General features: G+C 72.9%; 53 protein-coding genes, 8 tRNA genes and 1 pseudogene (2 of these 62 running past the window's edge). 37 read left to right on the top strand and 25 right to left on the bottom strand.

The genetic code is table 11. From position 1 onward, the window contains the following. Positions 1-325, top strand: partial view of an SLATT domain-containing protein gene (locus V1J52_RS17045; protein WP_330140695.1) — the final stretch only. It extends 407 nt beyond the left edge of the window; 325 of the gene's 732 nt are visible here — the last part of the coding sequence; its start codon lies off the left edge, out of view; it ends in the stop codon at positions 323-325. Positions 326-444: 119 nt separating this feature from the next. Here the strand turns inward: V1J52_RS17045 and V1J52_RS17040 are convergent, their stop codons facing one another. The 3 genes from V1J52_RS17040 to V1J52_RS17030 form a co-directional block, all read right to left on the bottom strand. After that, positions 445-1095, bottom strand: a complete 651-nt coding sequence (locus V1J52_RS17040) for a putative DNA-mimic protein (RefSeq protein ID WP_330140694.1) — start codon at positions 1093-1095, stop codon at positions 445-447. Positions 1096-1202: 107 nt separating this feature from the next. After that, positions 1203-1275 (bottom strand) — tRNA-Gly (locus tag V1J52_RS17035). Between the two features lie 125 nt (positions 1276-1400). Further along, positions 1401-2042 carry a response regulator gene (locus V1J52_RS17030; RefSeq protein ID WP_330140693.1) on the bottom strand — a complete coding sequence of 214 codons (642 nt, stop codon included), beginning with the start codon at positions 2040-2042 and terminating at the stop codon, positions 1401-1403. 354 nt (positions 2043-2396) lie between these two features. Here V1J52_RS17030 and V1J52_RS17025 point away from each other — a divergent pair, with 354 nt between their 5' ends. Next, positions 2397-5129 (top strand): glycosyl hydrolase, encoded by a 2733-nt coding sequence (locus tag V1J52_RS17025; RefSeq protein ID WP_330140692.1) that lies wholly within the window; start codon positions 2397-2399, stop codon positions 5127-5129. A gap of 198 nt (positions 5130-5327) precedes the next feature. Here V1J52_RS17025 and V1J52_RS17020 read toward each other — a convergent pair whose 3' ends face one another. The 6 genes from V1J52_RS17020 to V1J52_RS16995 form a co-directional block, all read right to left on the bottom strand. Then, positions 5328-6548: a sensor histidine kinase gene (locus V1J52_RS17020; protein ID WP_330140691.1), complete on the bottom strand. Its 1221-nt coding sequence runs from the start codon at positions 6546-6548 to the stop codon at positions 5328-5330. A 55-nt stretch (positions 6549-6603) separates the two neighbouring features. Continuing rightward, a complete protein-coding gene (locus V1J52_RS17015) occupies positions 6604-7371 on the bottom strand; it encodes an ABC transporter permease (protein WP_330140690.1) in 768 nt (255 codons plus the stop codon). Then, positions 7368-8318: an ABC transporter ATP-binding protein gene (locus V1J52_RS17010; RefSeq protein ID WP_330140689.1), complete on the bottom strand. Its 951-nt coding sequence runs from the start codon at positions 8316-8318 to the stop codon at positions 7368-7370. The genes V1J52_RS17015 and V1J52_RS17010 overlap by 4 nt, the downstream gene beginning before the upstream one ends. 152 nt (positions 8319-8470) lie before the next feature. Beyond that, positions 8471-8543, bottom strand: a tRNA-Gly gene (locus V1J52_RS17005). Positions 8544-8617: 74 nt separating this feature from the next. After that, positions 8618-8689: transfer RNA gene (locus tag V1J52_RS17000), tRNA-Gly, on the bottom strand. A gap of 178 nt (positions 8690-8867) precedes the next feature. Then, entirely contained in the window at positions 8868-9185 is a 318-nt protein-coding gene (locus V1J52_RS16995; RefSeq protein ID WP_330140688.1) for a histone-like nucleoid-structuring protein Lsr2, read from the bottom strand. A 383-nt stretch (positions 9186-9568) separates the two neighbouring features. Here V1J52_RS16995 and purS point away from each other — a divergent pair, with 383 nt between their 5' ends. Genes purS through purL form a run of 3 tightly spaced genes read left to right on the top strand, consistent with a single transcriptional unit; the run spans position 9569 to position 12755 of the window. Further along, entirely contained in the window at positions 9569-9823 is a 255-nt protein-coding gene (gene purS, locus V1J52_RS16990; RefSeq protein ID WP_330140687.1) for a phosphoribosylformylglycinamidine synthase subunit PurS, read from the top strand. Further along, a complete protein-coding gene (gene purQ / locus V1J52_RS16985) occupies positions 9820-10500 on the top strand; it encodes a phosphoribosylformylglycinamidine synthase subunit PurQ (RefSeq protein ID WP_330140686.1) in 681 nt (226 codons plus the stop codon). Before purS ends, purQ begins: the two co-directional genes overlap by 4 nt. Continuing rightward, entirely contained in the window at positions 10497-12755 is a 2259-nt protein-coding gene (gene purL / locus V1J52_RS16980) for a phosphoribosylformylglycinamidine synthase subunit PurL (protein ID WP_330140685.1), read from the top strand. Before purQ ends, purL begins: the two co-directional genes overlap by 4 nt. 156 nt (positions 12756-12911) lie before the next feature. Here purL and V1J52_RS16975 read toward each other — a convergent pair whose 3' ends face one another. Then, a complete protein-coding gene (locus V1J52_RS16975) occupies positions 12912-13430 on the bottom strand; it encodes a PH domain-containing protein (protein WP_330140684.1) in 519 nt (172 codons plus the stop codon). A gap of 80 nt (positions 13431-13510) precedes the next feature. On the opposite strand from V1J52_RS16975, the gene V1J52_RS16970 reads away from it, so the two are divergent. From V1J52_RS16970 to purM, 3 genes are all read left to right on the top strand, one after another. Next, positions 13511-14326, top strand: coding sequence for a maleylpyruvate isomerase family mycothiol-dependent enzyme (locus V1J52_RS16970; protein WP_330140683.1), 816 nt, complete (start codon positions 13511-13513; stop codon positions 14324-14326). A gap of 257 nt (positions 14327-14583) precedes the next feature. Next, positions 14584-16149 carry an amidophosphoribosyltransferase gene (gene purF, locus V1J52_RS16965; RefSeq protein WP_330140682.1) on the top strand — a complete coding sequence of 522 codons (1566 nt, stop codon included), beginning with the start codon at positions 14584-14586 and terminating at the stop codon, positions 16147-16149. A gap of 134 nt (positions 16150-16283) precedes the next feature. After that, on the top strand, positions 16284-17360 hold the full coding sequence (purM, locus tag V1J52_RS16960; protein WP_330140681.1) for a phosphoribosylformylglycinamidine cyclo-ligase: 1077 nt from the start codon (positions 16284-16286) through the stop codon (positions 17358-17360). Positions 17361-17584: 224 nt separating this feature from the next. Here the strand turns inward: purM and V1J52_RS16955 are convergent, their stop codons facing one another. Both V1J52_RS16955 and V1J52_RS16950 read right to left on the bottom strand, forming a co-directional pair. Continuing rightward, entirely contained in the window at positions 17585-17833 is a 249-nt protein-coding gene (locus V1J52_RS16955; protein WP_330140680.1) for a DUF3073 domain-containing protein, read from the bottom strand. A 292-nt stretch (positions 17834-18125) separates the two neighbouring features. Then, the gene (locus V1J52_RS16950; protein WP_330140679.1) at positions 18126-19277 is read right to left on the bottom strand and encodes a Leu/Phe/Val dehydrogenase; all 1152 of its coding nucleotides are present in this window, start codon (positions 19275-19277) and stop codon (positions 18126-18128) included. A gap of 246 nt (positions 19278-19523) precedes the next feature. On the opposite strand from V1J52_RS16950, the gene V1J52_RS16945 reads away from it, so the two are divergent. Then, a complete protein-coding gene (locus V1J52_RS16945; protein WP_330140678.1) occupies positions 19524-20360 on the top strand; it encodes a DUF8083 family protein in 837 nt (278 codons plus the stop codon). Between the two features lie 525 nt (positions 20361-20885). Further along, positions 20886-21092, top strand: coding sequence for a developmental transcriptional regulator BldC (gene bldC, locus V1J52_RS16940; protein ID WP_003949541.1), 207 nt, complete (start codon positions 20886-20888; stop codon positions 21090-21092). A gap of 596 nt (positions 21093-21688) precedes the next feature. Here the strand turns inward: bldC and V1J52_RS16935 are convergent. The 3 genes from V1J52_RS16935 to hrpA form a co-directional block, all read right to left on the bottom strand. Further along, positions 21689-22114 (bottom strand): DUF6274 family protein, encoded by a 426-nt coding sequence (locus tag V1J52_RS16935; RefSeq protein ID WP_330140677.1) that lies wholly within the window; start codon positions 22112-22114, stop codon positions 21689-21691. A 132-nt stretch (positions 22115-22246) separates the two neighbouring features. Further along, positions 22247-22321 (bottom strand) — tRNA-Asp (locus V1J52_RS16930). A 106-nt stretch (positions 22322-22427) separates the two neighbouring features. Then, positions 22428-26609 (bottom strand): ATP-dependent RNA helicase HrpA, encoded by a 4182-nt coding sequence (hrpA, locus tag V1J52_RS16925; protein ID WP_330140676.1) that lies wholly within the window; start codon positions 26607-26609, stop codon positions 22428-22430. A gap of 711 nt (positions 26610-27320) precedes the next feature. Between hrpA and V1J52_RS16920 the strand changes: the two genes are divergently transcribed. After that, positions 27321-27860, top strand: a complete 540-nt coding sequence (locus tag V1J52_RS16920) for a DUF4760 domain-containing protein (protein WP_330140675.1) — start codon at positions 27321-27323, stop codon at positions 27858-27860. Positions 27861-28470: 610 nt separating this feature from the next. On the opposite strand, the gene V1J52_RS16915 is transcribed toward V1J52_RS16920, so the two are convergent. Continuing rightward, positions 28471-29178: an HAD family hydrolase gene (locus V1J52_RS16915; protein WP_330140674.1), complete on the bottom strand. Its 708-nt coding sequence runs from the start codon at positions 29176-29178 to the stop codon at positions 28471-28473. Continuing rightward, positions 29175-30017, bottom strand: coding sequence for a GntR family transcriptional regulator (locus V1J52_RS16910; RefSeq protein WP_330140673.1), 843 nt, complete (start codon positions 30015-30017; stop codon positions 29175-29177). The genes V1J52_RS16915 and V1J52_RS16910 overlap by 4 nt, the downstream gene beginning before the upstream one ends. Before the next feature lie 451 nt (positions 30018-30468). Between V1J52_RS16910 and V1J52_RS16905 the strand changes: the two genes are divergently transcribed. The 14 genes from V1J52_RS16905 (at position 30469) to V1J52_RS16840 (ending at position 40578) form a co-directional block, all read left to right on the top strand. Further along, positions 30469-30723 (top strand): DUF6284 family protein, encoded by a 255-nt coding sequence (locus V1J52_RS16905; RefSeq protein WP_330140672.1) that lies wholly within the window; start codon positions 30469-30471, stop codon positions 30721-30723. Continuing rightward, positions 30720-31172 carry a Pycsar system effector family protein gene (locus tag V1J52_RS16900; protein ID WP_330140671.1) on the top strand — a complete coding sequence of 151 codons (453 nt, stop codon included), beginning with the start codon at positions 30720-30722 and terminating at the stop codon, positions 31170-31172. Before V1J52_RS16905 ends, V1J52_RS16900 begins: the two co-directional genes overlap by 4 nt. Further along, positions 31169-31822 (top strand): GGDEF domain-containing protein, encoded by a 654-nt coding sequence (locus V1J52_RS16895; RefSeq protein WP_330140670.1) that lies wholly within the window; start codon positions 31169-31171, stop codon positions 31820-31822. The genes V1J52_RS16900 and V1J52_RS16895 overlap by 4 nt, the downstream gene beginning before the upstream one ends. Continuing rightward, a complete protein-coding gene (locus V1J52_RS16890; RefSeq protein WP_330140669.1) occupies positions 31819-32685 on the top strand; it encodes a protein spdB in 867 nt (288 codons plus the stop codon). Before V1J52_RS16895 ends, V1J52_RS16890 begins: the two co-directional genes overlap by 4 nt. Further along, entirely contained in the window at positions 32682-33302 is a 621-nt protein-coding gene (locus V1J52_RS16885; RefSeq protein ID WP_330140668.1) for a DNA cytosine methyltransferase, read from the top strand. Before V1J52_RS16890 ends, V1J52_RS16885 begins: the two co-directional genes overlap by 4 nt. Before the next feature lie 203 nt (positions 33303-33505). Then, positions 33506-35674 (top strand): cell division protein FtsK, encoded by a 2169-nt coding sequence (locus V1J52_RS16880; protein ID WP_330140994.1) that lies wholly within the window; start codon positions 33506-33508, stop codon positions 35672-35674. A gap of 141 nt (positions 35675-35815) precedes the next feature. After that, positions 35816-36094 carry a hypothetical protein gene (locus V1J52_RS16875; RefSeq protein ID WP_330140667.1) on the top strand — a complete coding sequence of 93 codons (279 nt, stop codon included), beginning with the start codon at positions 35816-35818 and terminating at the stop codon, positions 36092-36094. Further along, the gene (locus V1J52_RS16870; RefSeq protein WP_330140666.1) at positions 36085-36273 is read left to right on the top strand and encodes a hypothetical protein; all 189 of its coding nucleotides are present in this window, start codon (positions 36085-36087) and stop codon (positions 36271-36273) included. The genes V1J52_RS16875 and V1J52_RS16870 overlap by 10 nt, the downstream gene beginning before the upstream one ends. A 14-nt stretch (positions 36274-36287) precedes the next feature. Next, entirely contained in the window at positions 36288-36488 is a 201-nt protein-coding gene (locus V1J52_RS16865; RefSeq protein ID WP_330140665.1) for a hypothetical protein, read from the top strand. 77 nt (positions 36489-36565) lie between these two features. Further along, positions 36566-37471, top strand: coding sequence for a bifunctional DNA primase/polymerase (locus tag V1J52_RS16860; protein WP_330140664.1), 906 nt, complete (start codon positions 36566-36568; stop codon positions 37469-37471). After that, complete coding sequence (locus tag V1J52_RS16855) at positions 37468-37812, top strand: hypothetical protein (protein WP_330140663.1); 345 nt, start codon at positions 37468-37470, stop codon at positions 37810-37812. The genes V1J52_RS16860 and V1J52_RS16855 overlap by 4 nt, the downstream gene beginning before the upstream one ends. Next, a complete protein-coding gene (locus tag V1J52_RS16850; RefSeq protein WP_330140662.1) occupies positions 37809-38957 on the top strand; it encodes a DUF3631 domain-containing protein in 1149 nt (382 codons plus the stop codon). The genes V1J52_RS16855 and V1J52_RS16850 overlap by 4 nt, the downstream gene beginning before the upstream one ends. Positions 38958-39169: 212 nt before the next feature. Beyond that, positions 39170-39367, top strand: coding sequence for a helix-turn-helix domain-containing protein (locus V1J52_RS16845; protein ID WP_330140661.1), 198 nt, complete (start codon positions 39170-39172; stop codon positions 39365-39367). A gap of 71 nt (positions 39368-39438) precedes the next feature. Then, complete coding sequence (locus tag V1J52_RS16840) at positions 39439-40578, top strand: tyrosine-type recombinase/integrase (RefSeq protein WP_330140660.1); 1140 nt, start codon at positions 39439-39441, stop codon at positions 40576-40578. A gap of 85 nt (positions 40579-40663) precedes the next feature. Here V1J52_RS16840 and V1J52_RS16835 read toward each other — a convergent pair. The 4 genes from V1J52_RS16835 to V1J52_RS16820 all read right to left on the bottom strand — a co-directional run bounded on the left by V1J52_RS16835 (position 40664) and on the right by V1J52_RS16820 (position 42700). Further along, a tRNA-Phe gene (locus V1J52_RS16835) sits at positions 40664-40737 on the bottom strand. Positions 40738-40760: 23 nt separating this feature from the next. After that, positions 40761-40835 (bottom strand) — tRNA-Asp (locus tag V1J52_RS16830). 38 nt (positions 40836-40873) lie between these two features. Next, positions 40874-40946 (bottom strand) — tRNA-Glu (locus V1J52_RS16825). 92 nt (positions 40947-41038) lie between these two features. Next, positions 41039-42700 (bottom strand): metallophosphoesterase family protein, encoded by a 1662-nt coding sequence (locus V1J52_RS16820; protein WP_330140659.1) that lies wholly within the window; start codon positions 42698-42700, stop codon positions 41039-41041. A 76-nt stretch (positions 42701-42776) separates the two neighbouring features. Here V1J52_RS16820 and V1J52_RS16815 point away from each other — a divergent pair, with 76 nt between their 5' ends. The 6 genes from V1J52_RS16815 to V1J52_RS16790 all read left to right on the top strand — a co-directional run bounded on the left by V1J52_RS16815 (position 42777) and on the right by V1J52_RS16790 (position 47291). After that, positions 42777-43130, top strand: a complete 354-nt coding sequence (locus V1J52_RS16815) for a metallopeptidase family protein (RefSeq protein ID WP_330140993.1) — start codon at positions 42777-42779, stop codon at positions 43128-43130. Then, on the top strand, positions 43127-43603 hold the full coding sequence (locus tag V1J52_RS16810) for a fluoride efflux transporter FluC (protein WP_330140658.1): 477 nt from the start codon (positions 43127-43129) through the stop codon (positions 43601-43603). The genes V1J52_RS16815 and V1J52_RS16810 overlap by 4 nt, the downstream gene beginning before the upstream one ends. 22 nt (positions 43604-43625) lie before the next feature. Beyond that, on the top strand, positions 43626-43994 hold the full coding sequence (gene crcB, locus V1J52_RS16805) for a fluoride efflux transporter CrcB (RefSeq protein ID WP_330140657.1): 369 nt from the start codon (positions 43626-43628) through the stop codon (positions 43992-43994). 217 nt (positions 43995-44211) lie between these two features. Then, on the top strand, positions 44212-44793 hold the full coding sequence (locus V1J52_RS16800) for a hypothetical protein (RefSeq protein WP_330140656.1): 582 nt from the start codon (positions 44212-44214) through the stop codon (positions 44791-44793). A 245-nt stretch (positions 44794-45038) separates the two neighbouring features. Beyond that, positions 45039-47117, top strand: coding sequence for a DEAD/DEAH box helicase (locus V1J52_RS16795; RefSeq protein WP_330140655.1), 2079 nt, complete (start codon positions 45039-45041; stop codon positions 47115-47117). Between the two features lie 101 nt (positions 47118-47218). Continuing rightward, positions 47219-47291, top strand: a tRNA-Lys gene (locus V1J52_RS16790). On the opposite strand, the gene V1J52_RS26165 is transcribed toward V1J52_RS16790, so the two are convergent. Both V1J52_RS26165 and V1J52_RS26160 read right to left on the bottom strand, forming a co-directional pair. After that, positions 47289-47786, bottom strand: coding sequence for a porphobilinogen synthase (locus V1J52_RS26165; protein ID WP_443075863.1), 498 nt, complete (start codon positions 47784-47786; stop codon positions 47289-47291). The two genes, V1J52_RS16790 and V1J52_RS26165, sit on opposite strands and share 3 nt — an antisense overlap. Continuing rightward, entirely contained in the window at positions 47744-48262 is a 519-nt protein-coding gene (locus V1J52_RS26160; RefSeq protein ID WP_443075850.1) for a protein kinase domain-containing protein, read from the bottom strand. The genes V1J52_RS26165 and V1J52_RS26160 overlap by 43 nt, the downstream gene beginning before the upstream one ends. A gap of 59 nt (positions 48263-48321) precedes the next feature. Between V1J52_RS26160 and V1J52_RS16785 the strand changes: the two genes are divergently transcribed. Further along, positions 48322-48990 (top strand): DJ-1/PfpI family protein, encoded by a 669-nt coding sequence (locus V1J52_RS16785; protein ID WP_330140654.1) that lies wholly within the window; start codon positions 48322-48324, stop codon positions 48988-48990. A gap of 93 nt (positions 48991-49083) precedes the next feature. Here V1J52_RS16785 and V1J52_RS16780 read toward each other — a convergent pair whose 3' ends face one another. Both V1J52_RS16780 and V1J52_RS16775 read right to left on the bottom strand, forming a co-directional pair. Beyond that, the gene (locus V1J52_RS16780; RefSeq protein WP_330140653.1) at positions 49084-49218 is read right to left on the bottom strand and encodes a hypothetical protein; all 135 of its coding nucleotides are present in this window, start codon (positions 49216-49218) and stop codon (positions 49084-49086) included. Between the two features lie 57 nt (positions 49219-49275). Continuing rightward, positions 49276-49851, bottom strand: coding sequence for a hypothetical protein (locus V1J52_RS16775; RefSeq protein ID WP_330140652.1), 576 nt, complete (start codon positions 49849-49851; stop codon positions 49276-49278). Between the two features lie 354 nt (positions 49852-50205). On the opposite strand from V1J52_RS16775, the pseudogene V1J52_RS16770 reads away from it, so the two are divergent. The 5 genes and pseudogenes from V1J52_RS16770 to V1J52_RS16750 all read left to right on the top strand — a co-directional run. Next, a pseudogene (locus V1J52_RS16770) lies at positions 50206-50934 on the top strand (helix-turn-helix transcriptional regulator). Positions 50935-51326: 392 nt separating this feature from the next. Then, the gene (locus V1J52_RS16765; protein ID WP_330140651.1) at positions 51327-52379 is read left to right on the top strand and encodes an iron-siderophore ABC transporter substrate-binding protein; all 1053 of its coding nucleotides are present in this window, start codon (positions 51327-51329) and stop codon (positions 52377-52379) included. After that, positions 52376-53419, top strand: coding sequence for a FecCD family ABC transporter permease (locus V1J52_RS16760; RefSeq protein ID WP_330140650.1), 1044 nt, complete (start codon positions 52376-52378; stop codon positions 53417-53419). Before V1J52_RS16765 ends, V1J52_RS16760 begins: the two co-directional genes overlap by 4 nt. Continuing rightward, positions 53416-54468, top strand: coding sequence for a FecCD family ABC transporter permease (locus V1J52_RS16755; RefSeq protein ID WP_330140649.1), 1053 nt, complete (start codon positions 53416-53418; stop codon positions 54466-54468). Before V1J52_RS16760 ends, V1J52_RS16755 begins: the two co-directional genes overlap by 4 nt. Continuing rightward, a protein-coding gene (locus V1J52_RS16750) for an ABC transporter ATP-binding protein (protein ID WP_330140648.1) crosses the window boundary here: on the top strand, positions 54465-55125 show its 5' portion. It continues 248 nt past the right edge of the window; the window shows 661 of its 909 coding nt (coding positions 1-661); its start codon is at positions 54465-54467; its stop codon lies beyond the right edge, outside the window. The genes V1J52_RS16755 and V1J52_RS16750 overlap by 4 nt, the downstream gene beginning before the upstream one ends.

Here is a 55125-nt window from a genome sequence, read left to right as displayed (position 1 = left end):
GGCGCTCCAGTACGACTGGGCGACGGAGGCCGTGCGGGAGGTGCTGGGCCCGGCCGAGGGCACCGCCGGTGAGGCGGCCGAACGCTGCCTGACCATACTGCGGCGCTTCAGCGAGGACGTCACCGAGCTGGTGCGCGCGGAGACGGCCGACTGGATGGTGGCCTTCCGCGCCGGTCCGGTGCCGCAGCTGACCCAGTCCACGGCGGCGCCGCACCGCGACGAGCCGGGTGGCGGCTCCGTGTCCGGCTACCCGCGCTTCCCCACGCCACCGCCGAGCGCCCGCCCCAACATGCCGCGCCAGCGCCCCCCGGAGAGCCCGCGCTGACCGCACGGGCCCGCACGTCGGTCCCGGCGGGTGGCCGCTCCCGGAGCGGCGTCCGGGGCGGGCCCGGCGGCGTCCGGGGGTCCGGGGCGGGCCCGGGTTCCGGACGCCGGTGGCCCGGCTCAGGAGAAGACGATCATCGATCCCTGCGCCAGGCTCCGGGTCACCGCCGCGTGCAGGCCGAGCCACACGTGCCGCTCGCGGGCGAAGGGGCCGTGCGGGTCGGCGGCCGGCGCGGCGGGCTCGTCCAGCTCGGTCGGTCCGGCCGGAGCCGGCGGCGCGGGCGGCGGGTTGAGCGGGTCGATCCCCAGGGCGGGCGCGACGGACTGGAGTTCGCGCAGCAGTCCGTGGCTGGAGCCCAGCGGCCCGCCCCCGGCGAGCAGTTCCTGGTTCGCCAGCGGCACCGCGAAGTCCACCGGCACGTACGCGCCCGCGTGGTCGTAGTGCCACACCAGGTGGGACTGCTGGGCCGTCGGCTCGAACATCTCCAGCAACTGCTCGTAGTCGCTGCCGAGCGCGTCCACCGGGAGCACCTCCAGCCCGCAGAGCCGGAGCAGGTGCGCGCGCCGCAGCAGGTGCAGCGCGTCGTAGTCGAACCCGGCCACCGGGGCCACGTCGCCGGAGAGGCCGGGCATGTAGCCGTGCACGGGAACGGACGGCAGCCCGGCCTCGTGCAGCGCCTTGTCGTAGGCGGCGATCTCGTCGGCCAACGGGTTGTCGGGGCTGTGGCACAGCACGTCGACGAGGGGGACCAGCCAGAGATCGCAGGCCAACTCAAGCCTCCAGGCACAGCAGCGGGCAACGGTGCGGGCGACCCAGCGTAATGGCCGGAGCGCACAGGACGAAGGGCCCCGGCCAGTGACCGGGGCCCTTCGGACGGAGCGGACGACGAGGCTCGAACTCGCGACCTCAACCTTGGCAAGGTTGCGCTCTACCAACTGAGCTACGTCCGCACTGCACCGGCTGCCCGGCTCCCCGGGGGCGGCCCGCGCGGTGCACCGCAGAGTATAGCCGCCCGGCCCGGCCACCCCGCCGCCCGGCCAGACGCACCGGCCGCCCCGCCCGGCGGGGACGGGGCTCACAGCCAGCCGTGCTCCCTGGCGACGCGGACGGCGGCGTGCCGGTTCTCGGCCCCGAGCTTCGCCGCGGCGGACGACAGGTAGTTGCGCACCGTCCCCTGGGCCAGCGCGGCGCGGCGGGCGATGTCCGCGACGGGCGCCCCGTCGGCCGCCAGCTCCAGCAGCTCCGCCTCGCGGGCCGTCAGCGGCGAGTCGCCGGAGCTGATCGCGTCGGCCGCCAGCTCCGGGTCCACGTACCGGCCTCCGGCGTGCACGGTCCTGATGATCTCCGCCAGCCGCTGCGCGGAGACGGTCTTGGGCAGGAAGCCGCGCACCCCGGCGGCCAGCGCCCGCTTGAGGTGGCCCGGCCGCCCGTGCCCGGTGACGATCATCGTGGCGCAGCCGGGCAGCTCCGTCCGCAGCGCGGCGGCGACGCCGACCCCGTCGGTGCCGGGCATCTGGAGGTCGAGCACCGCCACGTCGGGCCGGTGGGCCCGCGCCATGGCCAGCGCCTCGGGCCCGGACGCCGCCTCCGCGACGACGGTCAGGTCCTCCTCCAGCGCCAGCAGCGCGGCCAGGGCCCCCCGGATCAGGTGCTCGTCGTCGGCGAGGAGGACCCGTACACCTGCCGCGTGCTCGGCCCGTGGTTCCTCCGGAGTCATGGCGTTCAGCGTAGCCCGGCGGGAAGCGGGGAGTTCATCCGCGCACCGCCCGTCGGACGACAGAGCCGCGCCGGGCCGGACGGGACCGCGCCGGGTCGGCAAGAGCGCTCTCCCGGCCGTCCGGAGCGCCCCGCGTGCTCCCTCTCCGTCACGGCCGGGGCACACAGCGGCGCATCTCTCCTCCGATCTGCCGTCCGTGTGCGTCATCCCTTGACGCTTACATTTCAAGAGTTTTACGTTCTAGGGCACTTGAGAGCGCTCTCAGGTACGTTCTTCCCCCCACCCAAGAACGAGGTGCTGCTCATGCAAGCCTCCCTCTCCAGGCCCGTAGCGGCGACAGTCCTGTCCCTTGCCGTGGCCGCCGTGGGTCTGGGCCCCGCCGCTTCCCCCGCAGCCGCCGCCACCGTCCCCGCCGGTGCCGGCAGCTACAGCGACACCCGGCCCCCCGGCACGTCAGGCCCGACCAACAACACCGGCGCGCCCATCACGCCGAAGGTCACCGCCGCCGCGCGGGACAAGCCGGTCCCGACCAACGACTGGTGGTCCTCGCTCGCCTACCAGCGCTACGGGGGCAACCCGTACTCCACCCCGATGTACGGGCACCCGCTCACCTACCAGGCCACGTCCGGGGGGCTGGAGGTCGGCTACCCGACCTCGCCCGCGATCGTCGGGGACGGCCGGCAGTACGAATACGCCCACAAGGCCGACCTCACCGTCGGCCTCACCGGCCTGAACTCCCCGGACACGAAGGCCGACGCGTGGTCCGACTGGACCGTGACGCCCTACTGGGCGGACGGCTCCCGCACCTTCCGTGCCACCATCGGCCACGGCATGCCCTTCGTGTACGCCAAGGGCTCCGGTGGTGACGCCCGCATCAGCACCGCCTCCGCGCCCACCGTCTTCGCGGACAACGGCAACGTGCTCGGCATCACCGTCGCCGGTCACCACTACGCCCTGTTCGCCCCGACCGGCAGCGACTGGAACGTCTCCGGCTCCACGATCACCGCCGGGCTCGGCTCCAGGGACTACTTCTCACTCGCCGTCCTGCCCTCCACCGACGCGCTGGCGACGTACCGCAAGTACGCGTTCAGCTTCGTCACCGGCTCCCGGGTGACCTGGCAGTCCACCGGCGGCAACGTGCGGGCCACCTACACCCTGACCACGGAGGCCATGGAGGGGACCGAGCGCGGGACGCTCCAGGCCCTGTACCGCCACCAGTGGCTGCACACGACCGACCCGCTGACCCCGTACACCTACGTCTCGCCGCGCGGCACGATGAAGGTGCGTGAGTCCGCGTCCTTCACCACCAGCCAGAAGAGCAGCGGCGTCGTGCCCGCGCTCCCCGCCTCCAGCGGTGTCGACAAGGCGCGGCTGACCGCCTACCTCAACGAGGTGGCAAACGCCTCCGACCCGTTCTCGGGAGCCACCGACACCTACTGGACCGGCAAGGCGCTGGGCCGGCTCGCCCAGCTGGTACCCGTGGCCGACCAGATCGGTGAGACCGCCACCCGCGACAAGCTCCTCGGGCTGATGAAGGGCCGTCTCCAGGAGTGGTTCACGGCAGGCGGGGCGAGTGAGTTCAGCTACGACAAGGACTGGAAGACCCTCACCGGCTACCCGGCCTCGTACGGCAGCGACACCGAACTCAACGACCACCACTTCCACTACAGCTACTACGTCTACGCGGCGGCGATCGTCGCCCAGTACGACCAGGCATGGGCCGCCGACTCGGCCTGGGGCACCATGGTCAAGCACCTGATCCGCGACACCGCCAACGCCAGCCGCACCGACTCGGCCTACCCGTTCCTGCGCGGCTTCGACGTGTACGCGGGCCACAGCTGGGCCTCCGGCCACCAGGGCTTCGCGGCGGGCAACAACCAGGAGTCCTCCTCGGAGTCGGTCAACCTCAGCGCCGGGCTCGTCCTGTGGGGCGCGGCGACCGGTGACACCGCCCTGCGCGACCTCGGCAGCTTCCTGCTGACGACGGAGTCGGAGGCGATCACCCAGTACTGGTTCGACGCCGACCAGCAGGTCTTCCCCGGCTCCTTCGGCCACGACACGGTCGGCATGGTCTGGGGCAGCGGTGGCGCGTACTCCACCTGGTGGACCGCGAACCCGGAGGAGATCCACGGAATCAACGTCCTCCCGGTGACGGGCGGGTCACTGCACCTGGCCCGTGAGAAGGCCGCGATCAAGCGGAACATCGCCGAGATGGAGCGCGAGAACGGCGGACCGGCCCAGGAGTGGCGCGACCTGCTCTGGGAGTTCGAGGCGCTGGCCGACCCGGCGTCGGCGAAGGCCAAGTGGGACGCGGCGAACGGGAACTACACCCCGGAGCAGGGCGAGTCCAAGGCCCACACGTACCACTGGATCAACACGCTGCACACGGTCGGCGCGCCGGACATGACGGTGAGCGGCGACCTGCCCACCTCGGCCGTCTTCAGCAAGGACGGCGTCCGCACCTACACCGCCCACAACCACGGTTCCACCGCCCGTACGGTGACCTTCTCCGACGGCAGGAAGCTGACCGTGCCGGCCCGTTCGACGGCCACCGGGACGGGCACCGGCGGCGGGGACACCGACCCGGACCCGGGGGACCCGCCGTCCACCGGCAACACCTTCCGCCTGGGGTCCGGCGGCGTCCTCACCACCGCCACCACCGGCCCGGCGGGCGCGGACACCCTGGCCTCGGCCGACGGCGTGAACCGGGACGGCACCCCGTACCGTCCGACCGTCTACGAGGTCAGGCAGGTCAACGCGAAGGCCGCCTCCGGCGCCGCCACCACCTTCCGCCTCCGGGTCGACGCGGGCACGAGGGTCGGGCTCGCCCCGCAGGTCCGGGTCAGCTACGACCTGACCGGCGACGGCACCTTCGACCGCACCGAGACCTTCCGCTACTTCGCGACCGACCCGGTCGGGGGCTGGGAGGAGTACACCCACGCGGTCGGCACCAAGTCGGTCACCGGGAACCTCGGCGACCTGAGGGGCGGCACGGTCCGCCTGGAGATATGGAACGCGCTCGGCCACGGCACCTCCCAGGTGCAGACCGGCACGGACGCCGCGGTCCTGAAGATCCCGTACGTGTAAGCAGTACGCGCGCAAGCAGTACGCGCAGGCAGTCACGCGCAGGCAGTACAGCGGACGTTCGGGTCCGTGCGGCGGGTCTCCGGCTTCTTGCCGGAGGCCCGCCGCTCTCGTGCGTGCGCGGCGGCCCCAGGGCCCGCCCGCCGGGCTCCCGCGTGCGCGGCGGTGCGCGTCCGGACAGCGGCGGCGGAGCCGGACGCGTCAGCCGTCCCCGTCCACGGGCAGTTCGGCCAGCAGGCGGAACCGGCCGGTGCCACTGTGTCCGGCGGACAGGGTGCCGCCCAGCGGCGCCAGCCGCTCCCGCAGTCCGCGCAGCCCCGTCCCCGTCCCCGCCACAGCGTTCCGGGGGGCGTCCGGGAGCCCGTCGTTCTCCATCGTCAGCACCGCCAGCCGTCCGGTCCGCAACGTGATGGTGCAGTTCCCGGCGTCCGCGTGGCGCAGCACGTTCGTGGTGCCCTCCCGCACCACCCAGGCCAGCGCCGACTGCACCCCCGGCGACAGCTCACGCGTCCCGTCCGCCTCGATCCGGCAGTCGACGCCCGCCGCCTCCAGCACCCCCCGGGCCCCGGCCAGCTCCGCGTCCAGCCCGGCCTCGCGGTAGCCGCGCACCACCTCGCGCATCTCGCGCTGCGACTCCCGCGCGATGCGCTGCACCTCGGCCATCTGCTCCACCGCCGCGTCCGCGCCGCGCTGCGCGAGCTGGACCGCCAGCTCGCTCTTGAGCGCGATGACCGCCAGGTTGCGGCCCAGCACGTCGTGCAGGTCCCGCCCGAAGCGCAGCCGCTCCTCGGCGACGGCCAGCCGGGCCTGCGTCTGGCGGGCGGCGTCCAGCTCCAGCATCGCGCCCAGCAGCCAGGCCGAGAACCGCACGGTGAACGCCATCAGCCCGCACAGCCAGAGCGTCGTGAACGCCACCGCGACCGCGTGCCGCTCCGCCCCGCCCGCGGCCAGCACGGCACCGGTCGCCAGCAGCGTCGCACCGGCGACCAGGCCCAGCAGGTGCGGGACGCGGCGCAGCCGGACGGTGAGCGGCATCATCGCCGCCGCCAGCACCCCGCCCACCAGCGTCAGCACGAGGGGGAACTCCGGTGTCCGGCCCGAGCCGAACAGGACCGCGGTGGCCAGCACGACGGCGAGGGCCACCCCGCCCTGCACGGCGAACAACCCGGTCGGACGGCCGCCCCGGCCCAGCGACCAGTCCAGGGCACGCCCGGTGGCCACCGCGATGAGGACGGCGTGGGTGAGGACGAGCGTGGCCAGCCCGGCGGCGGCCCAGGGGGCCAGCTCCACGCGCTGCGCCTGCGGCGCGAGGGCGAGCACCTCGCACCCGGCGAAGAAGTGGAACGTCCACCGGGTGTACAGCTCCACCTTGGCCGGATCACTGCGCCGGCTCCACCACGCCGTCATCCTGCGGGACGACACCTGTGCTCCTCCTGTTCCGGGCGGGCCGCCCCCGCGCGCCGGGGCCCGTGCGTCCTCAGCGGCGCGGCTCCCAGCGGAACCACCGGCGTACAGCAAACACCGCGAGCACCGTCCACACCAACGCGAGCCCCAGCGCCCGGAGCGCGTCGAGGGCGTCGGCGCCGCCGAGCCAGCCGTAGCGGACCAGCTCCGTCACGGGGGTGACGGGCAGCAGCCGGCACACGTTGGCGAGGGCGTCGGGGAAGACCTCCAGCGGGATGAACAGCCCCGAGGCGAAGAAGGACACCATCATCAGCGGCATGACGGTCAGCTGGGCGCTCTCGGCGGTGCGGGTGACGGCGGAGGTGGCGGCGGCCAGCGCCGTGAGCATCACCGAGCCGAGCAGCAGCCCGGCGAGCAGCAGGTCCACACGCTCGGGAACGCCCAGGTCCATCACGCCCACCCCGGCGGCCACCAGCAGCGCGCACTGGACCAGGCCGATCGCCACGGACGGCAGCGCGGTGCCGCCGAGTATCTCCGTGTCCGAGGGCTCGCCGGTGCGCAGCCGCTTGAGCACCAGCTCCTCGCGCCGGGCCACGTAGGCCGAGACGAGGTTGGCGTAGACGACGAGGACCAGCACGATCCCCATGCCGCCGGTCATGGCGACACCGGCCGGGCTCAGCCCGGTGCCGTCCAGCGTCTCGCCGCTGACGGACGTCCGCATGAGGAAGACGAAGCCGAGCGGCATCAGCAGCGCGGTGAAGACCGCCGTGCGGTTGCGCAGCAGCAGCGTCAGCTCCGCCCGTCCCAGCGCCCGCATCCGTCCCAGGACCACCGTGCTCATGCTGCCGCCTCCTGTGCTTCCGCCTGCTCCCCGCCCCTGGCGATGTCCAGGAACGCTTCTTCCAGCGACGCCGACCGGGCGTCCAGCTCCGTCAGCTCCACGCCCTCCGACCGCGCCCACAGCAGCAGTTCGGTCAGCGTCTCCTGCATCCGTCCGGTGCGGACCTCCACGCGGCGTCCCGTGACGGCGGCGTGCACCGACAGCGGCAGCCGCGCCGGGGCCACGTCGTCGGGGAGGGTGAAGCGGATGCGCGACGGCCGGGCCGCCGTCACCTCCTGCGGGGTCCCGGACACGACGATCCGGCCCTCCCGCATGATCGCCAGGCGGTCGGCCAGCTCCTCGGCCTCCTCCAGGTAGTGCGTGGTCAGCAGCACGGTGGTGCCCATCTCGTGCAGGTCCCGCACGATCCGCCAGGTGTCCCGGCGGCCCTCGGCGTCCATGCCGGTGGTCGGCTCGTCCAGGAACAGCACCTCGGGCCTGCCCAGCAGGGCGAGGGCCAGGTCGAGGCGGCGCTTCTCGCCGCCGGAGAGCTGCTTGATCCGCACCGGGACGCGACTGCTCAGGCCCACGAGTTCCAGCGCCTCGCCCCCGGGCCGGGGGTTGCTCGTGACGCCCTCCCACATCCGCACCGTCTCGGCGACGGTCAGGTCGGAGGGGAAGCCGCCCTCCTGGAGCATGATCCCGATGCGCGGCCGCACCACGGAGCGCCGGGTGACCGGGTCGTGCCCGAGCACCCGTACGGTGCCCCGGCTGGGGCGGTCCAGCCCCTCCAGGAGCTCGACGGTGGACGTCTTGCCCGCGCCGTTCGTGCCCAGCAGGGCGAACAGTTCACCGCGGGCGACGGAGAAGTCCAGCCCGCGCACGGCGTCGAAGCCGCCCTCGCCCTTGGGGCCGTAGCGCCGCCACAGCCCGTTCACCTCGATCGCCTGCTCTGGGGAAGTTCGCATGCCCCAAGCCTCCCGCCACCGCGGGGCGGCGGGCAGTGCGGGCTGTCACGGGTGCCGATGACATATGTCAGACGGCGTCCGGGGCCGGGGCCCGGCGTCATGGCGCGGAAACAGCAGAAGGACCCCGGCAGTGACCGGGGTCCTTCTCTCTGAGCGGACGACGAGGCTCGAACTCGCGACCTCAACCTTGGCAAGGTTGCGCTCTACCAACTGAGCTACGTCCGCAGGCATCCACCCGGCTCTCACCGGGCGGCGCTTCAGCCACTCTACCCGATCGCGGAGACCGGAAGAGTACGCGGAGCGGGTGACAGGGATTGCACACTGCGCCTCCCTCTTGGAAAGAGGGCGCTCTACTACTGAGCTACACCCGCGTGACCTGCGATTCCGGGCCGTTCCCGGCCCGCCCTCGCGGCGTGCTCCAGACTCTAGCCGATCACCCCCGGGCCCGTGCAAGTCGCCGCCGTCCGGCCGCCGTCCGCCGCCTGCCGGGACGGCCGCCGGGCAGCCGCCTCAAGCCGGCGGTCCGGCGGCCGTCCCGGCAGGACCGCCTCAGCCCGCCTCGGCGAACGCCTCGTAGACCCGCTTCGGGATGCGTCCGCGCGCGGGGACCTCGTAGCCGTTGGACTGCGCCCAGGCGCGGACGGTCTGCGGGTCGGGCGCGACGGCGGTGTGGTGGTACGTGCGGCCCGACGTCGAGCGCTTGCGGCCCGCGCGGACATAGGGGGCGAGCGCCACGCGCAGTTTCCTGGCGTTCGCCGTGCTGAGATCGATCTCGTACGTCTTCCCGTCGAGTCCGAACGCGACCGTCTCTGCGGCTTCCCCGCCTTCCAGGTCGTCGGAGAGTGAGACCACAACGCGCTGTGCCACGGATATCGGTCCTTTCGGGAGGGTCACCGGCCCGCACGGGTAGTGACCACCGCGCTGACGTGCGACGACGCCGACGGCCGCCGGATGCGGGACGAGTACGGCGCCGCCGTTCCCTTTCTACAGCGGTCATCATTGCATTGTGAAGCCCGCTAAATTGCGCCCGCGTGTCACACCGAATCGGACCCTACGTTTTCCAGGTCGTTTCGTGCAGGGTTTTTGGCCTCCGAGATACGAATGTGATGCGCGCCCCGGGATATCTACCCGCGTAGATTCTCCCGCCCGGTACGCTGAAGCTGTCAGCCGCGCAGGACACCGAGCGGGCATCGCCGCCCCCGGCGGACGCGGCACCGGGCAGCCAAGCACCAACACCACCTGGAGTACCTGTGGCTCGCGTCGTAGTCGACGTCATGCTCAAGCCGGAGATCCTCGACCCCCAGGGACAGGCCGTGCAGCGTGCGCTGCCCCGCCTCGGCTTCACGGGCATCGCGGACGTCCGCCAGGGCAAGCGCTTCGAGCTGGATGTGGAGGGCCCCGTCGACGACGCCGCCCTCGCCCGCATCCGCGAGATGGCCGAGACGTTCCTCGCCAACACCGTGATCGAGGACTTCACCGTCCGCGTCGAGGAGCCCGCCGTATGAGCGCCCGGATCGGGGTCGTCACCTTCCCCGGCTCTCTCGACGACGTGGACGCCCGGCGCGCGGTGCGCCTCGCGGGCGGCGAGCCCGTCGAGCTGTGGCACCGCGACACCAGCCTGCACCAGGTGGACGCCGTGGTCCTGCCCGGCGGCTTCTCCTACGGCGACTACCTGCGCTGCGGCGCCATCGCCCGGTTCTCCCCGGTCATGGAGTCCGTCGTCGCGCAGGCCAGGGCGGGCCTGCCCGTCCTCGGCATCTGCAACGGCTTCCAGGTGCTGTGCGAGTCCCACCTGCTGCCCGGCGCCCTGACCCGCAACGACCACCTGCACTTCGTCTGCCGCGACCAGCGGCTGCGGGTGGAGAACGACGGCACCGCCTGGACCCGCGACTACACCGCCGGCCAGGAGATCACCGTCCCGCTCAAGAACGGCGAGGGCGGCTACGTCGCCGACGAGCGCACCCTGGACGAGCTGGAGGCCGAGGGCCGCGTCGTCTTCCGCTACGTCGGCGGCAACCCCAACGGCTCCCGGCGCGACATCGCCGGCATCACGAACGAGGCCGGGAACGTGGTCGGCCTCATGCCGCACCCCGAGCACGCCGTCGAGGCCCTGACCGGACCCACCACCGACGGGCTCGGCTTCTTCACCTCGGCGCTCAAGACCCTGGTGGACGCCCGATGACCGCGAAGCAGCTCGACACCGTCAAGAACGCCGCCGGCACGCCGGACGCCGCGCAGCCCTGGGCCGAACTGGGGCTGAAGGAGGACGAGTACGCCCGCATCCGGGAGATCCTCGGCCGCCGCCCCACCGGCGCCGAGCTGGCTATGTACTCGGTGATGTGGTCCGAGCACTGCTCGTACAAGTCCAGCAAGGTGCACCTGCGGCAGTTCGGCGAGAAGGCCCCGCCCAGCGACGCCCTCCTCGTCGGCATCGGCGAGAACGCGGGCGTCGTGGACGTCGGCCAGGGCTACGCCGTGACCTTCAAGGTCGAGTCGCACAACCACCCGTCCTACATCGAGCCCTACCAGGGTGCCGCCACCGGCATCGGCGGCATCGTGCGGGACATCCTGGCCATGGGCGCCCGCCCGGTCGCCGTCATGGACCCGCTGCGCTTCGGCGCCGCCGACCACCCCGACACCCGGCGCGTGCTGCCCGGCGTCGTCGCCGGCATCGGCGGCTACGGGAACTGCCTGGGCCTGCCCAACATCGGCGGCGAGGTCGTCTTCGACTCCTGCTACCAGGGCAACCCGCTGGTCAACGCGCTGTGCGTGGGCGTCATGAAGCACGAGGACATCCACCTGGCCAAGGCGTCCGGCACCGGCAACAAGGTCATCCTCTACGGCGCCCGCACCGGCGGCGACGGCATCGGCGGCGTCTCCGTGCTCGCCTCGGAGACCTTCGACGCGGAGGGCCCCGCCAAGCGGCCCGCCGTCCAGGTGGGCGACCCCTTCCAGGAGAAGCTGCTCATCGAGTGCACCCTGGAGATCTTCCGCGAGAAGCTCGTCGCGGGCATCCAGGACCTCGGCGGCGCGGGCCTGTCCTGCGCCACCAGCGAGCTGGCCAGCGCCGGCTCCGGCGGCATGCGCGTCGAACTGGACACCGTCCCGCTGCGCGACGCCTCGCTCTCGCCCGAGGAGATCCTCATGAGCGAGTCGCAGGAGCGCATGTGCGCGGTCGTCGAGCCGGACAAGGTGGACCGCTTCCTCGCCCTCTGCGAGAAGTGGGACGTCATCGCCACCGTCATCGGCGAGGTCACCGACGGCGACCGGCTGGAGATCTTCTGGCACGGCGAGCAGATCGTGGACGTGCCGCCGCGCACCGTCGCCCACGAGGGCCCCGTCTACGAGCGCCCCTACGCGCGCCCGGCGTGGCAGGACGCGCTCCAGGCCGACGACGCCGCGAAGCTGCCCCGCCCCGAGGGCGGCGACGCGCTGCGCGCCCAGGTCCTGCGCCTGGTCGGCTCCCCGAACCAGGCCGCCAAGAACTGGATCACCGACCAGTACGACCGCTACGTGCTCGGCAACACCGTCCTGGCCCAGCCCGAGGACGGCGGCATGATCCGGGTGGACGAGGGGACCAACCTCGGCGTCGCCGTCGCCACCGACGGCAACGGCCGGTACGCCAAGCTCGACCCGTACACGGGCGCGCAGCTCGCGCTGGCCGAGTCCTACCGCAACGTCGCCGCCACCGGCGCCCGCCCGCTGGCCGTCACCGACTGCCTCAACTTCGGCTCGCCGGAGGACCCGGCCGCCATGTGGCAGTTCGCCGAGGCCGCCCGCGGTCTGGCCGACGCCTGCCAGGTGCTCGGCACCCCCGTCACCGGCGGCAACGTCTCGCTGTACAACCAGACCGGTGACACCGCCATCCACCCCACCCCCGTGGTCGGCGTGCTCGGCGTGATCGACGACGTCACCCGCCGCACCCCGATGGCCTTCGCCGAACAGGGCCAGCTCCTGTACCTCCTCGGGGACACCCGCGAGGAACTGGGCGGCTCCGCCTGGGCGCAGACCGTCCACGACCACCTGGGCGGCCTGCCGCCCGCCGTGGACCTGGAGCGGGAGCGGCTGCTCGCGGACGTCCTCATCGCCGCCTCGCGCGACGGCATGGTGGACGCCGCGCACGACCTGAGCGACGGCGGCCTGATCCAGGCGCTCGCCGAGTCCTGCCTGCGCGGCGGCAACGGCGCCCGGATCGTCACACCCGACGGCACGGACCCGTTCGTGTTCCTGTTCTCGGAGTCCGCGGGCCGCGCGGTCGTGTCGGTGCCGCGCAGCGAGGAGCTGCGGTTCACCGACATGTGCGGCGCCCGGGGCCTGCCCGCCACCCGCATCGGCGTGGTGGACGGGGACGCCGTCGAGCTCCAGGGCCAGTTCTCCATCCCGCTCGCCGAACTCCGCGAGACCCACGAGGCCACCCTCCCGGCCCTCTTCGGCTGAGCCGGCCGGCCGGCCCGCCCACGCGGCGGGCCGGCCCCCGGCAGCCCGGCCCCCGGGCGGGCCCCGATCCCTCCGGGACCGGACGAGCCCTCCGGGCTGCGGGCCCGCGAGCCCTTCCGGACCGGAGCGGCGGCCCGGGGCGTCACGCGCCGCCGGTCACACCGGGCCTTCCTGCCCCGTGCGCTGCTCCTCGTCCACCTGCTGGTAGATCAGCGCCTTGAACGCCTCCGGGTCCGGCACGTGGCGCAGCATCATCACGCCCTGCTCGGACGCCGACTGGATCGTCAGGTTCCCGTACCCCATCACCCGCTGCCACAGGTTCGCCTTGAACGACACGTCGTTCACCCGTACCAGCGGAATGCTGCGGCCGCGCTTCGTCAGGAAGCCGGACCGCTTGTAGACGCGCTTGGTGGTCAGGATGTAGACGGTGAACCGCCAGCGCAGCAGCGGGACGAGCCACAGCCGCACCGTGGCCAGCAGCGCCGCGCCCAGCACCACCCAGACGCCGGTGGCCCGCCACTGCGCGTCCGCGGGCACGGCCAGCAGCAGCAGACCCGCGCCCGCCCACACCAGGCACAGCAGCAGGAACTCGCCGACCATCTCCGTCCAGTGCTGCCGGGTGACGTGCACCAGCTCCTCGTCATCGGCGAGGTAGCGGTCCGCTATTGCTGCCATGCCCGGAATCCTGGCACACGCCCCGCGCCGTGCCTACGACGCCACGGGCCCGCGCCCGCCCTGGCCGTTACCCTCGGGCCATGCCGTCCGCAGTCCGCCGCAAGACCCGCGCCTACGATCCGAACCGGGTGCGCAACGCGCTCGCCGCCCAGGCCGAAACGGTCCGCACGGCCGCGCACCGCTGCACGCCCGAGCAGCTCGCCCGGCCCACCGCCCTGCCCGGCTGGGACGTGCACCACCTCCTCGTGCACGTCGCCGGGCAGATCGACGCCGTGCCCCGGCTGCTGGCCGAACCCGCCCCCACGGCCGCCAGGGCGCAGACCGACCTCACCACCTGGGCGCTGCGCACGGGCGGCTACGCGGAGCTGCTGGACGCCCGCACCCGCGAGGACGCCGCACGGGCGGCGGGGGAGGCGGGGGCGGCCGCCGCGATCGACGCCGCCGCCGAGGAGCTGGAACCCGTCCTGGAGATGGCCGTCCGCGAGGACGTGCTCCTGCCGCACCGGTTCGGCGCGATGCGGGCGCTGGACTTCGCGGTGACCCGCCTGGTCGAGCTGGTCGTGCACACCGACGACCTCACCCGGGCGCTGGGCACCGCCGTCTCCCTGGACCGGTACGCGCTCGCCACGACGGTGCGGGTGCTCGCCGACGCGCTCGCGGCGAAGGCCCCGGGCGGCTCGGTGGAGGTCCGGGTGCCGCCGTTCGCCGTCGTGCAGTGCGTCGAAGGGCCCCGCCACGTGCGCGGCACCCCGCCGAACGTCGTCGAGACGGACCCGCTGACCTGGCTGCGGCTGGCCGCCGGACGGCTGGAGTGGGCCGACGCGCTGGAGACGCACGCCGTCACCGCCAGTGGGCCCCGCGCCGACCTGGGCTCGCACCTGCCGGTGCTGTCCTGATCCCCGCGCCGGGCTCCGCGCCCCCTGCGCCCACCCCGTGTCCCCGTGCCCCGTCCGCGCCCCCGCCGCCGTCCGGACGGCCGCCGAGCGGGGGAGCCGGAGGGGTGACGGGCCGGGCAGGGGCCGGGTACGGGCCGGAGGAACGGCCGACGGCGCCGTGACTTCGCTCTCGTACGAAAACCCGCGTGCGCAGGTCAGACCGCTGCACCGCCGTCCCCGGTTCGGCGTAACCCCGGCGTCCGTCTAGACTCGAAGGCGTGACACGTGGTGACGGCCGACTCAATCACGATCTGCTTCCCGGTGAGAAGGGCCCCCAGGACGCCTGCGGCGTCTTCGGTGTCTGGGCACCGGGCGAAGAGGTCGCCAAGCTCACCTACTTCGGGCTCTACGCGCTTCAGCACCGCGGACAGGAGTCCGCGGGCATCGCGGTGAGCAACGGCTCGCAGATCCTGGTCTTCAAGGACATGGGCCTGGTCTCGCAGGTCTTCGACGAGACGTCCCTCGGTTCGCTGCGCGGCCACATCGCCGTGGGGCACGCCCGCTACTCCACCACCGGTGCGTCCGTGTGGGAGAACGCGCAGCCCACCTTCCGGGCCACCGGCCACGGCTCCATCGCGCTGGGCCACAACGGCAACCTCGTCAACACCGCCGAGCTGGCCCGGCTCGTCGCCGACCTCGCGGACGTCCGCCGGGGCGGCCGGGCCAACCAGGTCGCGGCCACCAACGACACCGACCTGGTCACCGCGCTGCTGGCCGGGCAGACCGACGAGGACGGCAAGCCGCTCACCGTCGAGGAGGCCGCCCCGCGCGTCCTGCCGAAGGTGCGGGGCGCCTTCTCCTTCGTCTTCATGGACGAGCACACCCTCTACGCCGCCCGCGACCCGCAGGGCATCCGCCCCCTGGTGCTCGGCCGCCTGGAGCGCGGCTGGGTGGTGGCCAGCGAGAGCGCGGCCCTGGACATCGTCGGCGCCTCCTTCATCCGGGAGATCGAGCCGGGCGAGCTGATCGCCGTGGACGAGGACGGACTGCGCTCCAGCCGGTTCGCCGAGGCCCGGCCGAAGGGCTGCATCTTCGAGTACGTGTACCTGGCCCGCCCGGACACCGACATCGCGGGCCGCAACGTCTACCTCTCCCGCGTCGAGATGGGACGCCGGCTGGCCGCCGAGGCGCCGGCCGAGGCGGACCTGGTGATAGCGACGCCCGAGTCCGGCACCCCGGCCGCGATCGGCTACGCCGAGGCCAGCGGCATCCCGTTCGGCGCGGGCCTGGTGAAGAACTCCTACGTCGGCCGGACGTTCATCCAGCCGTCGCAGACCATCCGCCAGCTCGGCATCCGGCTCAAGCTGAACCCGCTCAAGGAGGTCATCCGCGGCAAGCGGCTGATCGTCGTGGACGACTCCATCGTCCGCGGCAACACCCAGCGGGCCCTGGTGCGGATGCTGCGCGAGGCGGGCGCCGCCGAGGTGCACGTGCGGATCTCCTCGCCGCCGATCAAGTGGCCGTGCTTCTTCGGGATCGACTTCGCCACCCGCGCCGAGCTGATCGCCAACGGGCTGAGCGTGGAGGAGATCGGCACCTCGCTGGGCGCCGACTCGCTCTCCTACATCTCCCTCGACGGCATGGTCGAGGCGACGGCCATCGCCAAGCCCAACCTGTGCCGGGCCTGCTTCGACGGCGAGTACCCGATGGACCTGCCCGATCCCGAGCTGCTCGGCAAGCACTTCCTGGAAGCCGGGGACGAGGAGCCCGCCCGCGTCGACGCCGACGGGGTGCGGACGCTGCTCACCGGCCCCGGCGGCGCGGACGCGCTGCGCCGCCCCTGAGCCGCGAGCCGTCCCGGCCACGGCGCCCGGCGCCCGCACACGGCGGCCGGGCGGCCGGGCCGTCCCTCACCCGCACCCCCTTCCCCACAGCCACCCGCAACCCCGCGCACCGCGCCACCCGCGTACGGAGAGACATGACTGACACCCAGGGCTCCGCCTCCTACAAGGCGGCGGGCGTGGACATCGAGGCCGGGGACCGCGCGGTCGAGCTGATGAAGGAGTGGGTCGGCAGGGCGCAGCGCCCCGAGTCCCTCGGCGGCCTCGGCGGCTTCGCCGGTCTGTTCGACGCCTCGGCGCTCAAGCGGTACGAGCGCCCGCTGCTCGCCTCCGCCACGGACGGGGTGGGCACGAAGGTCGCCGTCGCGCAGCGGATGGACGTCCACGACACCATCGGTCGGGACCTGGTCGCCATGGTCGTCGACGACCTGGTGGTGTGCGGTGCCGAGCCGCTGTTCCTCACCGACTACATCTGCGTCGGCAAAGTGGTGCCGGAGCGGGTCTCCGCGATCGTGAAGGGCATCGCCGAGGGCTGCGTGCTCGCGGGCTGCGCCCTGGTCGGCGGCGAGACGGCCGAGCACCCGGGGCTGCTCGGGCCCGACGCGTACGACGTCGCGGGCGCCGGGACGGGCGTGGTCGAGGCCGACCGGCTGCTGGGCGCCGAGCGCGTCCGGGCGGGCGACGCCGTCATCGCCATGGCCTCCTCGGGACTGCACTCGAACGGGTACTCCCTGGCGCGGCACGTGTTCTTCGACCGGGCGGGGTGGGCGCTGGACCGCGAGGTGCCCGAGTTCGGGCGGACCCTGGGCGCCGAACTGCTGGAGCCGACCCGCATCTACTCCCTGGACTGCCTGGCCCTCACCCGTACCACCGAGGTGCACGCCTTCGCACATGTGACCGGCGGCGGACTGGCCAGCAACCTGGCCCGCGTCCTCCCCGGCCACCTGCACGCCACGGTCGACCGCTCCACCTGGACCCCGGGCGCCGTCTTCGACGCGGTGGGCCGCCTCGGCGGCGTGGTCCGCGCCGAGCTGGAGAAGACGCTGAACATGGGCGTCGGCATGGTGGCCGTCGTCGCGCCCGAGGCCGCGGACGCGGCGCTCGCCACGCTGGCCGACCGGGGGGTCGACGCCTGGACCGTGGGGGAGATCACCGAGCGCGGTGAGCGCGGGGCGGACGAGGCCGTCACCCTCACCGGCGACTACGCGGGCTGACCCGGCGCACACATGCCGCTACCGGGACCGCACGGGCCGGACGCCACCGGGCGCGCTCGCCTCGCCGCGCCCCCAGGGCGCGCCGCGACGGCAGCACAGAAACCCGGTCCGGGATCACCCGGACCGGGTCTGCGGTGCCTGCGTGCGTGTGCGACGGGTGCCGGACGGCTTCCGGTCGGTGGGACCGGATCGCCCGGAAGGACGCGTGCTGCGGGAGGAGCCGTTCAGGCGCGGCGTTGCCGGGACGGTTCCTCGCTGTCCTCGTCGACGTCGTCCGCGTTGTACAGCTCGGCGTACCGCGCGTACGGGTCGTCGTCCTCGTCGTCCTCGAACGGTTCCCCGTTCGGCGGCTGTTGCGCCGGCGATGCACCCAGCTCTTCGGCCAGACGCGATAGGTCCGTCCCGCCGCCGCTGTTGTACTTCAGCTGGCGGGCGACCTTCGTCTGCTTGGCCTTGGCCCGGCCGCGCCCCATGGCTCGACCCCCTCAACGACGGGGCTCGACGGCCCCAGAGTCTTGACACGCGTTCATGGTGGAGAGCGGGCCCTCCGCGGAGAGACCGGCTCTTAGGACTTTAACGGTACCTGCTTCCGCGCCCGTACGGTACGCCGTCCGCGCGACCGGGCAGGTCCCCGGCACGCCCGGTGACCTATTCTTCGCTGGTCAACGGTGATTTTACCTTCTGTACGGCGGAAGACCCGCCGAAGGGTGGTGAGGGAAATCTCCCCCGCCACCCTCCGGCGCCCCCCGGGCGGCGTGCGACGGGTCAGACGACCGCGCCGGGAAGCCGCGTACCTGCGGACATGCGCTGTTCCGCGAGGCGGTCGGCGGCCACGGCGGGCGGCACCCCGTCGGTGTCGGCGCGCCGGAAGATCTCCAGTGTCGTGTCGTGGATTTTTACCGCCTGGGCCTTCGCACGTGCGAAGTCGAAGCCGTGCAGCTCGTCCGCGACCTGGATGACGCCGCCGGCGTTCACGACGTAGTCGGGCGCGTACAGCACGCCCCGGTCGGCCAGGTCCTTCTCCACGCCCGGGTGGGCGAGCTGGTTGTTGGCCGCGCCGCAGACGACGGATGCGGTGAGCACCGGGACCGTCTCGTCGTTCAGCGCGCCGCCCAGCGCGCACGGCGCGTACACGTCCAGGCCCGGGAGGCGGACGAGGGCGTCGGTGTCCGCCACGGCGGTCACCTCCGGGTGGGCCGCGCGCACCCGGGCGACGGCCTCCTCCCGCACGTCGGTGACGACGACCCGGGCGCCGTCCTCCAGCAGGTGCTCGACGAGGTGGTGCCCGACCTTGCCGACGCCCGCGACGCCCACCGTGCGGCCCCGCAGCGTCGGCACGCCCCAGCGGTGCAGCGCGCTGGCCCGCATGCCCTGGTAGACGCCGAAGGCCGTCAGCACCGAGGAGTCGCCCGCGCCGCCGGCCTCGGGGGAGCGGCCGGTCGTCCACCGGCACTCGCGGGCGACGACGTCCATGTCCTGCACGTAGGTGCCCACGTCGCAGGCCGTCACGTACCGGCCGCCGAGGGAGGCGACGAAGCGCCCGTAGGCGAGCAGCAGTTCCTCGCTCTTGGCCTTCGCCGGGTCACCGATGATCACGGCCTTGCCGCCGCCGTGTGCCAGACCGGCCAGCGCGTTCTTGTACGACATGCCCCGGGCGAGGTTCAGCGCGTCCAGCGCGGCGGCCTCCTCCGGGAACTCGGCGTCCTCGTAGGCGTGGAACCGGGTACCGCCGAGCGCGGGGCCGAGCCGGGTGGAGTGGAGGGCGATGACCGCCTTCAGTCCACTGGCCGGGTCCTGGCAGAAGACGACCTGCTCGTGGCCGCCCGAGCCGGAGCGGAACAGCGTGCGCAGGGCCGGGGCCCCGCTGCCTGCGGGGCCGCCGTCGACGGTGACGGCGGAAGGACGTACGTCAGTCACGGTGGTGACTCCTGTAGTCGCGGTGGGCGCCCTCCTGCGGGTGGGGAGGGCCTGTGTGCAGCAGGGTACGGCCTGACGGGTGCCGACAGTAGGAGTGCCACTATCGGGGCAGCATCGGGGTACCGGGGGTACCCGAGAGCACCGGGAGGCACCCGCGGGGCGCCGGGGACGACCGGCACGTAACGGGGCGCCCGGGGCGGGCGGGACAGGAACCGCGGGCAGCCGCGGAGGAGAGGGAGGGCGCACGTGGGCGCCAAGCCGGCCGTGACGATCCCGTACGCGTCCTACCTGCGCGTGTACGAGCCGCTGGGTGCCTTCCCGGAGCCGGAACGCGGCCACTGGGCCCGCTACGCCCGCCGCGAGCACCGTCCCGGGGCGCAGGACGAGCTGCGCCGGGCGCTGGCCGGGCTGCTGCCCGTGCCGCCGGTCGCGGCCCCGGAGCGGGAGAGCGGCGACGCGTTCGTCGCGGAGCTGGACGGTGCCGTGTACGTCTGCCCCTGGCGCACCCGGCTGCGCTCCTGGCTGGCCCTCGCGGAGGCCGGGCGGGAGCTGCCCGCCCAGGTGCTGGACGCCGCGCTGCCGGACGTCGTCCGCCGCCAGGCCGAGGCCGACTACGAGCGGTGGCGGGAGCGCAACCCGGAGGCCCGGCCGTGGCTGCGCTCGGCGCTGTGGCACGTTCCGGTGCGCTGGTTCCTCCTCTTCACCGACGAGGAGCGGGACTGGCAGGAGGGACCGGACGGGCTCGTGCTGCGCTACCGCACGCCCATGGTGGAGGCCCGACGCCGCCTCGCGCGCTCGCTGCGGACGCTGCGGGACGAGATCCAGGAGGGTCCGCTCGTGGAGGGCCTGGTAGATGTGGGGCGCTGGCTGGAGGAGTTCCACCCCCGTTCCCTCGTGGAGCTGGACTACGGCGGCCTGGTCCATACCATCGCCGGGGAACAGCTCGCGGCGGACCGCTCGGCGGCGGACGCGGCCGAGGGGATCGCCGCGCTGCGGGAGGGGGACGCCGACCGCGCCGGCGAGGTCTTCGAGCGGCTCACGGACCGCTGGCGGGCCGTGCGGGACCGGCAGTTCGCGAGCTGAGCCGGGAGCCGGACCGGGAGCGGGTGCGGCCTGCGGCCGGAGAGTGACCGGGGCATGACCGCCCGTACCGGGACCTTGGTCCCGAACCGGGCTAAAGGCTCAAGCGTGACGGATGGCACGTAGACGGCGTAAAGACCCCCTTGCCCTCAAGCCCACTCCTCGTGTCAAAATAGGACAAGGAGTCCGGGAGGGTCTCCTTCCGTCCCGCTGCGGGCGGACAGTTCGGTATTGCGCTGGTTGTTCGCTCGGCTCCGCCTACGTCAGCATGTGTGACGGATCGTCATGTGGGGATGACTGCCCGTTATGGGGCGGTCTTTCGGCTTCCGTCGAGGTTGGTCGCCTGAGAGGGCAAATCCATCGGTTTGGCCGACGTGGCTGGACGGATGGTGTAGTTGTAGTGCCGAGGACAAGCCGTTCGTCCTATAACCGACTCGGCCCGCGTACGCCATATCGGGCAACGCGGGTCAAGGTGCAGAATTTAGAGGAAAGAACCGTGATGGTTCGGTTCTCCCGAGGAGGCCGCTCATGACCGCTCGCACCCCTGATGCCGAGCCGCTGCTGACCCCGGCTGAGGTCGCCACGATGTTCCGCGTCGACCCCAAGACGGTCACGCGCTGGGCAAAGGCGGGCAAGCTGACGTCGATCCGCACGCTCGGCGGGCACCGCCGCTACCGCGAGGCGGAGGTGCGCGCTCTGCTCGCGGGCATCCCGCAGCAGCGCAGCGAGGCCTGAAGCGACTGAAACACGTCAGGACAACCGCATAACGGGCACGTCGGCCGCCCCTCAGCCGCACTGCCCCGCACGTCTTCGGCAACCGCTGCCCCCCAGCGCTCGCCGTCGATCGCGTCGGACTCCGCCGGGTCCGGCGCGATTGCTTTTCCCGCCCGCCACGTCCGCCGCCGCTCCCGGCTGCCGCTCCGTGGCGGGCGTCGGCGTGTGCGCCGGGCGCCGCCTCCCCGGGTCCGCCGCCTCCGCTGGGCCCCGCCAGCCGGAACGGACGGCTCCGTTCCAGGGGGCCGGACGGCCCCCGCGGCCCGGCCTTCGGCGTCCCGCCGCAGGTCACGGGCGGGTATCCGAAGGTGCAGTGCAATTGCACATATTAAATTGAGCCCATGTAGGAACGGGATAAACTCCCGCGCTTCCGCGGTCATTTCGGTGACACCCGTCACAGCGCGCGGTTCTTGCCGCCCGCGTCCCACCTGGGGTAGTGGCACGGTGGCTGCCGGTGCGCGCCCGGTGAACCGCGTCCGCCGGCCCGCACGCTCCGGGCCCGCCCCCCTGCGACTTCCACCATCGCACCCGCGAGGCGGCGGCGGAGGCGTCTTTGGTCACTGGAGGGAGGGTCTTTGGTCCTCCGCCGCCTCCGGGGCCACGTGCCCGGCCGCGTCCGGCGCCGCAACCGTGCGGACGTCACCCGCTTCGCCGAGCGCTCGTGTACCCCGCGGCGTGGGTGCGCATGCGCCGTCCGCGCCCCCGGTCCCGTCCGCCCGGCGGACCGGCCCCTGGGCGGCCTCCTGCTCCGTCTCCCGCGCCGGCCGCTGGGCCGTCGTCTCCCGCGCCGTCGTCTCCCGCGCCGTCGTCTCCCGCGCCGTCGTCTCCTGGGCTGGCTCCTGGGCTGGCTCCTGGGCCGCGAGGAGCCGCAGGCGGTGGCACACCGGACAACGGCGCGTCGCGTGGCGGTAGCGGGTGGCGGCCGACAGGTGGGCGCGCAGCAGGGCCGCCGTCTCGTGCCGCCGGTCCGACGTCGTCGCCATGGCGTCTCCTCCCGTTGCAGCAGGCGTACTCGCGCCCCGGAAAGGCGTCAAGACGGGCGGCAGGAGGGGCGCGCGGCGGGCGGACACGACGAGGGGCCCGGATCTCGGCGATCCGGGCCCCTCGACGACGTGCGGTCCTGACGGGATTTGAACCCGCGGCCTCCACCTTGACAGGGTGGCGAGCACTCCAAACTGCTCCACAGGACCATCGCGCCCGCCCAGTTCAGCGCCGGGCGCGAGACCAGACTGTACAGCAGGCCGGGGCAGCAGTGCGAATCCGCGCTCCCCGGCCGCCGGAGCCCGCCCGCACCGGTCAGCGGCCCGCCGGGACCGCCGCGTCCACCGCCTTCACGATCCGCTTGTCGGAGACCGGGTACGCCGTCCCCAGGGCGTGCGCGAAGTAGCTGACGCGCAACTCCTCGATCATCCACCGGATCTCCCGCGCCTGCGGCGGCACCGGCCGCCCCGGGGGGAACTGCTCCAGCAGCCACGCGTACTCGTCCTGCATCTCGCGCACCTTCGCCGTCCGGCTGAGGTCGCGCTGCGCGTTCGTCGGGAGCTGCTGGAGCCTGCGGTCGACGGCCGTCAGGTAGCGCAGCAGATCCGGCAGGCGGCGGGCCCCGTGCGCGGTGACGAAACCAGGGCACACCAGCGCGGCGAGCTGGCCGCGCACGTCCGTCAGCGAGGGCAGCAGCGTGGCGCTGCGGGCCAGCTCCGGGGACTTCAGCCGCCGCTCGCACGACTGCCAGGCCACCAGCACCTCCCGGACCTGACGCACCGTCCGCAGCGTCGCCTCCACCACGTCCGCGCGCACCGCGTCGAACAGCTTGCGGAAGTTCTCCTCGTCCCACGCCGGACCGCCGTGTGCCGTGATCAGCAGGTCGGCCGCCGCGCTCACGCAGTCCTCGAACAGGCGCTGCACGTTCCCGTGCGGGGAGGCGGCCAGCGCCAGCTTCTGCTGGTTCGACAGCTTGGACTGGGCGAACTTCCCCGGGTCCGACGGCAGGTTGAGCAGGATCAGCCGCCGGGTGCCGCGCAGCATGGCCTCCTGCTGCTCCTCCTCGGTGTCGAACAGCCGGACCGAGACGGACGTGCCCTCGTCCACCAGCGCCGGGTAGGCCCGGACGGGCTGTCCGGCGCGCCGGGTCTCGAAGGTGCGCTCCAGGGTGCCGATCGTCCAGGCGGTGAGCCCCGTGCGCGGACGCGTCCCGGCGCCCCGCCCGTCCGCGCCCTCCGCGCCGCCGGACGCCGCGCCCGCCCGCTCGCCGCCGCCCGCCCCGCGCGTCCCCGCACCGGCCGCGCCCGGCCGGCCACCGCGTCCGGAGGAACGGCCCGCGGACGCCTCGAACGCCCGCGTCAGCGCCTCCTGGGCCTGCGGGCGGAACCGCAGCCGCAGCACCTCCAGCTCCTTGTCCTCAGCGTCCCCGGCTGCCCCGGCTCCCCCCGTGCCGCCCTTGGCCGCCGCCCGCACGGTGCGCCCGCGCTCGTCCACCACCCGGAAGGTGACGCGCAGATGCGCGGGCACCTTCTCCCAGGCGAAGTCCTCCGGCGCGACCGGCGCCCCCGTCATCCGGCGCAGCTCGCGCGCCAGCACGGCCGTCAGCGGCTCGGCCAGCGGCACGTCCGCCGGGGAGGGGAACAGCGCCAGGAACCGGTCCGCGTAGTCCGGCGCCGGGACGCAGTTGCGGCGGATCGGCTTGGGGAGTGAGCGGATCAGCTCCGTCACCACCTCCGCCCGCAGGCCGGGGATCTGCCAGTCGAACCCCTCGGACGTCACCTGGTTCAGCACCTGGAGCGGCACGTGCACGGTGACGCCGTCCGCGTCCGTGCCCGGCTCGAACTGGTACGTCACCTTCAGCCGCAGCCCGCCCTGCCGCCAGGTGTCCGGGTAGTCGGCCTTGGTGATCGCCCCGGCCCGCTCGTTGATGAGCATCGACTTCTCGAAGCTGAGCAGGTCCGGTTCCTCGGTGCGCTTGCGCTTCCACCAGGAGTCGAAGTGCGCTCCGGAGACGACGTGTTCGGGGATGCGCTGGTCGTAGAAGTCGTACAGCGTCTCGTCGTCGACGAGGATGTCGCGGCGCCGCGCCCGGTGCTCCAGCTCCTCGACCTCGCCGAGCAGCTTGCGGTTGTCCCGGAAGAACTGGTGGTGGGTGCGCCAGTCGCCCTCCACGAGGGCGTTGCGGATGAACAGGTCCCGGGACGTCTCCGGGTCGATCCGCCCGTAGTTGACCTTCCGCTGGGCGACGATCGGCACCCCGTACAGCGTCACCTTCTCGTAGGCCATCACCGCCGCCTGCTTCTGCTCCCAGTGCGGCTCGCTGTACGTGCGCTTCACCAGGTGCTGCGCCAGCGGCTCCACCCAGTCCGGGTCGATCCGCGCGTTGACGCGCGCCCACAGCCGGGACGTCTCCACCAGCTCCGCCGACATGATCCAGCGCGGCGGTTTCCTGAACAGCGCCGAACCGGGGAAGACGGCGAACTTCGCGGAGCGCGCCCCGAGGTAGTCGTTCTTCTCGCTGTCCTTCAGCCCGATGTGCGACAGCAGGCCCGCCAGCAGCGACTGGTGGACGGCGTCCGGCGACGCCTCCTGCTCGCCGACGTGGATGCCCAGCGACTTGGCGACCTGGCGCAGCTGCGTGTAGATGTCCTGCCACTCGCGTATGCGCAGGTAGTTGAGGAACTCGGCGCGGCACGTGCGGCGGAACGCGGAGGAGGACAGCGCCTTCTGCTGCTCGCGCAGATAGGTCCACAGGTTGAGGAAGGACAGGAAGTCGCTGTTCTCGTCGCGGAAGCGGGCGTGCTGCTGGTCGGCCTGCTGCTGCTTGTCCACCGGCCGCTCGCGCGGATCCTGGATGGACAGGGCCGCCGCGATGACCATGACCTCCCGGACGCACCCGTTGCGGTCCGCCTCCAGCACCATGCGGGCCAGCCGCGGGTCCACGGGAAGCTGCGCCAGCTTGCGGCCGGTGTCCGTCAGCCGTCCGCGCCCCTCCCGCCGGGCCTCCCCGCGCGCACCCCCGGCGGCCTCCGCGGGCTGCCCGTCCGTCTTCGACGGGGCCGTCTCCAGCGCGCCGAGCTCCTCCAGGAGCTGCACACCGGCCTTGACGCTGCGGTGGTCGGGCGGGTCGATGAACGGGAACCGGGCGATGTCACCGAGCCCGGCCGCGGTCATCTGGAGGATGACGGAGGCCAGGTTCGTCCGCAGGATCTCCGCGTCGGTGAACTCGGGGCGGGCGAGGAAGTCCTCCTCCGAGTACAGCCGTACGCAGATGCCGTCGGACGTCCGGCCGCAGCGGCCCTTGCGCTGGTTGGCGCTGGCCTGCGAGATGCGCTCGATCGGAAGCCGCTGCACCTTCGTGCGGTGGCTGTAACGGGAGATGCGGGCGGTGCCCGGGTCGATGACGTACTTGATGCCGGGCACGGTCAGCGACGTCTCCGCGACGTTCGTCGCCAGCACGACCCGGCGCCCCCCGTGCGGCTGGAACACCCGGTTCTGCTCGCCGTGCGAGAGCCGGGCGTACAGCGGCAGTACCTCGGTGGAGCGCAGTCTGCGCTTGGCCAGCGCGTCGGCGGTGTCGCGGATCTCCCGTTCGCCGGAGAGGAAGACCAGGATGTCGCCCGGCCCCTCGGCCTGGAGTTCGTCCACCGCGTCGCAGATGGCCGTGACCTGGTCCCGGTCGCCCTCGCCCTCCTCGCCGTCCTCGTCCAGCGGCCGGTAGCGCACCTCCACGGGGTACGTCCGCCCGCTCACCTCCACGATCGGGGCGTCCCCGAAGTGCCGGGAGAACCGCTCGGGGTCGATCGTCGCCGAGGTGATGATCACCTTGAGGTCGGGACGCCGGGGCAGCAGCTGCGCCAGGTAGCCCAGCAGGAAGTCGATGTTGAGGCTGCGCTCGTGGGCCTCGTCGATGATGATCGTGTCGTACTGGCGCAGCTCACGGTCCGTCTGGATCTCCGCCAGGAGGATGCCGTCCGTCATCAGCTTGACGAGCGTCGTGTCCTTCACCTGATCGGTGAACCGCACCTTCCAGCCCACCGCCTCGCCCAGCGGCGTGCCCAGCTCGTCCGCGACCCGCTGGGCCACCGTCCGCGCGGCGATGCGCCTAGGCTGCGTGTGCCCGATCAGCCCCTTGACGCCCCGGCCCAGCTCCAGGCAGATCTTCGGGATCTGGGTGGTCTTGCCGGAACCCGTCTCTCCCGCGATGATCACCACCTGGTGGTCGCGGACGGCCGCCAGGATGTCGTCCTTCTTCTGGCTGACCGGCAGCGCCGCGGGGTACGTGACGTGCGGGACGGCCGCCCGCCGGGCGGCGACGCGCGCCTCCGCCTGCTCGATCTCGGCGGCGATCTCGGCGAGCACGGCCGCCCTCGCGTCCGGCTTCCGGATGCGGCGGACGCCGTCGAGCCGGCGGCCGAGCCGCCGCTCGTCGCGCGGCATGAGTTCGGAGACCCGCTCCAGCAGGGCGGGCAGGGTGAGGTCAGGCGCAGTGGACATACGGACTCCAGCATCCCACTCCGCCGGGACGCGCCGCGACCGCATTACCGCCCGCCCGTCCGCACGCCGCCCGGGCCGCCGCCCTGCCCGGCGCCGGGGGAGGCGGGCGGGGCGGCGGGCCGGACGCGAGACGCCGTCCGCCAGAGGCGGCGGCACGCGTGGCGGCCCCGGACGGCCCGCCCTCGTCCTAGGCCACTGCGCTGTCCCAGCCGTCCCACCGCTGCGGCGGGAACCGGCGCCCGTCCGCTGCCGTCGACGTGGGCTCCCCGGACGGCCGACGGCGCCGTCTGCCGTCCGCTGTCTGCCGTCTGCCGTCCGCTGTCTGCCGTCTGCCGTCTGCCGTCTGCCGTCTGCCGTCTGCCGTCTGCCGTCTGCCGTCTGCCGTCCGCCGTCCGCCGTCCGCCGTCCGCCGTCCGCCGTCCGCCGTCCGCAAGGCAACGATTACAACGGCCGCGAGAAATGGGCGTCTCCGCATAGGCCGTACCCCGCGCACCGTCGAGCGGACCTTCACCGTCCCGGAACGCGGACGCGTACCGGCCTTCCTGCGCGTCAGTCCGCACGCAGCGCCGGCCCGATGCACGCGCTCCTCGCGGTGATGCAGGAACGTTCTTGCTCGGCGGGGGATAGATCGGGAATTCCCCTAGGGGCCTAGGCGGGCGAGTGCGGGAAGTGCCATACTGCCCAGCACTGCATGAGCCTTGAGGGGGGACTATGCATAACGCGGCAACTCTGGCCGTCTCGCTGCTCGCCTTAGCCGTTTCCGCGGTAACCGCCTGGCGGCAGTTCCGCCATACGAGGACGGCGAAAGCATTCAGTGCCGTCCTTGAGGTGTATCTGCGCGACGTGCGGAACAAGGAGTACCAGCGTGACCAGGACTACGTCGTCGACCGCCTTGTCGTCGAGCACTCGCCTGGCGGAGGTATCGCGGGCTTGCCCGAGCAGGCCAGACACGCTGTGTGGAACGTCGCTTTCCTGTACGAGAGCATAGGGATGATGTACGCGCTCGAAGCGTTGGATCGCCGCATCGCACTAGGTGTGTTCAACTACCGTACCGTGCAAGTGTGGGGGGTGCTGGAGCCCTTCGTGTTGAAGGAGCGGGAGAGGAGAGAGGGGCCGTTCCTGCATTACTTCCAGCGTCTGTACGATGACGCAATCGCGGTGGACGTAGAAGAACTCTACCGGAAATCAGGGCCGAGAATCCGTGGAAGAAGAGTGCCTTGGATTTCACGCCTCCGGCTGGGGCGGAGCTGAAACCGGCTCGGGGGCTGCTCACCCGCCCCGCCGGCGTACGGGCTGACGCGGGAGCGGCGCCTGGGAAGCACCAGGAGGGGCAGGCCCGGGGAGGGGCGACTGGCACGAGGAAGGGCTCGTCCTCCCATCGCGGATCGGACGCCGTTCGTGCCGGACAGCCTTCGGCGCGGCTGGGGGCCGGTTCGGCGCACATCCGGACTGGCGCACCGGTTCCATGATCAGCGGCACACGTGCGCCACGCTCCCGCTCACTCCGGGAGTGCCGCTGCCACGTCGTGAGGGAGGCCGTCAGGCACCGCCGCCACGGGGTGGCGACGCAGGTCCGCGCCAGGCGTCGCTGGACGGGAAGCGGCGGGCCCGGGACGAGCTGACCGGGGAGCCTTCCCGCCCCGCTGGCGTCAGGCTGTGTGATGGCACCGGAACGCACGAAGGCCCGGACGACATGATCGTCCGGGCCTCTTCGCTGGTCAGCGAGAGTGGCTGGGGCCGGGGTCGAACCGGCGACCTTCCGCTTTTCAGGCGCCTCACGCCCTGCCGTGATGTCGAAGTCACCACTGCTGTGGGGTGTCCCTGACATCGGTTGTGCGCCGCTGTTGATGTCAGGGTTGATGTCAGTCGCCAGGGGGCCCGGGGCTGGTGAGGGCTGAAGCCACGGACTCCATGTGATCGATGATGACCACAGCTCCGGCCGCCGTCAGGGACTCGCGCTTGCCTTTTTTGTTGGCGTAGCCGATGGTCGGAATGCCAGCGGCGGTCGCCGCCTCAACATCCCGGACGGCATCCCCGACGAACATGCACTCGGGCCGCTTCGCGTCGGCGTCTGCCATCGCTGCTATGAGGAGACGAGGGCTCGGTTTCATCGACTGCGGCACGCCCGGCACCCGGCCGACGACGGACGCGAAAAGCCCGCGCAGGCCGTGCGCATCGAGGTAGGCCGCAATGGCCGCTGTGCTGTTGTTGCTCACCGCGTGGACGGCTCGGCCTGACGCGGCGCAGGCCATCAACGCTGCTTCCGCGCCAGGAGTGGGCCGTGCGGACTGGGCGGCCTCGACTTCCAACTGAGTCAGCACTTCATCCGCCAGTGCGGTGAGTTCGGGAGCCTCTTCGGCAATTCTTCGGAGAAAGGCGAGAGGGTCCGACTCCTGCGCCCAAGCATCCGGAACGGGGCCTCTCGCGCGGCGCAAATCACCTAGTAGTAGCTGGGCCACGGCTGGTGCCGGCAGTCCGGCGAAGATGGAGCAAACCGGGCCGTCGAAGTCCAACAGAACATGCCTGACGGGCGCCAAAGCCGTAACCAGGTCGCGGCGGTCGCCCGTCATGACGCACGCTCGTAGGCGATGGTGCTCCACACGCTGTCGAACCATTCCTGCGCCTGCCGGACGTACTGCGAGCCTGTCGAGTCCTCATCCGGCCCGGCGGAGTGGTGGAACAACGTGGTGTCTTTGCCCCTGACGTCGAAGAACGTACGGTCCTCCCCGTCGAACTGGAGCGTCCGTTCACGGAGCGGGTAAAAGCCGAAGAACGCTTCGGCCCGGTTGAGGATGTACAGCTTGAAGAGGGCGGGCCCCCGGTAGACCCGGGCTTCCACGCTCGCGGACTCGACAAGGCCCAGTTCCGCCAGAACTCCCACCGAATGCATGATGCCTTCGGTGTTCGTTACTGCGATCTTGCGGGCCCGCTCCCGCAGGACCGGATCGTCACGCAACCCTTCCGTCAAGACGGGCGTTGCCATCGGTGCGTCCGTCTCGGGGAGCAAGAGCCGCACCCTGACGGATGTCGGCGTGAGCCTGCCGGAGCGGATCTTGTCCAGGGGCTCTTGGAGCGCGTTGTGCAGCGTCTCGCTGGAAAAGCCCGCGAAGTCGATAGTCACGTCCGGCTGAGCGAACGACGCCTCGATGTGGGGCCGCAGCCCCACCGGCCGCTCGGTGCGCTGACGCACGAACGAGCCGCTGCCCCGGCGCGTGACGATCAGCCCTTCGTCGCGCAGCAGGCCGATGGCCTTGTCCACCGTGGCACGCGCCACGCCGTAGTGCTTGGCCAGATCGGGGCCTGATGGGAGCTGATCTCCCGGTTGGAACTTGCGCGTGAGGATCGCGGCGCGCAAGGCGCTGGTGACCTGCTGAAACGGCGGGCGGGGGTCATCCGGGTCAAGGCTCATACCACCATGCTAGGCGACCCATCCAAGCTAGGCATGATGGACAACCGGTTGACCTGCCTAGGCAGGATGGCTACGTTGGTCACATCGCAAGGCCGCAAGGCGGAGCGACATCGAGGGGCCTTCTTTGTGCTGCTCGGTGAGCGCCCGGACGGCCCCGTGAAACGGGTCGAAAGGAAGCGCCTGGTCTTTGACAACTGCATGGGGATCATGCCGCCTCTCCTCGGCCAAGTAGGCGGCCACGTGGCCCGCTACCTGCGGGTTTACGCGAGGTACAGCGCAATCCCAACTTCCGCAGCCCGTTTCGGCTGCGGCCGGTTGCCTCCCCTGCCCGACTCGTACGGGCGGGGCTGAGGGGAGCCGGAATCCTCCGCTTCGCCCCTGACGGCACGCGGCCCCGGTGTTGCACCACCGGGGCCGCTTTCGGGCCGTCCGACCTGAGGAGTCACGACCCATGAACCCCATCCTCCCACCGGCGGCTGTCCCGCTGCCGGACGCGGAGCCGACCACGGCCGAGCTGGACGTCATCGACACCGAGATGCCGCTGGTCCGCGCTGAGGTCGAGCTGCTGGACGTGGAGATCGCGCTGCTGGACCGCGTGCCCACGGAGCTGGACCTGCGGCGGTGGCGGCGCCACCTGGGCCGGGTGCTGGACGCCCGGCGGGACCTGACCAACCGCGCCAACGGCCACAGCGAGGTGATCGCATGAGCACCACCCCGACGAACCCGACGCCGGACCGTACGGACGCCGCGCTCACCGAGGCGCGGGCGGACGTGAAGGCGGAGATCACCCGTACCGACACCAAGGCGTCGCTGCTGATCGCGTTCAACGGCGCGGTTCTCGCCGGACTCGGCACGGCCCTTCCCCGTCTCTCGCTGGGAGCTCCCGCGCTGATCGCGGGGGCGGCCGTCCTGCTGGGGGTCATCCGCCCCCGCCTGGGCGCTTGCCCGGGTACCTTCCCGCACTGGGCCACCCTTACCACCGAGACCCTGCGTGCCGACATGGCGCACGACCGCCGGCCCGAAGCCGTGGTGGCGCTCTCCCGCGTCGCGCTGGCCAAGTACACCGGGTTGCGTCGCGCGGTGGACATCACCCGTGCCGCTGGTGTCCTGCTGGTCGTCGCCGCTGTTCTCGCGGTGATCGGGGGCGCCGCATGAGCGCCGCAACGCTGCTTCCGGCCGCTGTGGCGGCGGCGCCGTTCGCGGCGGGTTGGGGGGTGCACGGGCTGTGTTTGCGCCGTCAGCTCCGCGCCGCCCGCCGTGACCCGCTGACCGGGCTGCGCACCCGGGCCGCGTTCGAGCGGGCCGCCACCCGCGCCCTGCGGCGCGGCCCGCACGCGGTCCTGGTCATCGACCTGGACGGCTTCAAGGCGGTCAACGACACCCACGGCCACGCGGCCGGTGACCACGCCCTGACCGCCGCCGCCGGTGCGCTGACCGAGACACTGGAGGACGACGGGCGCGGCGGGATCGTCGCTCGGCTCGGTGGGGATGAGTTCGCCGCCGTCGTGCCCGCCCCGCACGCCTACGCGGTTCCCTGGCTGCTGCGCGGCCTCCACGACCACCTGTGCGCCCCGCTCGCCTACAAGGGCCACACCCTCCACCTCGGGGCCTCCATCGGCGCGTGCCTGACGGCCGAGCTGGACGTCCCGGTGTTGCCGGTGGCGTTGCGGTTGGCGGATGAGGCGATGTACGCGGCCAAGCGGGACGGGGGCGGCTGGCGTATCGCGTCGGGGTCCGCTCCGGCTTGCCGGACGGTCAACGGGCGCCGTGCCGGCCGCCGGGGCACTCGGGGGGTGGCGGGATGAACACCAAGACCACTGCTCTCCCGGCCGCCGCCATGACGGCGGTCTCGATGGTGCTCACCTTGGCCGTGGTGGTGATGTGGCTGGGCGCGGCCGTGCCGTGGCCGGTGGCCGTGGTCGTCGGTCTGGGCATCGACGGCGGTTGGCTGGCCACCCTGGCCTACGAACGCCGCCTGGCCGCCCAGGGCGACCACAGCCGGACCGTCACCGCCGTCGGCTGGACGTTCGGTCTGCTGGCCACCGCCGTCCTGGTCCTCCACGCGCTGGGCGCCGAGGGGTCGGCCGGTGCGTGGCTGGCCGTGGCGTGGCTGCCGATCGCCGCGAAGGCGCTGTGGGTGGTACACGGGCTGTGGGAGCGCACCGCGCTCACGCCCGCCGCGCTCGGCGTGATCCGCGGTATCCGTCAAGACGCCCGCGACGAAGCGGCCGTCGCCCGGGCCCGGCTGCGGGCCGACGCCGGGACGGAGGAAACGCGTCTTGCCGCCGTGACGGAGGCCGGTGCCCGCGTCGCACGCGTCCAGGCCCGCACCGCCAAAACCCTCTCCCAGGCGTGGGCGACGTTGGAGGCGGCCCGCTCGGGTGAGGGGACGGGCAAGGCGCTGACCTGCGTGACGGACCCCGTCACACCCGGCGTCACACCCCGTTGGGATCTCCCGGTCTGGGGACCTAGTCAGCCGGTGGAGGCGTCCGCGCTGGAAGCCGGTCCCGCCCTGAGCGATGCCGAGCTGGACCGGCTGGTTGACGAGATCCGTCACAGCCGGACCCCGCCCCTGTCCTACCGGGAGATGGCCACCCGCTTCCGGGCAGGGGGGCACTCCGCCTCCGAGGTGCGGCTGCGGGCGGCGTGGAAGCGGGTGGCGGCATGAGGGCCCGCCCGTGGAACGGGTTGCGGGTGCTGGACCTGTGCTGCGGCGCGGGCGGGATGTCGATGGGCTACCACCTGGCGGGCTTCGAGGTGGTGGGGGTGGACATCGCCCCACAGCCGAACTACCCCTTCACCTTCCACCAGGCCGACGCCCTCACCTTCCCCCTGGACGGCTACGACCTGGTCCACGCCTCCTGGCCCTGCCAGGCGTTCGCCCCGGTCACCGCCTGGCGCGGCGACCGGGGCGCCCACCCCGACCTCCTCACCCCCGGCCGCGCCCGCCTGCAAGCATCCGGCCTGCCCTGGGTGATCGAGAACGTCCCCCAAGCCCCGCTGCGCCCGCACTACCTGCTGTGCGGAACCCAGTTCGGCCTCAACGTCCGCCGCCACCGCGCCTTCGAGACCTCATGGGGCGGGGGCGGGGAGTTGCTGCCGCCCTGCTGGCACCGCCCTGGCCTCCTGGCCTTCGAGCACAAGGGCGAGCGGACCTACGCCGATGCCATGGGCTGCACCTGGATGACCAACCGCGAAGCCCGCCAGGCCGTACCCCCCGCCTACACCCACTGGATCGCCACCCAGTACCTCACCCATCACCACACCACGCCGGTGGCGGCATGAACCGTCGTCTCACCCGAGCCGACTGCCACCACGGACACCCCGCCGCCCTCGCGGCATAAACACCTACGGCCGGGCCCGGTCGCCCACCTACCACAGCACGCGGTCCGAGCCCGGCCCCTCCCCTGTTCAGGAAGGAAGTGCCAGTGAAGCAGCACGACGGCAACGACGACGAACGGGAGCTGTTCGCCCGGCTCGAACACGAGATGACCACCGCTCCCGACTCCGCCCCGCCTGCACCGGCCGGTGCGGTCATCGACCTGAACAAGGCGCGCTCCCTGCGCACCCCGCCCGACCCCGACGCCGACGCGGACACTCCCGGTGGCGGCCCCGGTGAGGGGGCGGGTCCGGTGCTGGTCGACTCACCTTCCGCCGGGTCGGGCGAGAGTCTGACGGATCGGTGGCGGGGGGCCAAGCGGCGGGACGTGCTTCCGGGGTGGGCGCGCTCACAGGCCGAGTTCGCCGCGGGGGCGCGGTGGCTGGCCGGGCACATCGGCCACACCACCACCTACCACGCCGTTCGCCTGCCCTGGTACACCCTGCGCCTGACCGCCCAAGCCCCCGCCGGGGCCGCGAAGTTCGTCGGCGGGGCGCTGCGGTGGGTGGCCGACCGGGAAGGCGACCCGCTGCGCTCTGCCGCCGCCCGCCGCGAGAACGTGGCCGAGTACATGACCCTCTCTCGCCAGCGTGACCGCCGGGTTCGCTGGCGGACCCTGGTCGCGATCGTGGCCGCGTTCGTTGGTCTCGGAACGGCCCTGTCGATGTACGTCCTTGCCCCCGGGTGGCTGCTCGCGCTGGCCGGGGCGTCAGTGACCCTCGCCATGGGATGGCTGGGCGCCCCGGCGGACGCGCCGATCGTCCACCGCGCGGTGGAGTCGGGGAAGACGCCCAAGCTCACGAGTGACATCGTGCTTCGGGCGCTGGGGGCGCTGGGTATTCCGGCGATCAGTCAGGCGCAGTCCAAGGGCGGGGACGGGTTCAAGTTCACCGCCCCCATCGCCCGCGACGGACGCGGCTGGCGCGCCGAAGGTGACCTGCCCTACGGCGTGACCGTCACCGACGTCATCGACCGGCGGGACAAGCTTGCCTCCGGGCTGCGCCGCCCGCTGGGCTGCGTGTGGCCCGAGGCGGTGGCCGAGGAACACACCGGCCGGTTGGTGCTGTGGGTGGGGGACCAGGACATGTCCAAGTCCCGCCAGCCGGTGTGGCCGCTGGCGAAGTCCGGCAGCGTGGACCTGTTCAAGCCCGTCGCGTTCGGGACCGACCCGCGCGGCCGGTGGGTGGAGATCACCCTCATGTACATCGCGGGCGTGATCGGCGCCATCCCACGCATGGGCAAGACCTTCCTGCTCCGCCTGCTGCTGCTCATTGCCGCACTCGATCCGCGTGCGGAGCTGCACACCTACGATCTCAAGGGCACCGGCGACCTTGACCCGGTCGGCAACGCCGCCTCCCACCGGCACCGCGCCGGGGATGAGGAAGAGGACATCGAGTACGCGCTGGCGGACCTGAGGGAGCTGCGCGAGGAGCTGCGGCGGCGCACCAAGGTGATCCGGGGCCTGCCCCGGGACATCTGCCCCGAGTCCAAGGTCACCTCCCAGTTGGCCGACAAGACCAGCCTTGGTCTGCATCCGATCGTGGTCGGGGTCGATGAGTGCCAGGTGTGGTTCGAGCACCCCGAGCACGGCAAGGAGTTCGAAGAGGTCTGCACCGACCTGGTCAAGCGGGGCCCGGCCACCGGCATCGTGCTGCTGCTGGCCACCCAGCGCCCGGACGCCAAGTCCCTGCCCACCGGCATCAGCGCCAACGCCTCTGCGCGGTTCTGCCTGAAGGTGATGGGCCAGACCGAGAACGACATGGTGCTGGGCACCTCCGCCTACAAGCGCGGGGTGCGGGCGACGATGTTCGCCTGGGGTGACAAGGGCATCCACTACTTCGTGGGCGAGGGGGCGGACGCGCGGATCGTTCGGTCGGTGTTCATCGACGCCCCCGCCGCCGACGCCATCGCCGCCCGCGCCCGCACCGCCCGCCAAGCCGCGGGCACGCTGGCCGGATACGCGCTGGGGCAGGATTACGACGCGGCCCCGACCGGCCCGGCCTATGACCTGCTGGGCGACATCTTGGCCGTGGTCGGCGCCGACGAACCCAAGCTGTGGTCCGAGACCGTGGTCGCCCGGCTGGCGGAGCTGCGGCCGGAGGTCTACGGGGACTGGGGCGGGGAGCAGCTGACCGCCGCGCTGAAGCCCTACGGCGTCAAGACCGGGCAGGTGTGGGGGACCACCGAAGGCGGCAAGGGCGCCAACCGGCGCGGCATCAAGCGCGCCGACATCGTCGCCGCTATTGCGGAGCGTGACGGAAGCGCGGACGCCGCCTGAGCGTCAACGCCCGCTAGACCTAGCGGCAGCCCCCGCTAGGTCTAGCGGCCCCGCTAGCGGCCCACACCACATCTGATCAGGCCGCTAACACCTAGCGGCCTACCTGCGAAAAGCCCCGGAACCGACCCGTGGAGGCCCTTCATGCCCCTCGCCCTGGCCGCTATGGCCATCCTCGCGCTCGTCACCCTCGGTTACGCCGGTGTGTGTGCGGCATCGCCGTTCGGGACGTGCCGCCGCTGCAACGGACTGGGCTTCGCCCTCACCACCGACCGGCGCGGCAAGCCCTGTCGCCCCTGCCGTGGCCACGGCAAGCGCATCCGCGTCGGCCGCTGGCTCTACAACCGCACCACCCGGCTCCACCACGAAGGCACGCACGCCCCCGCACCCGCTCACTCCAAGGAGGCCCGGCCGTGGCCGTGACCATCTCCCTCGCGCTCCTCTTCGGCGCCCTGCTCGCCGTCCTGATCAAGTCCAAGACCCTCGGCGCCGGGGCCGCGTTCGTCGCCGCCGCCTTCGGCTACTTCCTCGCCTCCACCGGCGCCGCCCCCGCCATCAACGACTTCACTGCCGCCGTCATCGCCGCCATCCCCAACGTCTGAGAAGGGGGCCTGTGATGGCCGACCGCATCAGCCTGATGGCCGCCGGGGAACTGCGCGACGCCATCGCCGCCGTCCAGCGCGGTGACACCGCCAGCGCTGCCTACGCGCTGGCTTCCATCGACCCCGACTCCTGGCACGCCATCGAACACCGCCTGAACACCTTGGGGGGCGAGATCGCCGCCCTCCTCACCCCCGACCACGACACCCACGCCTGACACGCAACGGGGCGGCCCCCCTCCTGGCAGAGATCCGGGGCCGCCCTCACCACCAACTCAACAGTGGAGGTTCCAGCATGCCCGACGACCCCCGCCCCGCGCTGCTGAACGCAGCCTTGGATGCCGCCGAACGTGGCTGGCCCGTCTTCCCCCTCCTGCCCGGCAGCAAGCGCCCCGCGCTCCACGCCGAACACGCCTGCCCCCGAACCGGCGACTGCGCATCCGGGCACGCCAAGTGGGAGCAGCGCGCCAGCATCGACCCCGCCCGCATTCGCGCAGCCTGGGCCCACCGGCCCTACAACATCGGCATCGCCACCGGCCCGGCCGAACTGGTCGTCATCGACCTGGACAAGCCGAAGAACCAGACGGACGCGCCTTGCGGCGCGACGACCTTCCATGCGCTCTGCGAGCGCGCCGGGCAGGCCGTCCCCACCACCCGCCGCGTGCGGACCGCCAGCGGCGGGGAGCACCTGTACTTCACCGCCTCGCCCGGCGTCCGGCTGGCCAACACCGCCGGACGGCTCGGGCCGCTGGTGGACACCCGGGCCTGGGGCGGCTACGTCGTCGCCCCCGGCAGCACCCTCCCCCACGGCGCCTACGAGGTCACCGACCACGCCCCGCCCGCGCCCCTGCCCCGGTGGCTGCTGGACGCCCTCGCCCCGCCACCCCCGCCCCGCCCCACCGCAGGGACCCCGGCAGTGTCGAGCGCGGTACCCGGGTACGTCGCCGCAGCCCTGCGCAACGAGACCGCGAACGTCGCCGGGGCATCAGAAGGGGTGCGGAACTGGACGCTCGTGCGGGCCGCCCGCGCACTGGGGCGGTTCGTCGCGTCCGGCGACCTGGCCCGGCACGTGGTCGAGCAAGCTCTTAAGGAGGCAGGGCAGGCGGCCGGACTGCGCGAATCCGAGTGCACCCCCGCCATCACCAGCGCCCTGAACTGGTCCATCGCCCACAACGGCGCCGGACACCGGAGGGCCGCATGAACCCCCGCCCCCGCCTTAAGAGCATCACCACCACACCCGACCAGCCGCACCCCGCCCCACCGGCCCCGCTTGCACCGGCCGTGGGCGCCGGGACGGTCGTCGGCCGCAAGGCCGTCCGCTCTCTCCCTGACCCGCACGCGGGCGACGGGCGGTACCCGGTCGCCTGGCTGCACATCACCGCCCCCTACGGCACCTCGCCCACGGCCATCTCGTGGTGCCTGTGCGGACGCCACGAACGCGCCGCCGGGCCCGCCCGCGTGCTCGCCCTGAGCGAAGACCACGCCGACCACCGCGACGTGTGCCCGCTGCGCGTCAACACCGAAGGAGGGGTGGCCGCATGAGTGCCATCGACGGCGCCGCATTGCTGGACGAGGTGGAGGCGTTCCACCGCCGCTTCAACGTCTTCCCCCTGGAAGCCGCCTACGTCGCGGTGACCTTGTGGGACGCGCACGCGCACCTGCTCGACTGTTTCGACTCCACCCCGCGCATCGCCTTCCTCTCCCCCGAACCGGGGTCGGGGAAGTCCCGTGCGCTGGAGATCGTGGAGACCCTGGTCCCTCAGCCGATGGTGGCCGTGAACGCCTCCGCGGCTGCCCTCTTCCGCGCCGTCTCCGGACCCGAGGGGCGGCCCACGATCCTCTTCGATGAGATCGACACCGTCTTTGGCCCCAAGGCCGGTGACAACGAGGAACTGCGCGGCTTCCTCAACGCCGGACACCGCCGCTCCGGCGTCACCTACCGGTGCGTGGGAGACGGCTCGACGCAGTCGGTCGTGCCCTTCCCGTCCTACTGCGGGGTCGCGGTCGCGGGGCTGGGGAACCTGCCGGACACGATCATGACCCGCTCCATCATCGTCCGCATGCGCCGCCGCGCTCGCAACGAGAGCGTGGAGCCCTTCCGGGCCCGCATCCACACCGCGCAGGGCAACAAGATCCGTGACCGCCTCGCGCAGTGGGCCGAAGCCGCCCGGCCCATGGTCGACGGTGTCTTCCCCGACATGCCCGAAGGGGTCACCGACCGCCCCGCCGACGTGTGGGAACCGCTCATCGCCGTGGCCGACGCGGCAGGCGGGCACTGGCCCGAGCGGGCCCGCGCCGCCTGTGTGGAGCTGGTCAACGCCTCCAAGAGCGACGACAAGGGCAGCATCGGCATCCGGCTGCTCACCGACCTGCGCGACCAGGTCCTCAACGGCATCGACCGCCTGCCCACCGTCGCCGTCCTGGAACGGCTGCACAGCCTGGACGAAGCCCCGTGGGCGGACATGGGCGGCAAGCCCCTGGACGCACGCGGCCTGTCCAAGCTGCTGCGCCAGTACGTCACGGCCGACAACGACCCCATCGCCGCCCGCAACATCAAGACCGGCGGCGGAGTCCTCAAGGGCTACTACGCGGCCGACCTCGCGGACGCCTGGGCGCGGTACTGCCCCCCACCCCCGGAAAGTCCGCTACTTCCGCTACCGCCGCTACCGGCCAGCTCACAGCCCTGACACCGGTAGCGGCAACGCCCGAAACCTCCGCTACCCCGCGCCGAACAACCGCTACCGACCCGGCCCGACGACACCCGGGCCGGTAGCGGACCATCCGCTACCGCTACCCCCATCCGCTACCACGATCACGCCCCTGACCAGGGCGGTAGCGGAGGTAGCGGAAGTAGCGGACCTGATGACAGGGGGCCGCATGCTCCCGCCCGGAGGCCGCAATGATCGACACCGCACCCGGCACGCCGGAAGTGCTCACCGTGCCCGAAGTCATGACCGCACTCCGCCTGAGTCGCTTCAAGGTCTACGACCTGATCCGCTCCAAGCAGCTCCGCAGCATCACCATCGGCCGGGCTCGACGCATCCCGGCCGCTGCCCTTGCCGAGTTCATCAGCAACCAGATGGAGGAAGCCGCCTGATGGCCCGCAGGAAGCGCAACCCGAATGGTGCCGGATCTATCACCCGCCGCAAGGATGGCCGGTACGTCGGCATGGCGTACGTCACAACCAGCTCTGGTATCCGGAAGCGGATGTACGTCTACGGCAAGACCTGGAACGAGGCTGATGCCAAGCTGACCGAACTGAAGTCGATGGAACACGGTGGCATCCCTGTTCCCGACTCCGAATCGACCGTCGCCGAGTTCCTGGCCTACTGGCTTGCCGAAGAGGTGGAGCCGAATCGGCGGCCCAAGACGTACCAGGGGTACGCGAGCGTGGTCACCGTGCACCTCGTACCCGGGCTGGGGAAGAAGAAGCTACGAAAGCTGCGCACCCAGGAGGTGCGGACGTGGCTGAACCGGCTGCGCAACGAGTGCCAGTGCTGCAAGCGGGAGTGGGACAAGAATCGGACCGAGCCGCGCTGCTGCGCGGTGGGGCACTGCTGCCAGCGGAAACTGTCCACCCGGATGGTCCAGTACATCCACTCCGTGTTGCGCAACGCACTTCAGCACGCCCTTCGGGAAGAACTGGTGCTGCGGAACGTCGCCCGGCTCGTGCGGACGCCGGCACCTAGCTACGCGACTGGTCAGGGGCTCCCCACCTCGGTCGCGAAGCTGGTGCTGAAGGAGCTGCGAGACCATCGGTTCTACGCGCTCTACGTGCTCGCTCTGACGATGGGGATGCGGCGGGGTGAGCTGCTGGGGCTCTCCTGGACGGCTGTGGACCTCGAACGTCGGACCCTGATCGTCGCTACGAACCTTCAGCGTGTCGGAGGGGAGCTACAGCTCGTGCAGCCTAAGACGGCGAGTTCGACCCGGACGCTTCCGCTGCCGCAACTGGTCGTGGAGGCGCTCACCGAGCACCAGGAGCGGCAGGCACAGGAGCGGGCGGCGGCCGGGACGGAGTGGAAGGAGAACGGGCTCGTCTTCCCCTCCCGCATTGGGACGCCCTACGAGCCGGACAACCTCCGGCGAAGCTGGGGCCCGATTCGCCGGAAGTTCGGGCTGACCCATCGCTTCCACGACCTGCGGCACACCTGCATCACGCTCCTGTTGGACCTCGGCGTGCCGCCGCACGTCGTGATGGAGATCGCCGGGCACAGCGATCACGGGGTGACGATGAAGGTCTACGCTCACGCGTCCCTGGACGAGAAGCGGCGCGCCCTGGACAAGCTGAGCGGGGAGCTGGTCTGACCCACTGATGTCAGGCATGGATGTCACGGCATAAGCGAAGGCCCGGACAAGATCATTGTCCGGGCCTTTTCGCTGTTCAGCGCTGTGGCTGGGGCCGGGGTCGAACCGGCGACCTTCCGCTTTTCAGGCGGACGCTCGTACCAACTGAGCTACCCAGCCACGCAGCCCTTGACGGGCTGCTGCGGTCCTGACGGGATTTGAACCCGCGGCCTCCACCTTGACAGGGTGGCGAGCACTCCAAACTGCTCCACAGGACCAGGAGCCGTGCGAGAACCAGTCTCGCACAGGTGTTGCGTGCCCCCAACGGGATTCGAACCCGTGCTACCGCCTTGAAAGGGCGGCGTCCTGGGCCACTAGACGATGAGGGCTGATGGCCCACCTGGGCGCTTCGTCAGCGCGTCGGGGACGTGAGAAGCATATGGGATACCGGGACGGTTCGCCAAAACAGATCGCGCGCCGCTCAGGGGGCGGCGGCGGACGGCGTCGGCGGAGCCGGGGTTCCGGTGCCGGACGGCTCGCGGAGCGGCGGCGTGGCGGACGGCGTTCCGGGGGAGGGCGATCCGGGGGACGGCGACGGGGAGTCGGGGGAGGAGGGGACGGAACCGGGTTTGGGGTCGTCCGGGAGGTGGCGGCTGACCTCCGCGGACGTCAGGCCGAGCCCGCCGAGGGTGATCTCGTCCCACGCCTGGAGCCGCTTCGTCTCCTCGCTCAGGTAGAGCACCGAGGCGTTCACGTTCTCCGGGACGTCGCCCTCGACCGCGCGCAGGCCGCCGCCGCCCGTCGAGCCCTCGACCATGAGCCGCGTGCCGCCGGGCAGGTCGTGCTGCTTGCGGTTGTGGGTGTGCCCGGCCAGGACGAGCGGGACGGTGCCGGCCGTCTGCTCGGCCATCACCGGATTGTGGGCGACGGCGATGTCCACGGGACGGCCCCGGCGCTGCTCGGCCCGCAGCGCGGCGGCCAGTTCCCGTCCGGCCGCGCGCTCGGCCGGATCGCCCTGGGCCACCACGGAGCGGTCCGGCGTGAACTGGGGGTCGCCCATGCCCGCGATCCGCAGCCCGCCCACGGTGACGGCCCTGCCGTCGTCCAGGACGTACACGTTGTCCAGGCCCTCCAGGTACTCCTGGGTGGACAGCGAGTCGTGGTTGCCGCGCACCCAGACGAAGGGCGCGCCCAGCTCGGCGACCGGGTCCAGGAAGGCGTTCTCGGCCGCCGTGCCGTGGTCCATGGTGTCGCCGCTGTCGATGACGACGTCGATCTCGTACTGCTCCACCAGCGATTCGATGATCGGCCACGCCGCCGGGTTGAGGTGGATGTCCGAGACGTGCAGCACCCGGATCGTCGTGGGGTCGGGCGCGTAGGTCGGCAGTGTGGAGACGGCGTCGTAGAGCTTGGTGACGTTGGTCACCAGCCGGGCCAGCTCCCGGGAGTAGATGTCGAAGTCCGACGCGATGCTGCGCGCGTTGCCCACCAGGCTCGGCGCCCCGGCGAGCAGTCCGGAGAACTTCGGCTCCAGGACGGCCTTCGGGTTCCACGTGGCGTACGCGCTCGCCCCGGAGGCGGCGAGCAGGGCGAGCGCCAGCCCCCCGGCGGCCAGGGCCCGGCGCGGCCTGCGGTAGACGACCAGGCCCAGCGCCGTCGCCCCGGAGACGACGGCGATCGCCGCGCGCACCGCCAGGTCCCGGGTGCCGTCCCGGACGTCGGCGGTGACCTGGTCCTGGAGCCCGTTGATGGTCTCGGGGCGGTCGACGAGTGAGCCGACCCGCTCCGGGTCGAGCCGGGTGACGTCCACGTCGAGGCGCAGCGGCGCCTGGTGGCTCTCCAGTTCCAGCGCGCCGAGCGGCGCGACGTTGATCCGGGTCCCGCCCTCGGCGGAGGGCCGCAGCGTCATCGTCGTGTCCATGGGGCCGACCGGTTTGTGGACGTTCCCCACGGTGAGCAGCCCGATCCAGGCGCCCAGCAGCGTCACGGCCGCCAGGCCCAGCGCGCGGGCGAACGGGTGCGCGGAGCGGGCCGGCCGCGCGAGGCCGGTGCGGCCCCGGCGGGCCGGACGCGCCGGACGGGTCGGACGGTGGAGCAGGCGGCGGACGGCGGCGCCGAACGGCCTCATCGGATCACGGGCCATGCCGCCCCTCTGCCCAGGCCAGGTCCCGAGTATGCGGTTCCGCCGTCCCGTACCCGACAATGGCCCAGTGCTGGAGATGACGCGCGAGGAGTTCGAGGAACTGGTCGCGGAGGCGCTGGACCGCGTCCCGCCCGAACTGACCCGGCTCATGGACAACGTGGCCGTCTTCGTGGAGGACGAGCCGCCTCCGGGGGAGCCCGAGTTGCTGGGCCTGTACGAGGGGACGCCCCTGACCGAGCGCGGCGAGTGGTACGCCGGGGCCCTCCCGGACCGCATCTCGATCTACATGGGCCCGATCCTGCGCCTGTGCGCCCGCGAGGAAGGCGGGCGCGAACTGGTGGTGGAGGAGGTGGAGATCACCGTCGTCCACGAGATCGCGCACCACTTCGGCATCGACGACGACCGGTTGCACGCCCTGGGGTACGGGTGAGCCCCGCCCCGGCGGACGGCGACGGCGCGCCCGGCTCCGGCGCCGTGCCGCTCCCGCCGGCCGCCCGCGCCGGTGCCGGGAGCGGCCGCCGGTGGACCGTACTCGGGGCGGTCGCGCTGGGCGGCGCGTTGGGCGGGCTGGCCCGCCACGGCGTCCAGGTGCTGTGGCCGCCCGGCGGCCCGGGCTTCCCCACGGGCACCCTGCTCGTCAACGTGGCGGGCTGCGCGCTGCTCGGCTCGCTCATGACGCTGGTGGCGGGGCGCCACCCGCACCCGCTCGTGCGGCCGTTCCTCGGCGTGGGCGTGCTCGGCGGCTTCACCAGCCTCTCCGCGTACGCGCTCGACGGCGCCCTGCTGCTGGACGCCGGGGCCCTGCGGTCCGCCGTGCTCTACCTGGCCGGGACGCTGGTGGGCGCGCTCCTCGCCGTCTGGGCGGGCGCGGCGCTGACCCGGGCGGTGGCGGTGCGGACGTGAGCCGGGTGCTGGCGGTGCGGGCGTGAGCTGGCTGCTGGTGGCGCTCGGAGCCGCCGTCGGTGCTCCGCTGCGCTACCTGGCCGACCGGGCGGTGCAGGCCCGGCACGCGTCCGCCTTCCCGTGGGGCACGTTCACCGTCAACGTGACCGGCTGCCTCGTCCTGGGCGTCCTGACCGGCGCGGTGGGCGGCGGCGCGGCCGGGGAGGCGGCGCGGACGCTGCTCGGCACCGGGCTGTGCGGCGCGCTCACCACGTACTCGACGTTCTCCTACGAGACCCTGTGCCTCGCCGAGCGCGGCCGCTGGTTCCCGGCCGCCGCGAACGCCCTGGGGACGCCCCTCGTCGGCCTCGGCGCCGTCCTCCTCGGCCTGGCGGTGACGGGCCGGTGGTGACGGGCCGGTGGCGCGGGCTGGTGGTGCCGCGTCAGCCTGACGGCCGGTGGTGGCGGCGGGCCGGGGCCGTGGCGGTCACGGGCACAGGGCACACGGGGCGAGGAGGCGTTCGCCGGGCCGGGGCGGCGCGAGGAGGCGTCCGCGGGGGCGTGTCCTCCGCACGGGTGGGGGAGTTGGGCAGGGCGCCCCTAGCCGTCCGCCCCGGAGGTGTCCGTCCGTGCGCGTTGTCCCCGGCCCCCGCGCCGTCCCCGGCGCCCGAACCGCCCGCGCCGTCCGTACGGGGGTGGCGGCCCTGACGGGGCTGGCCGTCGCCACGCTGGGCGGCTGCATGACCGTCGGGGAGTCCGAAGGGCCGAAGACGCGACCGGAACCGGTGGGCCACACCTCCTTCGCCGAACCGGAACCGGCGGAGGCGGCGGAGGAGGGCGGGCCCGCCGGGGGCGTCCACGCCCCCGGCTCCTTCGCGGAACCGGGCGGTGGCACGCCCCGGGAGCCCGGCGCCGGGGAACGGGACGCGGGGGAACCGGGCGGCGGGGGCGAACCGGAAGCGGCGGAGGACCGGCGCGAGCCGTCCGCGGAACCGGCGCGCCCGTCCGCCGGGCCCTCCGTCGCCGACCCGCCCGGCGGCGGCGGTGACGGCGGACCCGGCCGCCCGGGCCCGCCCCGGGAGCCGGAGCCGGAACCGTCGGACACACCGCCGGAGCCGGAGCCCTCCGCGTCGCCGCCGGCGGAGGCGAGTCCGCCCGCGCCGAGCCCGTCGGACCCGGCCGCGCCGGAGGAGGGGGCGGACGGGGCGTGACGGACGTCTCGGCCGGTTCCGGACCGGGTCGTTTGCGTACGGGCGGCCCGGGTGCGTATGGTGGTAGATCGTTTGATCCCATTTGCCCGGCGCCCCAACCGAAGCGCGCCGTGTGGCGCGTTCCTTTGCTTAGCCGTGGGCTTGACCGCACTGAGGCGGTCGTGTGCGAATCACGGAAGTTTGTGGCGCGTGCCGATGAACTCCGAGAGGTTCGCATCAGCATGTCTGTTACCACGCCCGAAAACATGTCTGCCCAGATCGCAGACGTCGACCGGTCCCCGGTGGACGAGGTCACCGAAGCCACCACCGCCGAGGCCGTCGGGGCCGCCGACGCGACCGGAGTGACCGAGGCCACCGAGGTGTCCGAGGCCACCGAGGTGTCCGAGACCGCCGACGTGAGCGAGTCCGCCGACGTGACCGAGGCCGAAGTGGCCGAGCCCACGGTGACCTTCGAGGACCTCGGCCTCGCCGAGCCCGTCGTGCGCAAGCTCGCGCAGAACGGCGTCACCACCCCGTTCCCCATCCAGGCCGCCACCATCCCGGACGCACTGGCAGGCAAGGACATCCTCGGCCGCGGCCGTACCGGCTCCGGCAAGACGCTCAGTTTCGGCCTGCCCATGCTCACCAGGCTCGCCGGCGGCCGCACCGCCCGGCACCGTCCGCGCGCGGTCATCCTCACCCCGACCCGCGAGCTGGCCATGCAGGTCTCCGACGCGCTCCAGCCCTACGGCGACGTGCTCGGCCTCCGGCTGAAGGTCGTCTGCGGCGGCACCTCCATGGGCAACCAGATCGCCGCCCTGGAGCGCAGCGTCGACATCCTCGTCGCCACCCCGGGCCGTCTGCGCGACCTCATCAACCGGGGCGCCTGCTCCCTGGACGACATCCAGGTCGCCGTCCTCGACGAGGCCGACCAGATGGCCGACCTCGGCTTCATGCCCGAGGTCACCGAGATCCTCGACCTCGTGCCCAAGGGCGGCCAGCGGATGCTCTTCTCCGCCACGCTGGAGCGCGAGATCGACACCCTGGTCAAGCGCTACCTCGTCAACCCCGTCAGCCACGAGGTGGACGCCGCCCAGGGCGCCGTCACCACGATGACGCACCACATCCTCATCGTGAAGCCGCAGGACAAGGCGCCCGTCACGGCCGCCATCGCCGCCCGCAAGGGCCGCACGATCGTGTTCGTCCGCACCCAGATGGGCGCCGACCGCATCGCCGAGCAGCTCCGCGAGGCGGGCGTGCGCGCCGACGCCCTGCACGGCGGCATGACCCAGGGCTCCCGCACCCGTGTGCTGGCCGACTTCAAGGACGGCCGCGTCAACGTGCTGGTCGCCACGGACGTCGCCGCGCGCGGTATCCACGTGGACGGCATCGACTTGGTCCTCAACGTCGACCCGGCCGGTGACCACAAGGACTACCTGCACCGCTCCGGCCGCACCGCCCGCGCCGGGCAGTCCGGCACGGTCGTCTCGCTCGCCCTGCCGCACCAGCGGCGGCAGACCTTCCGGCTCATGGAGGACGCGGGCGTCGACGCCTCGCGCCACCTCATCGGCCGGGGCGACGTGTTCGACGAGGACGTGGCCGCCATCACCGGCGCCCGCTCCCTCAGCGAGGTGCAGGCCGAGGCCGCCGCGAACGCCGCCCGCCAGGCCGAGCGCGACGTCGCCACCCTGGACCGGAAGCTGGCCGACGCCAGGCGCCGCGCCCTCGAACTCCGCGAGGAGGCCGGACGCCTGACCGCCCGCGCCGCCCGTGACCGGGGCGCCGACGCGGACGAGGCCGTCGCCCAGTTCACCGAGGAGATGGACCGCGCCGCCGCCGAGGAGGCCGAGCGCGCCACCAAGATGGCCGCCGCCCGCGCCGCCGAGCAGGAGCGCAAGGCCCAGCAGAGCCGCGACGAGCGCAAGCGCGAGGGCGGCAACTTCCAGCGCCGCGACGACCGCCGCGACCGTCCCTTCAACCGTGACCGCGACCGCGGCCCCCGCCGCGACGACCGCCGTTCGGACGACCGTCCGTTCAACCGCGACCGCCGCGACGACCGGGGCTCGGACCGCCCGTTCCGCGACCGGAGTGACGACCGCCGTCCCTACGGCCGCCGCGACGACCACCGCACCGGTGCCGACCGCGGTGACCGCGGCTTCCGCCGCGACGACCGCCCGGCCCGCTCCTACGACCGCCGCTCCGACGACCGTCCGTTCAACCGCGACCGCCGCGACGACGACCGCCGTCCCTACGGCCGCCGCGACGACCACCGCGGTGCCGCCCCCAGCGGCAACCGCTCCTTCGGCCGCCGCACCGACAAGCCGCGCTGGAAGCACAACGGCTGACGCGCACGCGGGTCCCGGGGCCAGGCCCCGGGACCCGCGGCACGCTCGGTACCCGTTCGGCCCTCACGCCCACGTCCCGCTATGCTCGGTCCAGTACACCCGGGCCGTTAGCTCAATTGGCAGAGCAGTGGACTTTTAATCCATTGGTTGTGGGTTCGAGTCCCACACGGCCTACTCCCGCAGGGAGGAGTGAACCGCCTCTGACCTGCTACGCAGCGTCCGTATCGGCCTCGGCCGACTCGGGCGCTGCTTCAGTTTCCGGCTCCCGCGCGAGTGATGCGTGAGCGGAGGTGTCCTCCGCCGCGTCCTCAGGGGTCTCCCGCCGCTTCCTCGGAAGGGTCTGTCAAACGTTCGGCTCTGTCTCACTTCCGATGGTGACGGAGCGTAAGAGTTGAGCGGCGCTGTTCGCAGAGAGTGCGACCGGCGCTCTGACCTCGATAGTTCGAGTGTATGGCAGCACGCCGAGGTCGCTGATCCTGTCGCGCCGTACTGTCGCGGACAGACGCCGAGGTACTCGCCCCCGGCTGGACCGAGGGCGTGGAGGGCGGCCCACTCGCCGGAGGTAGAGCAGGCGACGATCGGCACGGGCTGGTCGGCGCGGAGTCGCACGAGGACGTCGGCGGCGGTCAGGGCCGGCTGGAGGGGGAGGGAGTCGGCGCCCTCGGTGATCTAGCGACGGGCCTGGGCCAGTGAATCCGTCTCCGTGAGCCGGGGCTAGGAGCTGTCCGCCCGATCACGTGACGCCCGCTCCGGTGAGGAGCACCGCCACGGCGATCATCCCCGTAGCCGTGCGGTGCCGGTTCGCGCGCGGGCGGCACCGGCTGCCGCAGGGTCGCCTGCGCCGCCCGGGGAGCGCCGTCGACGATCGCTCGCAGCGCGTCCGCGAGGTGTGCTCCGGACGGGCGCATGGCCGGGTCCTTGTCCAGCAACTGCTCGATGACGTCGCCCAGCGGACCGGGGACGTGGGCGGAGGGCGGTTCGAAGGCGACGGCGAACGCGGTGGCCGTGAGGTCCCCGCGGGCGAAGGGAGTCTGACCGGAGGCGAGGAAGCACAGGGTGACCCCGAGGGAGAACAAATCGCTGGCCGGTCCGGCGGGCTGATCGCGCAGGCGTTCCGGGGCCATGTACTCGGCCGATCCGACCACGCCCCCCGTGCCGGTGAGACCTGTGTTACCGGACAGGGCCCCTCGGCGCCGCCGGAGCCATGACGGGGCTCGCGGCCCCCTCGTCCGCCGCCGCTCCTCCCGGCCGTCCGCGCACTGGCCCGTTCCGCGTCCACGTCGTCCTCTTCGACGGGGTCGAGGAGCTGGACTTCGCCGCCCCCTACGAGGTGTTCTCCGCCGCCGGGTACTTCACCGACCGGCCCGTCGAGGTGCGCTACGTCTCCGTCACCGGCCCCACGACCGTCCGGGCCACGTACGGGACGCGGGTCCGCGTCGAGCACGGCTGGGCCCCGCGCGAGGCGGACCTCCTGGTCGTCCCCGGCGGCGGGTACACACGCCCGGACGACCCAGGCGTCGGGGCCGAGATCCGCCGCGGCACCCTGCCCGGGGCCCTGGCGGACGCCGCCCGCCGGGGCCTGACGGTCAGTGCCCTGTGCACGGGGGTGATGCTGCTGTCCGCCGCCGGTCTCACCCGTGGCCGCCCCTGCACCACCCATCACCGCGTCCGGGCCGACCTGGAGGGCCAGGGCGGCGTGCTCAAGAACGCCCGTGTGGTCGACGACGGGGACCTGGTGACGGCCAGCGGCGTCACTTCCGGATTGGAACTGGCGCTCTGGCTGGTCCGGCGCGAACTGGGCGCGGAGGCGGCGAACGACATCGAGGCCATGATGGAGTACGAGGCCCGCGGTACCGTCTGGGTCCGCGGCTAGCGGCGCTGAGCCAGCCCGCCGCCAGCGCTCCGCACCGCCCGGCCCGCGCGCCACGCCTTCCCCGGGGCGCAGTGCGCCGGGGCATGGCGCGGCTCACCAGGTGACGGGGACGGCCTCCGGGATGCGGAAGGCCACGTCCGTGCGCCAGGGCAGCCGGTCGGGCGGGACGGTCAGGCGTGGCGGGTGCTCCAGCGCGGCCAGGGCCTCAACGAGGGCTGCGACCTGCATCCGGGCGAGGGCGTTGCCGGGGCAGCGGTGGGTGCCGCGGGGGCGGGGGCCCGGCGGTCAGGTGCGGAAGGAGTAGCCGAGGAGCCGGGAACGGGCGGTGCGTGCGGGCACGCCGAGGGCCGTTCCCACCTCCTCCCAGCCGAACCCGTCCGCCTCGACCGCGAAGGCCGCCCGGTGTGCCGCGTCCTTCGTCGTGCGCTCCAGCGTGGCCACGGCCTTCAGGGCGGCGAGCGGCGCCTCGTCGGCCAGCGCCATCACCTGGTCGTGCACCTGCGCCAGCAGGGTCTCCAGCCCGGCGGGCAGCGCGGCCGTCCGGGCCCGCACGTCCGCGACGTGCTGCTCCCAGTCGTCCTGCGGCCCGGACACGTCCGCGAGCCGCGGTCCGCTCTCGGCCACCTGCTCCCAGTCCAGCGCGTAGCGTTCCTCTCCCCGCCAGCCGCACGCGCACGCCGCCCGCAGGTGCGAGGCCAGCGGCGCGCCCAGGGTGCCGTCGTAGGCGTACCAGTCGGTGGTGCTTGGTACGTGGGGGCCGCTGCCCACGTCGTAGTAGACCGGCGCCGGTTCGCTTCCGTCCGGCAGGACGGCGCCCGGCCGCCCCTCGTGCACGGCGCCGAACTCCGCGCGCCACGTCATCCCCATCGTCTTCCTTACGGTCGCCGGGACCTGAGTGTCCGAGCATGCCCGTCCGCGACCGCGTCCACGGGCGGAAGCGGGAGTTTCCCGCCCGAAGGCGTTTTCGGCCGTGCACCTCACCCGGGGCCGCGCACGTCACCCGGGACCGCGCACGCCGGGGACCGGGCCCGTCGTGCGCGGTGGGGCACGCCCTAGGGTGAGGGCATGTCTGTGGCCCCGCGCCCGTCCGCCGCCGTCCCCGCCGCCCGTTCCGCTGCGGACACCGGGGCGCGGACACTCCGGGAAGCGCGGACGCGCCGGGAGGCCCGCTCACCCCGGGAGACCCGTTCGCTGCCGGTCGTCGCGGCGGGCGCGATGGAGACGCCCTTCTCCATCGCCGGTTACGACGAGGTCGTCGCCTGCGACACCACGTAGGGCGAGCACTCGCACCCGTTCCACGAACTGCTGTGGAACGAGCGGGGCGTGTCCACGGCCGTGGTCGGCTCCCGCGTGTGGACGATCACGCCCGCGCTGGGCCTGTGGATGCCCGCGGGCGTGCTGCACTCGGGCTCGGCGGTCGCCGGGACGTGGTTCCGGGCGGGCTTCTTCGGCTTCCACACCACGCCGTCCATCTCCGACACCCCGGTGGCGGTCGAGATCACCCCGCTGCTGCGGCTGCTGCTGGAACGCCTCGGCGAGGCGGATCTCTCCCCGGCCTCCCAGGCGACCACCGGGGCGATGGTGCTGGACGTGCTCAAGCCGTCGCCGCGCGAACTGCTCGTGCAGGTGCCCACCTCAGCGCTGCTGCGGCCGATCGTGTCGGCGCTGCGCGACAGGCCGGGCGACCAGCGGACGCTCACGGACTGGGCGGCGGAGCTGGGCGTGAGCGCCCGGACGATCACGCGCGCCTTCACCGCGGAGACGGGGACCAGCTTCGCGCGCTGGGTCGCCTCGGTCAGGGCGCAGCACGCTGTGGCACTCCTCACCCGGGGCTGGGAGGTGGAGGCGGTGGCGGAGGAGGTCGGCTACCGGTCCGCGAGCGCGTTCGGGGCGGCCTTCCGGCGGACGACGGGGCTGACGCCGGGGACGTTCCGGGCGCCCTGAGAGCCCCCGAACCCTCCCAGGCCGTCCGGACCGTCCGGAATGTCGTCGGCCGTCGTGTGAGTTTTCCGGCGCCTGCCGGGGGTCTCCCCGGGGGCCGGCCGATGCCGCCCCGGGGCGGTGCGCGCCGCAAAGCCCCGACCAGGGAACGGATCTGAGCCACCGTCGCCTCCGCCGGACTGGCCACGCACCCGCTCCGGTGTCCCGATCACGACACCACCTGTCTCAAAGGGTCGATTGCGACATCGCGTGTCACTCTTTTAAGGTGCGAGGCGAAGGCAAGCCTTACCTAAGTGCTTGCGAACAGCGCGGTGCACCTCCACGACGGCAACCCGGGAAACCAGGCGTGCGAGAACCGGCACCTCTGGCATTTCCGACAAGTGGGGTATCGAGATATGCGTTCACATCGCCTCCGGCTGCTCACCGCGGCAGCCGCCCTGGTGACCCTCGCGGCCTGCGGCGGTCCGTCCGCCGCCGACGACGAGGGCAAGGAGACGGCCCCCGAGCAGGACAACAGCTCGTCGACGGCCTTCCCGCTCACCGTCGAGCACGCCCTCGGCACGACGACCATCCCCGAGAAGCCCGAGCGCGTCGCCACCGTGAACTGGGCCAACCACGAGGTGCCGCTCGCCCTCGGCGTGGTCCCGGTCGGCATGGCCGCCGCGAACTTCGGCGACGACGACGGCGACGGCGTGCTGCCCTGGGTCGAGGAGAAGCTGGAGGAACTCGGCGCCGAGACGCCCGTCCTCTTCGACGAGAACGACGGCATCGACTTCGAGGCCGTGGCCGACACCAAGCCCGACGTCATCCTGGCCGCCTACTCCGGGCTCACCCCGGAGGACTACGCCACCCTCAGCGAGATCGCCCCCGTCGTGGCCTACCCGGACGCGCCCTGGGCGACGCCCTGGCGCGAGATCGTCCGCACCAACAGCCAGGCCATCGGCATGGCCGACGAGGGCGAGGAGCTCGTCGGCGACCTCGAGGCCGAGATCGCCCGGACCGCCGCCAAGTACCCCCAGCTCAAGGGCAAGTCGGCGATGTTCATGACGCACATCGACCCCAACGACGTCAGCGAGGTCGGCTTCTACACGGCCCACGACACGCGGACCCTCTTCTTCGAGGACCTCGGACTGACGATCCCCGGCAGCGTCGCGGAAGCCTCCAAGGGCACCGACAAGTTCGCGCTGACCAGGAGCGCCGAACAGATCGACGCCTTCAACGACGTGGACATCATCACCGGGTACGGCGACGAGACGGGCGAGCTGCTCGAAACGCTGCGCAAGGACCCGCTGCTCTCGAAGATCCCCGCCGTCGAGCGCGGCTCGGTGTACCTGCTGCCCGGCAGCACGCCGCTCGCCACCGCCGCCAACCCGACGCCGCTGTCGCTCTCGTGGGTGCTGGACGAGTACGCCGCAGCCCTCGCCGAGGCCGCGGACAAGGTCGGATGACGCCGACCGTCACCCGACCCCTGCCGGACGCCGCCCCCGTGCGGCGTCCGGCAGGCGTCCGCACGCTCTGGTTCCTGGGCGCGGTGCTGGTCCTGGCCGCGCTCATGGCCGCGTCCCTCGCCTTCGGCTCGCGCACCGTCGGCTGGTCCGACGTCTGGGCCGGACTCGGCGGCGCCGACGGCACCCTGGAGCAGGCGGCCGTCACCAAGCGCATCCCGCGCACCCTGCTCGCCGTGGCGATCGGCGCGGCGCTGGGCCTGGCGGGCGGCGTCATGCAGGGCGTGACCCGCAACCCGCTGGGCGACCCCGGCATCCTCGGCGTCAACATGGGCGCCTCCCTGGCCGTCGTCACCGCCGTCGCCTACTTCGGGCTCTCCTCACCGACCGGCTACATCTGGGTCGCCATGACGGGCGCCGCCCTCGCCGCGGTGTTCGTCCACACCGTCGGCACCCTGGGGCGCGGCGGTGCCACACCGCTGAAGCTCGCCCTCGCCGGAGCCGCCACCTCCGCCGCGTTCGCCTCCCTGGTCACCGCCGTCGTCCTGCCCCGCAACGACATCGCCGGCGGCTTCCGGCTGTGGCAGATCGGCGGCGTGGGCGGCGCGTCGTTCGAGCGCATCGGACAGGTACTGCCCTTCTTCGCCGCCGGCTTCGCGATCTGCCTGCTGTCGGCGCGGGCCCTCAACTCCCTCGCCCTGGGCGACGAACTCGCCGCCGGGCTGGGCGAACGCGTCGCCGTGGCCCGGGGCGTGGCCGCCCTCGGCGCCGTGGTGCTGTGCGGCGCGGCCACCGCCGTCGCCGGGCCGATCGGGTTCGTCGGCCTCGTCGTCCCGCACACCTGCCGTCTCCTGGTCGGCGTCGACCACCGCTGGCTGCTCCCCTTCACCGCGCTGCTCGGCGCGGCACTGCTCACCGCCGCCGACGTGCTGGGACGCGTGGTCGCCCGCCCGGCGGAAGTGGACGTGGGCATCATCACGGCGCTGCTCGGCGCCCCGTTCTTCATCTGGATCGTCCGACGGCAGAAGGTGCGCGCCCTGTGAGTGCCGACATCCTCACCCGGCCCGCCCGCGGGGCGGACGTCGCCCGCGGCCGCGTGCGGCGGGCCCGCAGGCGGCGCGTGGTCAGTCTCGTGCTCGCCCTGCTCGTGGCCGCCGCATTCGCCGTGACCCTGATGGCCGGGCACACCTTCTACCCGCTCGACGACGTCGTCCGCGTGGTGATGGGCGAGCAGGTGCCCGGGGCGTCCTTCACGGTCGGACGGCTGCGCCTGCCCCGGGCGGTGCTCGCCGTGGTGGCCGGAGCCAGCTTCGGCCTGGCCGGCGTCACCTTCCAGACGATGCTGCGCAACCCGCTGGCCAGCCCGGACGTCATCGGCATCAGCGCGGGCGCCAGCGCTGCCGCCGCCGTCGCCATCGTCGTGTTCTCCCTGGGCGGGACGCAGGTGTCCGTCGTCGCCATCGCCGCCGCCCTCGCCGTGGCGCTGCTGGTCTACACGCTCGCGTTCAAGGACGGCGTCGTCGGCACGCGGCTTATCCTCATCGGCATCGGCATGGCCGCGATCCTGGACAGCGTCATCGCCTACGTCCTGTCCCAGGCCGCCGAGTGGGACCTCCAGGAAGCCATGCGCTGGCTCACCGGCAGCCTCAACGGCAGCACCTGGGACCGGACGCTGCCCGCCCTCGTGGCGCTGGCGGTGCTCTGCCCCGTACTGCTGTCCCAGGCCCGGAACCTGTCCGCGGTACGGCTCGGCGACGACACCGCCTCGGCCCTGGGCGTCCACGTCGAACGCACCCGCATCACCGTGATCGTCGCCGCCGTCGGCCTGATCGCGTTCGCCACGGCCGCGGCCGGGCCCATCGCGTTCGTCGCGTTCCTGGCCGGACCCATCGCGGCCCGGATCACCGGGCCGGGCGGCTCGCTCCTGGTACCGGCCGGACTCGTCGGCGCCCTGCTCGTCCTCGTCGCCGACTTCACCGGCCAGTTCGCCCTCGGCATGCGCTACCCGGTCGGCGTCGTCACCGGCGTGCTCGGCGCGCCGTACCTCGTGTACCTCATCATCCGAACCAACCGGGCGGGGAGCTCCCTGTGACCACGACCCACTCTCTGGCGGCCGAACGCCTCAGCCTCGCCTACGGCAACCGCACCGTCATCGACTCGCTCGACGTGACCGTGCCGCCCGGGCAGGTCACCGCCATCGTCGGCGCGAACGCCTGCGGCAAGTCGACGCTGCTGCGCTCGATGTCCCGGCTCCTCGCACCGCGCACGGGCCGGGTGGTCCTGGACGGCCAGGAGGTGCACCGGATGCCCGCGAAGCAACTGGCGCGCACCCTCGGCCTGCTGCCGCAGTCCCCGGTCGCCCCCGAGGGCATCACCGTCGCCGACCTCGTCGGCCGGGGACGCCATCCGCACCAGGGCGTGTTCTCCCGCTGGAACGCGGACGACGACGCGGCCGTCGCGGCGGCCCTGGAGGTCACGGCCACCACCCCGCTCGCCGACCGGGCCGTGGACGAGCTGTCCGGGGGCCAGCGCCAGCGGGTGTGGATCGCGATGGCGCTCGCCCAGCAGACCGACCTGCTGCTCCTCGACGAACCCACCACCTTCCTCGACGTGAGCCACCAGATCGAGGTGCTCGACCTGCTGACGGACCTGAACCGCACACGCGGCACGACGGTCGTCATGGTGCTGCACGACCTCAACCTCGCCGCCCGGTACGCCGACCACATCGTCGCCCTCGCCGCAGGCCGCC

The sequence above is a fragment of the Streptomyces solitudinis genome, from assembly GCF_036323765.1.
In the GTDB taxonomy this organism is placed as follows: domain Bacteria; phylum Actinomycetota; class Actinomycetes; order Streptomycetales; family Streptomycetaceae; genus Streptomyces.
The sequence above is the reverse complement of the archived record's forward strand: the minus strand, read 5'-3'. Positions and strand labels throughout refer to the sequence as shown.

What these genes read in the sequence shown, in the direction of transcription:
- V1J52_RS17030 (WP_330140693.1), bottom strand. Translation starts at nt 2,042, where the DNA reads ATGACTCCGGAGGAACCACGGGCCGAGCACGCGGCAGGTGTACGGGTC.
- V1J52_RS17015 (WP_330140690.1), bottom strand. Translation starts at nt 7,371, where the DNA reads ATGAGCACGGTGGTCCTGGGACGGATGCGGGCGCTGGGACGGGCGGAG.
- V1J52_RS17010 (WP_330140689.1), bottom strand. Translation starts at nt 8,318, where the DNA reads ATGCGAACTTCCCCAGAGCAGGCGATCGAGGTGAACGGGCTGTGGCGG.
- purQ (WP_330140686.1), top strand. Translation starts at nt 9,820, where the DNA reads ATGAGCGCCCGGATCGGGGTCGTCACCTTCCCCGGCTCTCTCGACGAC.
- purL (WP_330140685.1), top strand. Translation starts at nt 10,497, where the DNA reads ATGACCGCGAAGCAGCTCGACACCGTCAAGAACGCCGCCGGCACGCCG.
- V1J52_RS16975 (WP_330140684.1), bottom strand. Translation starts at nt 13,430, where the DNA reads ATGGCAGCAATAGCGGACCGCTACCTCGCCGATGACGAGGAGCTGGTG.
- V1J52_RS16970 (WP_330140683.1), top strand. Translation starts at nt 13,511, where the DNA reads ATGCCGTCCGCAGTCCGCCGCAAGACCCGCGCCTACGATCCGAACCGG.
- purM (WP_330140681.1), top strand. Translation starts at nt 16,284, where the DNA reads ATGACTGACACCCAGGGCTCCGCCTCCTACAAGGCGGCGGGCGTGGAC.
- V1J52_RS16955 (WP_330140680.1), bottom strand. Translation starts at nt 17,833, where the DNA reads ATGGGGCGCGGCCGGGCCAAGGCCAAGCAGACGAAGGTCGCCCGCCAG.
- bldC (WP_003949541.1), top strand. Translation starts at nt 20,886, where the DNA reads ATGACCGCTCGCACCCCTGATGCCGAGCCGCTGCTGACCCCGGCTGAG.
- V1J52_RS16935 (WP_330140677.1), bottom strand. Translation starts at nt 22,114, where the DNA reads ATGGCGACGACGTCGGACCGGCGGCACGAGACGGCGGCCCTGCTGCGC.
- hrpA (WP_330140676.1), bottom strand. Translation starts at nt 26,609, where the DNA reads ATGTCCACTGCGCCTGACCTCACCCTGCCCGCCCTGCTGGAGCGGGTC.
- V1J52_RS16920 (WP_330140675.1), top strand. Translation starts at nt 27,321, where the DNA reads ATGCATAACGCGGCAACTCTGGCCGTCTCGCTGCTCGCCTTAGCCGTT.
- V1J52_RS16915 (WP_330140674.1), bottom strand. Translation starts at nt 29,178, where the DNA reads ATGACGGGCGACCGCCGCGACCTGGTTACGGCTTTGGCGCCCGTCAGG.
- V1J52_RS16910 (WP_330140673.1), bottom strand. Translation starts at nt 30,017, where the DNA reads ATGAGCCTTGACCCGGATGACCCCCGCCCGCCGTTTCAGCAGGTCACC.
- V1J52_RS16905 (WP_330140672.1), top strand. Translation starts at nt 30,469, where the DNA reads ATGAACCCCATCCTCCCACCGGCGGCTGTCCCGCTGCCGGACGCGGAG.
- V1J52_RS16900 (WP_330140671.1), top strand. Translation starts at nt 30,720, where the DNA reads ATGAGCACCACCCCGACGAACCCGACGCCGGACCGTACGGACGCCGCG.
- V1J52_RS16895 (WP_330140670.1), top strand. Translation starts at nt 31,169, where the DNA reads ATGAGCGCCGCAACGCTGCTTCCGGCCGCTGTGGCGGCGGCGCCGTTC.
- V1J52_RS16890 (WP_330140669.1), top strand. Translation starts at nt 31,819, where the DNA reads ATGAACACCAAGACCACTGCTCTCCCGGCCGCCGCCATGACGGCGGTC.
- V1J52_RS16885 (WP_330140668.1), top strand. Translation starts at nt 32,682, where the DNA reads ATGAGGGCCCGCCCGTGGAACGGGTTGCGGGTGCTGGACCTGTGCTGC.
- V1J52_RS16880 (WP_330140994.1), top strand. Translation starts at nt 33,506, where the DNA reads ATGACCACCGCTCCCGACTCCGCCCCGCCTGCACCGGCCGGTGCGGTC.
- V1J52_RS16875 (WP_330140667.1), top strand. Translation starts at nt 35,816, where the DNA reads ATGCCCCTCGCCCTGGCCGCTATGGCCATCCTCGCGCTCGTCACCCTC.
- V1J52_RS16865 (WP_330140665.1), top strand. Translation starts at nt 36,288, where the DNA reads ATGGCCGACCGCATCAGCCTGATGGCCGCCGGGGAACTGCGCGACGCC.
- V1J52_RS16860 (WP_330140664.1), top strand. Translation starts at nt 36,566, where the DNA reads ATGCCCGACGACCCCCGCCCCGCGCTGCTGAACGCAGCCTTGGATGCC.
- V1J52_RS16855 (WP_330140663.1), top strand. Translation starts at nt 37,468, where the DNA reads ATGAACCCCCGCCCCCGCCTTAAGAGCATCACCACCACACCCGACCAG.
- V1J52_RS16850 (WP_330140662.1), top strand. Translation starts at nt 37,809, where the DNA reads ATGAGTGCCATCGACGGCGCCGCATTGCTGGACGAGGTGGAGGCGTTC.
- V1J52_RS16845 (WP_330140661.1), top strand. Translation starts at nt 39,170, where the DNA reads ATGATCGACACCGCACCCGGCACGCCGGAAGTGCTCACCGTGCCCGAA.
- V1J52_RS16840 (WP_330140660.1), top strand. Translation starts at nt 39,439, where the DNA reads ATGGCGTACGTCACAACCAGCTCTGGTATCCGGAAGCGGATGTACGTC.
- V1J52_RS16820 (WP_330140659.1), bottom strand. Translation starts at nt 42,700, where the DNA reads ATGGCCCGTGATCCGATGAGGCCGTTCGGCGCCGCCGTCCGCCGCCTG.
- V1J52_RS16815 (WP_330140993.1), top strand. Translation starts at nt 42,777, where the DNA reads ATGACGCGCGAGGAGTTCGAGGAACTGGTCGCGGAGGCGCTGGACCGC.
- V1J52_RS16795 (WP_330140655.1), top strand. Translation starts at nt 45,039, where the DNA reads ATGTCTGCCCAGATCGCAGACGTCGACCGGTCCCCGGTGGACGAGGTC.
- V1J52_RS16785 (WP_330140654.1), top strand. Translation starts at nt 48,322, where the DNA reads ATGACGGGGCTCGCGGCCCCCTCGTCCGCCGCCGCTCCTCCCGGCCGT.
- V1J52_RS16780 (WP_330140653.1), bottom strand. Translation starts at nt 49,218, where the DNA reads ATGCAGGTCGCAGCCCTCGTTGAGGCCCTGGCCGCGCTGGAGCACCCG.
- V1J52_RS16775 (WP_330140652.1), bottom strand. Translation starts at nt 49,851, where the DNA reads ATGACGTGGCGCGCGGAGTTCGGCGCCGTGCACGAGGGGCGGCCGGGC.
- V1J52_RS16765 (WP_330140651.1), top strand. Translation starts at nt 51,327, where the DNA reads ATGCGTTCACATCGCCTCCGGCTGCTCACCGCGGCAGCCGCCCTGGTG.
- V1J52_RS16760 (WP_330140650.1), top strand. Translation starts at nt 52,376, where the DNA reads ATGACGCCGACCGTCACCCGACCCCTGCCGGACGCCGCCCCCGTGCGG.